The following is a 56104-nucleotide window of genomic DNA, read 5'->3' as shown; positions in this document are numbered from 1 at the left end:
TGGTCGAGACCGCCGCCGCCGCCGCCAATTCGCCGACCACGGCGCTGCCGGTGTCGACCGCTCCCGGCGTCGAGGCGTGGCACGTCGAATCCCCCGTTGTGCCGATGATCGCCCTGGCCTTCACCTTCGAGGGCGGGGCCGCGCAGGATCCCGCCGGTAAGTCCGGCTGCGCGCAGATGCTGGCGCGGCTCCTCGACGAAGGGGCGGGCGACCTCACCTCCGACCTGTTCCAGGAGCGGCTCGCCGCCCGGGCGATCGAGCTGTCGTTCCACGCCGGGCCCGACGCCGTTGGCGGCTCGCTCAAGATGCTGGTCAAGCACGCTGACGAGGCGATCGGGCTCCTCGCCCTGGCGCTCGCCAAGCCCCGCCTCGACCCGGACGCGATCGAGCGGGTCCGGGGCCAGGTCATCGCCGGCCTGCGCTATCAGCAGAACGATCCGGGCGTGCTCGCCTCCCGCCGCTTCTTCAAGGAGGCCTTCGCCGGCCATCCCTACGCCCGCCCCTCCTCCGGCACGGTCGAGAGCGTCGCGGCGATCACCCGGGACGACCTGCTGGCGATGCATGCCCGCATCATCGGCCGCGGCCGGGTGAAGGTGGCGGCGGTCGGCGCGATCGGCGCCGAGCAGCTCGCCGAGGGTCTGAATCGCGCCTTCGGGGCCCTCCCGGAGGCCGGGGAGCTGAAGGCGGTGCCGCGCACCGAGGTGCACGACCTCGGCCGCCGCGTCGTCGTCGATCTCGACGTGCCCCAGTCGGTGATCCGGTTCGGCATGGCCGGCGTGCCCTGGCGCGACCCCGACTTCATCCCCGCCTACGTGCTGAACCACATCCTGGGCGGCGGCGCCTTCACGTCCCGCCTGTTCCAGGAGGTGCGCGAGAAGCGCGGCCTCGCCTACTCGGTGGGGACGTCGCTGGTCAGCCACCGCTCGGCCGCGATGACCTGGGGCTACACCGCCACCAAGAACGAGCGCGTCGGCGAGGCGCTGTCGGTCATCGGCGACGAGATCGGCCGGCTGATCGCTGACGGGCCGGACGACGACGAGCTGCAGAAGGCCAAGGACTACCTGACCGGCTCCTACGCGCTCGGCTTCGACACCTCGACCAAGATCGCCCACCAGCTGGTGCAGATCGCCTTCGAGGAACTCGGCATGGACTACATCGCCCGCCGCAACGCGATGGTGGCGGCCGTGACCCAGGCCGATATCCGCCGCGCCGCCGCCCGCACCTTCGCGGACGGCCGGATGCTGGTGGTCGCTGCGGGTCGTCCGGTCGGGCTGTGAGCAGCACGCGCCTGAGCCCGTTTAGGCGCTCAGGCGGCCTCTGCTGAGGCCAGAGGTGCGATCCGCTCGATCTTCGGCCCAAGCGTGCGGCTCCGCGTCTCAAGCTCGAACTGGCGTTGCAGGTTCAGCCAGAAATCCGCGCGCGTGCCGAGATACCGGCCGAGGCGCCGCGCCGTATCGGTCGAGATGCCGATCTGCTCGGCCGCAATCCGCTCGATCCGGGTTCGGGGTACGTGGCAGGCCCGCGCGGTCGCACCGGCGCACAATCCCAGGGGGATGAGAAAGTCCTCCCGCAGCACCTCGCCAGGGTGCAGCGGCGGGAGAGTTGTATCGGCCTCGTATGCAATGGCCATCGTCGTTTGCTCTATCCTCGCAGGTTTCACCCGCAATCAGTGGTAGTCGACTATCTCGACGGCCTCTGGGCCGGTCTCGGTCCAGCGGAAGCAAATCCGAAACTGGTCATTGATCCAAATGGCGTGCTGCCGGTTACAGTCCTTCGTCAGCGGGTGAAGCTTGTTACCCGGCGGCACCTTCAGATCTTGCAGAGATGCTGCCGCATGGATCTGGCGTAGCTTGCGTCGCGCGACATTGAGGATTGCGGCAGGAATGCTCTTGGGATGCCGACCTTGGAAAACCGCCTCCGTCATCGCGTTCGCGACACTCTGGATGGGCATGACCGTGTCCCGGGACAACGCAAACTGTATCGCTCAGTGATACGTCCCAACCAAGTGCCGCCCGCCTGCCCCATCCTCGCGACACCGATCAAGATTCCCACCTGAGCCCGAAGGCCGCGAACCCCCGGACCCCCATGCAGCTCACCGGCATCCACCACCTCACCGCGGTGACAGCGCGCGCGGCGGAGAACGTCGCCTTCTACACCGGCACGCTCGGCCTGCGCCTCGTGAAGAAGACGGTGAACCAGGACGACGTCTCGGCCTACCACCTGTTCTACGCGGACGGGTTGGCGAGCCCCGGCACCGACATCACCTTCTTCGACTGGCCGGCGCCCCGGGAGCGGCGCGGCTCCAACAGCATCACCCGCACGCATCTGCGCGTGCCCGGCGCGGGCGCGGTGACGTGGTGGCACGCGCGCCTGCGCGAGGCCGGGATGGTCGAGGCCGAGCCCGTGCTCCGCGACGGGCGCCTGACCCTGGATTTCGAGGATCCGGAGGGGCAGCGCCTCGCCCTGGTCGATGACGGCGGCACCGGCCCGGAGCATCCCTGGGACGGATCGCCGGTGCCGGCGGCCTACCAGATCCGCGGCCTCGGGCCGATCCGGCTCTCGGTGCCGGAGATCGGGCGCACCGCCGCAATCCTCACCGAGGTTCTCGGCATGCGCCGGGCCCGGGCGTTCCAGACCGAGGACGGGCCGGTCGAGGTCTACGCCATGGGTCCCGGCGGCCCGGCCGCGGAGCTCCAGCTTCTCGCGGACGCGTCCGCACAGGCCCGGCAGGGGGCGGGCGCCGTGCACCACGTCGCCTTCCGCATCCCGGACGGGGATTACGGCGCCTGGGCTGATCGGCTCCGGGCCGCCCGGGTGCCGACCAGCGGTCCCGTGGACCGCTATTACTTCCGCAGCCTCTACTTCCGCGAGCCCAACGGCATCCTGTTCGAGATCGCCACGGACGGGCCCGGCTTCACGGCCGACGAGCCCCTGGAAACCCTGGGCGCGCGCCTCGCCCTGCCGCCGTTCCTGGAGCCGCGCCGGGCCGAGATCGAGGCCGGGCTCAAGCCGCTCCGCCCCGATCTTCGCGCCTGACAGCAGGCCGAGGCGGTGCACCCGGCGGCAACCCTCCCATGCTCACGGCGAGGCTGCAGCTCTTCCGGAATGACGCTAAATATTCGAACGATTCCAGGTCGTTCACTTCTTTCGCCTGTGTGATCCCCGCGCGCCTTGACGGGCGTGCTGCAACTGCGAAAGAAGCAGCGCATCTGTGTTCATCGTCCGGATCCCGGCGGGCCGTCCCATGGGGACGTGCTGAGGATCCGCCCCCGCCCGAGCCGGGCGGCGGGGATCCGCCGAACCACGCGCCCCGAATCGTCGGGGCCGTGAGCCGAGCATCCGAGGATTCGAGGTCTGATCCGTCCATGAGCAAGTTCTACGAGGAGCGCGTTCTGTCGGTCCACCACTGGACCGACAACCTGTTCTCGTTCCGCACCACCCGCGATCCGGCGTTCCGCTTCCGCAACGGCGAGTTCACCATGATCGGCCTGGAGGTCGAGGGCCGGCCGCTGCTGCGCGCCTACTCGGTGGTCTCCGCCAATTACGAGGAGGAGCTGGAGTTCTTCTCGATCAAGGTCCAGGACGGGCCCCTGACCTCCAAGCTCCAGCACCTCAAGGTCGGCGATCCGATCATCGTCGGCAAGAAGCCCACCGGCACGCTGGTGCTCGACAACCTGCTGCCGGGCCGGAACCTCTACCTGCTCGGCACCGGCACGGGCCTCGCGCCGTTCCTGTCGATCATCAAGGACCCGGAAGCCTACGAGCGCTTCGAGAAGGTCGTGCTGGTCCACGGCTGCCGGCAGGTGCAGGAGCTCGCCTACGGCGAGACCATCACCGAGACCCTGCCCCAGCACGAGTTCCTGGGCGAGATGATCTCGAACCAGCTGATCTACTATCCGACGGTGACCCGCGAGCCGTTCCGCAACCGCGGCCGGATCACCGACCTGATGGTCTCGGGCAAGCTGTTCGAGGATATCGGCCTGCCGGAGATGTCGATCGAGAACGACCGCTTCATGCTCTGCGGCAGCCCCGACATGATCCGCGACACCCGTGAGCTGCTCTCGGGCCGCGGCTACGAGGAGGGCAACCACGGCGAGGCCGGTCACTACGTGATCGAGAAGGCCTTCGTGGAGAAGTAGGCTTTCGGGACTTGGCGCCGGCCCGGTGCGGTTCGCCGCGCCGGGCTTTTTCGTGCCACGTTCCCACCAAGGCGGTCCGGCGCGATTCGCCTCTCCGTCGGCGGCGGGGCGAAGCTCTCTCCCGCCCGCGCCGATCGGCCTCCCGCATCCCCGAGACGCTCCGCTTCGCGCCTGTCGGCGCGCTGATCGACACGCCGTAGGACGGCGGCCACCCTATTGCTGCGGCACCGCCGGCATGCCGTCGGCGAAGGGGCCTCCCCCGGCGCTGAACAGCTTGCGCAGGAAACCCGGAGCGATCGCCGAGAGCGGGTTCACGCTCACATCCGGTGAGGCGAGCTTGCCGGAAACGCGGAAGTTGACCGCGAACAGACCCTCGTTGTGCCCGCCGCCGAGCAGCGGCCCGAGCAGCGGCAGCTGCGAGGCGACGTTGTTCAATCCGTACAGCGGTACGAAGGTCCCGTTCATGTCGGTGCGCTCGCGGCCTGTATCGAGCCAGCCCGACAGGGTGAAGCCCATGGCGGCGTTCGAGATCGCCGCATCGCTGAAATCGACCCGGGTCCCGTTGCGCACGAAGTTGGCGCGCATCCGGTCGAAGGTGACGTCGCCGGCGCTCCGGCCCGGGGCGGCCCGGCGGCCGCGGGCCGCGTCCGTGTCGGCCGCCTCCGGGCCCTGCGCCATGATGCTCGACAGGGCCGGCTCGTTGCGCAGGGTGAAGTCGCGGATCTGCACCACGCCGGATTGCGGGCCGTCATTGAGGCCGATGCCGGCATTGAGCCGCCCGCCATACATGCGGCGGTAGACGTCGACGAAGCGCAAGGTCGCGCCGGCATCGGCGGCGTCGACGGCGAGCGTCGGCGCCCCGCGTTCGCGGGTCACCGTGGCGGCGAACGGGGCGGACCGGAACCGCCCGGTGATGTTGGCGGCGCGCAGAGTCTTGCCGTGGAGGGAGAGCTGCAGCTTCGCGCTGGTCAGCGCCTCGTCGTTGAAGCCCGTCACGATCGGCAGCTGGATGTCGGCCTCGACATCCTTCGGGTTCGATTCCTTCGCCTCCTTGCCGCCTTTGGGATCCGGCGCACCGAGCGATTTCAGGAACGGCCGCGCGTCCACCACCGCCCCCCGGACCAGGACCTTGTAGCCGCTCCCGATCCGATCGAGGCTCACCCGCAGGTCGTCGCCGGGCGAGAGTTTGACGCTCGTCAGGTCCGCGCGCTCCAGCCCGCCGTCCGGAGTGATCGTCACGCTGCCGCGGGCTGTGGCCGGGGCGGCGTCGAGAGCGAAGTCGCGCAGCTCGAGGCTCTGGCCGTTGTCCACCAGGGTGAAGGTGAGCCGGCCCGCCTTGCCGGCGGGCTTCGTCAGGCCCGGAAGAAGCCCGTCGATCCCGGCCCTGGCGAGGTCGGCTTCGACCTTGATCGGCGGCTTTCCCGAACCGGGTCGGCCGATGGGCACGACGGCGCGGACCGGGATCGTGCCCGTGAGCTGCGGCGCGGTCGGCAGGCCCTTCCGGCTCCGGACCGCATCGTCCAGGGCGAGGTTGACCACGGCCTCGCCGGGCTGCCCGACCTTCGGTTGGCGCATGTCGACCGAGACGGGCGCCCCCGCGACCCGGCCGTCGCCCTTCAGCGCGAAGGCGCCCCGATCGTACGACAGGGCGAACTTGCCGGCCTCCAGCCGGTCCTTGCCCATCACTTTGTCGACCGAAAGGTCGGCCAGCGTGCCGGTCAGCGTCACCGGAAGATCGGGCAGATCGGGGATGTGCTTGAGATCGAGGGGGAAGTCGACGCGGAGATCCGCGCTGCCCTTGATCGTGGCAGGGTCGAGATCGACGCTCATCACGCTCTTGAACAACTTGGCCTGAAGGACGGAGGCCATCCCGTCGGCGCCACCCGAGAGCCGCATGCCGATCTGCGCGACCACCCGGTCCGGCGTGATCTGCGGGATGACGAAGTTGCCGTCCGAGATCGCGAGTCCGCGACCATCCGGTCCGTGGACTTCGGCGGTCACGTTGCGCACCGTGGTCGAGCGCCCGGTGATGGTTCCGACGACGTTGCCCTTCGTCACCGGCGGCGCGTCGGCGGTGACGTCGATCGCCGCGTCCGAGACGTGGAAGTCGATGTGGACCGAATCGTCGGGCGCCGGCTCGCCCCGGGTCGCGGCGGCCAGGACCGTGCCCGACATCTTCACCCGGATGTCGACGGAATCCACGCGGCCGCGCCGCAACTGGTCCACCAGATAGGTCCGGGCCGGCGGCGCGATATGCTCGGGCCAGAGGCGCAGTCCGGTCCGGACCTCGCCGTCATGGCCGACAATGTGGAGCGTGAGGCCCCCATCGTCGGCCGAGGTGCCGATGGTCCCGGTGATCGTTCCCGACACGCCCGGGGCCGACAGGGTGAGCGCATCGATGGCGATGCCGCCGTCACGGCCGGAAAGCTGGGCATCCAGCGCGCCGATCTTCACCGGCGCGTCCTTCGATGTCGCCCCGCGCAAGGTGGCGTCGCGGCTCGCCAGCGTCGCGGTCCAGGTCGTGCCCGCATCGGGAGGGCTCCCCTTCCACGCCCCCGTCAGGTGCACGGCGTTGCCGGCCCCGCGATAATCCAGGCCGGCAAGTTCCATGACGCGGCCGGCCTCGTCCCAGGTCAGGTTGGCGTCCAGGCTCTCGACGGTGACGGGATTGAAGTCCTTCTCCTCGATCAGGAACGTGCCGTCGCCGGTGTGGAGCTTGGCGCTCATCGTCTGGATGCGTCCCGCCGACAGGCTCACGTCGGCGCGGGCCGAGACTTTCAGATCCGTGGTCAGCGGCAGGCCCGACTGGCCCGAGAGCAGGAGCAGGTCGGTCACCGGCAGGTCGTCCAGCGTGATGACGCCTGAGCGCGCACGCCCTTCGCCGCCATCGCGCAGCGAGCCGCCGAAGCGCCACTCGCCGTGCGGTCCGTCGAGACGCAACTCGAAGTTGCGAGTGCCATTCACCGGATCGCGCCCGAACAGCCCGTTGACGCGCGAGAAGACCGCCCGCTCGTGCCCGTCCTCGTCGATGAGGCGCAGGCGCGCGTCGGTCACGCGGGCGCGGTCGAGGGCTCCGACTACGCCGCTCGAATCGAGCACCACCCCGAAGATCGACGCGATGGCGGCCGAGAGCGGCGAGACGCTGCCCCGGACTCCGTCTACGCTTGGCGGCGTGACCGGCTCGATATCGACAGGGTGGTTGGCCTCCGAGGCCGCGAAGGCGATGGACCCGTCCCGGTGAACCAGTGCGGTGGTCTGGGTCTCGCGGAATTCGATGGAGCGCGGCTGAAGGTTGAGCCGCAGCAGGCTCCAGAGGTCCAGGCTGACCAGCGCCAGAGGTGCGCGGACGACCAGGGCACCTTGCGGGTTACGGATATCGAGCCCGGAGAAGCGCAGCCTCAGGGCGTTCTCGCGGTCGAGCTCGAGGCTGCTGCCGCGGATCCCGATGCTCCAGCCGGGCCCGATCCGCTCGGCCACCGCGGTCGCGACGCGGCGCGAGAGACCGTCGATCTGCAGCGGCCCATTGGACAGGCGCACGGCCACAACGCCGATCCCGGCGCCGAGGAGCAGCACCAGAGCGAGGGCGCTCACGAGGCAGACACCTCCGACGCGCCGTGCCCTCCCCCGGGGTCTGCATGCCGACGTTGTCTCGTCCGCCATCGGGACCCTTGTTCCGGGGGGCTCTGCGCGCGGGACCGTCAGGCGCCGCGGCCGGTGGATCGAAGCGCGCCCGCGCTTTACAGCGGCCGCGACTCCGGTTTTGGCTCGGACGTGCACGGCGCAACCTTGTGATGCCGCGCACCCGATCGATTGCACATCATCAATCGGCCGAAAGGAAGGCACGATGTCCTTGTCCGAGGGCGACTCCGCCCCTGATTTCGACCTGCCCGCCTCCGCGGGAGGCCGCGTCGCGCTCTCCGCCCTCCGCGGTCACAAAATCGTGCTCTACTTCTATCCGAAGGACGACACGAGCGGCTGCACCCTGGAAGCGCAGGCGTTCAACGCGCTGCTGCCGGCCTTCGCGGAGGCCGACGTGAAGGTTGTCGGCCTTTCGCCGGATCCGGTGAAGAGCCACGACAAGTTCTGCGGCAAGTACGGGCTTGCCTTCCCGCTGGCCTCGGACGAGGACAAGGGCGTCCTTGAGGCCTACGGCGTCTGGGTCGAGAAGAGCATGTACGGCCGCAAGTACATGGGCGTAGAGCGCACCACCGTGCTGGTCGACCGCGACGGCCGCATTGCCCGGATCTGGCCCAAGGTGAAGGTGCCGGGCCATGCCGAAGCCGTGCTGGAGGCGGCCCGCGCCCTGTCGTGATGGAAGTCGAGCGGGCTCAACCCGGCTCTCGACGGATCTTTAACCTTACTGAGGCTTGAATGACGGCTCCCGCGGGGCCGTCCCGATGCTGTGTTCCAAGATCTTCTCGCGCGTCCTGCCCCGTCGGGCCATGCCCTGGCTCGCCGCGGGCTTCGGTCTCGCCCTCGCTTGGGCCCTCGGGGCTTCGTACCTGATCGTCTTCCACGACGAGGTGCTCGCCGGGTTCGTGGCCCGTCAGGCTGCGATGCGGGACGCGTATGAGGCGCGGATCGTCACCCTTCAGGACTTGCTGGATCGAGACCGGCGCGCCCGCGCCGGCACCGAGGCGGGCCTGAGCGACCGGGTCTCGGCGGCGCTGGAGCGTCAAACCGAGCTGGAGCGGCGCGGGGCGGCCCTGACGGTCCTGGAACGGCGAGGCTTGTCTGATCCGGTCGTCACAGGCGCGCTGCCATCGGGTCGCGATGCCGGCGGCGATGGTCTCTTCCTGCGCCCGTCCGAGGAGGCCGACGTGCTTCGCCCCGCCATCCGCCCGCTTCCGCGCCAGAGCGCGCGCGACGCCGAGCTGGGTCTCATCCGACTGGAGGCGCGTCTCGACGGCCTGCAGGCGGCGCAGGGCGAGCGCCTCGTCCGCCTAGCCGGCCGGGCCGAGGACGAGGTCCGGCAATTGCGCAGCCTGATCGGCCGCACCGGTCTCGACCCCGGCCGCTTCGACGCACCCGTCCCGACCGCCGGCATCGGCGGCCCGCTGGTTCCGCTGGACGCTCGAGGGCTGGATGGGGCCGGCTTCGAGGCCGGCCTGGCGCTGGTGCGCCGGGCCCTCGGCGACGGCGAGCGCCTGCGCCGGCTCGCCGCCGCGCTGCCTCTGAGGCGTCCGATCCGGGGCGCGGCGACCGTGTCGAGCCCGTTCGGCACCCGGCTCGACCCGTTCACCCGCGGCCTCGCCCTGCATACCGGACTCGATCTGAAGGCGGAGTACGGCGAGACCGCCCGCGCCACCGCGTCGGGCCGGGTGACGGCCGCGGAGTTCGCCGGGGGATACGGCAACATGGTCGAGATCGATCACGGCCGCGGCCTGACGACCCGGTTCGGCCACCTCGCCCGCATCGCCGTGCGCCCCGGTCAGCGCGTCGCTGCGGGCGATGTGGTCGGCTTCGTCGGCTCGACGGGGCGCTCCACGGGGGCGCATCTGCACTACGAGACCCGGGTCGACGGCGAGCCGGTGGATCCGCAGCGCTTCCTGGATGCCGGCGCGCCCTCCGCCTTGGCGCAGCTCAACGCCGACTGAATCCATCGCCGGAAAGCCCGCTCCGTGCTAGCCTCTGAGTCGCGATCGGAGGCTGCCGTGGCATTGGCCGTGAGGCGCGACGCGCGCAAGGGCGTCGCAGAATACAAGCGCTGGCTGGAGCCGCGACCGGATGAGGAGCGCTGGGCACCGCTCGACGGCGAACCTGTGCTCATGGCGCCGCCGCGGGAGCGGCATCAGGCGATCGTCGCCGACTTGATCCGTCGAAACGACGACCTCACCGACGGCAAAGGCTGCAGTGCGATGCCCGGTTTGGCGATCCTCAGCGACGCCATGGACGATGTCGCACCGATCCCCGAGGTGGTGGTGCAAGTCGGACCGCCCGTGCCGAACGGCTGCGCCGCGGATTTGCTCCGCGTCGCCGAGGTTCTCTCCCCCACGACCATGAGCCTCGATTGCGGGCGTAAGATCGACTTCTACCGGACCGTGCCGAGCCTCAGCACATTCCCGATCGTCTGTTCCGACGAGGCGCGGATCGCGGTCTGGCGGCGGGCGGGCGAGGATTGGAGCGTCGCGGCTGTCGGGCTCGACGGCACCGTCCCGCCGCCGGACCTCGACGGCGCTGTGCCGGTGCGCGACATCGACCGCGGCCTCGCCTTCTGAGCGCTGGCACCCCACATCATCGAACGGCCAAGCATCAAGGCACTGACTTGCCCCATTTCGAAGATTTCTACGCTGCCAAGCTGCGCGGTTCCCTCGGCGTGACCGACGCGGAGTCGGTGCTCGACCTGCGGGGCACCAACCGGGCGACCGCCGAGGCATCGCTGAAGGACATGCTGGAGCGCAGCCGTTTCGCCAAGGGCAAGACTGTGGCGATCCGGCTCGACCCGCCCCCGGACGGCGGCGGCGAGACCCTGTTCCAGCCGGCGGGACGCTTGCTCCTCGACGCGAAGCGCCGCGGCCTGATCGAGCGCCTGCAGACCCTGCCGGCCCAGGACGGACTCGGCTTCTACGTGGCGCTCGCCGGTCGGGCGGACCGGACGCCCATGTAGGACCGCCTCGAAGTCGCGCCGGCAACGGATCGGGTGCGCGCCGCCGGGCGTTGATCGGTCCCGCTTCACCGGAGGCCGCCCGTCGATGCCGCTCCTGCCGTGTCACCGATCCCAATCTTCCCGGTTCCGTCGATGAGCGCCTTCCCCGGCGGTCGCAACTCGATCGAGCGCATCGCCCGCTTCGGCTACGGCGCCCGGGGGGTGGTCTACCTCGTGGTCGGCGCGCTGGCCCTGCTGGCGGCCCTCGGGCACGGCGGGCGGGCTGGCGACAGCAAGGACGCCCTGCGGGCGGTGATGGCCGGCCCGTTCGGCGCGGCCATCGTCGGCTTGATCGCGCTGGGCCTCGTCGGCTTCGCCCTCTGGCGCCTCGTCGAGGGAATCACGGATGCCGACCGGCGGGGCACCTCGGCCAAGGGCCTCGCGGTGCGCGGCGCCCATCTGATCAGCGCCGGACTCTATCTCGGCCTCGCGGCGAGCGCGGCGTCACTCAGCCTCGGTCTCGGTATGGGCGGCGGCGACGGCATGCACGACTGGACCGCGTGGTTGCTCGCCAAGCCGTTCGGCCGCTGGCTCGTGGCCTTGGGCGGTCTCGCGGTCGTTGGCGGCGGCTTCGGCTTCCTCGGCAAGGCCTGGCGCGGAGACGTCACCGACCGGCTCAGCCTCGACGCGCGGGCCCGTGACCGCTGGGCCGGCCCGATCGGACGGTTCGGCTACGCGGCGCGGGGCTTGGCCTTCCTGATCATCGGCGCCTTCCTCGTGGCGGCGGCGTGGCACCAGCGCTCGTCCGACGCCAAAGGGCTGACCGAAGCCTTCGCGCTGCTGCGTGCCCAGCCTTACGGTTGGGTTCTGCTCGGGCTGGCGGCAGCGGGCCACGTCGCCTTCGGTGCCTTCGGGCTGATCCAGGCCCGCTACCGGCACATAGATGCGCCGGACATCGATCGCGTGGACGACGCGGCCGGTGCCGCGGCCCGGGCGCTGACTTGAGTCCGACGATTTATTATCTGTTCTGATTGTAATCTGACGCCGGCTTCCCAAGTAAAAACAACCCTCCGCGCAATTCAGTGCTCTGGGCGACGTTGTGGAGGCGATAATGGCGAGAATCTTGATCACCGGCCGGGCACAGACGGTGACCACGGAAGACTTCAACGAGCGCGTCCGGATTCTGATGCTCGACAAGCTTGATCCCGTGAAGGGCCGCATCTACCAGCGGACTTTCAAGGCGGGGTTTTCCGGCTCGCCCATCAAGTAGCCGGACGGGTCGCCGGATCTGCGGTCGCGCCTCCGTTTGGCGCGCCGTCCCCTGTGCGTTGACAGCGCCGATGCCGCGGCGGATACCCCGCGGCATCCCATCCGGCCCCCGATGCAGCAGCGCCTCTACAAGACCGCGGTGATGGTGACCCACGACCTCGCGGCGACCGTTGCCGCCGTGGTGCTCACCTTCCTGTTCCGCTTCCAGGGCGGCATGCTGGCCGAGCGCCTGCATGCCCTACCCCTGCTGCTGCCGCCGTTCCTAGTCTTCGCCGGCTTGGTCTACGGCCGCTTCCGCCTCTACCGGACCAAGTGGCGTTTCGCCTCGTTGCAGGATCTCGCCGGCATTGTCCGGGCGGCCAGCGTGCTGGCGCTGGCGCTTCTGGTCACCGATTGGGTCCTGGTCTCGGCCGATCTCTACGGCTTCTACTTCTTCGGCAAGATCGCGATCCTGCTCTACTGGGTGCTGCAGATCTTCTTCCTCGGCGGCACGCGGCTCGCGTTCCGCTATCTCAAGGACACCCGCTCCCGGCAGTCGAGCGCGCGGGCCGCCACCGTGCCGACACTGCTCCTCGGACGCGGCGCCGATATCGACGTGCTGATCCGCGCCATCGAGGCCGGCTCGGTGAGGAAGCTGGCGCCACGAGGCATCCTGTCGCCGCGGGCGGACGAGCGCGGCCAGTTCATGCGCGGCGTGCCGGTCCTGGGCGGCTTCCCGGATCTTGAGCGGGTGGTTGCCGACCTCGCCGCCCGCGGCGAGCCGGTGCGGCGGCTCGTGGCCGCGCCGAGCGCCCTCGTACCTGAGGCGGCCCCAGACGACCTGATCGCCCGCGCCCGGCGCCTTGGCCTGCCGCTTGCCCGCGTCGTCGGCCTTGGCGAGGGCGTCCAGGGGCCGGAACTGGCGCCCCTTGAAATCGAGGATCTGCTGCTGCGGCCGACCGTGTCCATCGACCGGACGCGCCTGGAGGCGTTCCTCACCGGACGCCGGGTCGTGGTGACGGGCGGCGGCGGGTCGATCGGCTCGGAGATCTGCCTGCGGGCGGTGGCCTTCGGGGCAGCCGCCGTGCTGGTGCTCGAATCCTCCGAGCCGGCGCTCCACGGTATCCTGAGCCATCCCGCGGTCCTGGCCGCCGAGGCCGCGGTCACGGGCGTCCTGGCCGATATCCGCGACGGAGAGCGGACCCGCGCGGTGATCGCGGCGTTCCGTCCCGATTACGTGCTGCACGCCGCCGCGTTGAAGCAGGTGCCTTATCTGGAGCGGGACTGGCAGGAAGGGATCAAGACCAACGTCTTCGGCTCGATCAACGTCGCCGAGGCCGCGGTCGCGGCGGGTGCCCGGGCGCTGGTGATGATCTCCACCGACAAGGCGATCGAGCCGGTCTCGCAACTCGGCGTCACCAAACGCTTCGCCGAGATGGTCGCCCAGGCCCTCGACGCGGAACTGTCGACCAAGCCCGGCCATCCGACCCGACTGATCGCCGTCCGGTTCGGCAACGTGCTGGGTTCCGTCGGCTCGGTCGTGCCGGTGTTCAAGGCGCAGATCGCCCGGGGTGGCCCGGTGACGGTCACCCACCCCGACATGGTCCGATACTTCATGACCGTGCGCGAGGCCTGCGACCTCGTGCTGACGGCCGCTTCCCACGCGGACGGCGAGGCACGCGGGGGCGCCGCGTCGGAGCGCGCCGCCGTCTACGTGCTCAAGATGGGCCAGCCGGTCCGGATCGCTGAACTCGCCGAGCGGATGATCCGGCTCGCCGGCTTCGAGCCCGGCGCGGAGATCGAGATCGCCTATACCGGGGCGCGACCCGGCGAGCGGCTCAACGAGATCCTGTTCGCCCGCGAGGAACCCCGGGTCGCCCTGCTGGGCATTGACGGAGTGATGGCGGCGCGACCGGTCTTCGCGGACCGGGCCCGCCTCGAGGCCTGGGTCGCGCAGCTGCGGGCCGCCGTTGCGGCGGGCGACCGGGCCGCCGCCGAGGCTGTCTTCGAAGCTGCGGTGCCGCATTTCAGGGAGCGCGCTACGGAGCGGGCCGCGCGTCCGTCGGCATCCCCCACTGGGACCAATGCCGGACTCAAGGCGCCCGCCGGCGCGACGCCCGCCGTCATCGGCTGATCCAGCCGCCCGGGACGCTCATCCACCGTCGCGCGCAAGCTGCGCGAGCCCGTCCCGGGTCGGGCCGGCCGGACGCCAGCCGAGGGATGCAAGTCCGTCGACGCGGGCCACCAGTCCTTCGGCGACGCGGGCGAATTCTGCGTCCCGGCCGGTCACCCGGCAGGCCAGCTTCAGCAGCCCGACCGGCACCGGGATCAGGCCTGGGCTCCGACCCAGTCCCTGGCGCAGGGCTGCGATCATCTCGGGCAGGCTCAGCGGATCCGGGTCGGCGGCGATGACGGCCCGGTTCAGCGGCTCCGGCGCCCGCAGCACGACATCGACCGCACCCGACAAACTCTCCAGCGCAATCAGCGAGCGCCGCGCCGCCAGGCCGCCGAGGGGCAGCGGATAGGGAGTGCGTGCCAGCCGAAGGAGCGCCGCCATGTTGCCCTTCACGCCCGCGCCGTAGACCAGGACCGGGCGCAGGGCGACCCAGTCGAGCCCGGTCTCGGCGAGCGCCCGCTCGGCGTCCAGCTTGGAGCGGCCGTAGGCATCGGTCGGCGCCGCGGGATCGCCCTCCCCGACCGTTCCGGGGGCGCTCGCCCCGACCTGGGCGCGGATCGACGACAGGAACACGAAGCGGCGCACCTTCGCCCGGGCCGCGGCCTCCGCGAGCTTGCGCGTCGCCTCGGTGTTGAGCGTCCGATAATCGTCCTCCGGGGCGCCCGACATGGCGTGGGCGAGGCCTGCCGAATGCACCACCGCGTCGACGCCACTCAGCGCCGCCGCCATGTTGATCGGCCGCGTCAGGTCGCCGACCACCGCGCTCGCCGCGCCCTGCGGCAGAGCCGTCGGCCGGCGCAGCAGGACCCGGACCCGGTAGCCGCGCGCAGTGAGATCGGCGAGCAGGTGGCGTCCGATGAACCCGGTCGCCCCGGTGAGCGCGATGAGTCCGGTCAAGGCTGAGTGGCACCTTCGGCTGGAGTCCGCGCTGGGGCGCGGGCAAAGCGGCGGAGCAGGCTCGCGACCAGGGCGAGTCCGGCCGCGAGAGCGGCGAGCGTGACCGTCCAGGACGGCCAAAGCAAGGTCGCGGCGGCAAGCGCCGCCAGGGCGAGATTGACGGCGAACACCGATCCCACCACGCCCGAGACCGTCAGTCCGTTGAGGGTGGCGCGCTGGTAGTAGTGTCCTCGATGCGCCTCCCAGACCCGCTCGCCCCGGGCGGCCCGGGCGATGAGCGTCAGCGTGGCGTCCGCCAGGTAGACCAGCGGCAGCAGTACGGCGGCTGCGAGGCTGCCCGCCACGGCCAGATGCCAGAGCAGCCAGCCGGTGACGAGGCCGATGGGCAGCGACCCGACATCCCCGAGGAAAAGCGTCGCGACAGGCCGGTTGAACGGCGCGAAGCCGAGCATCGCGCCCAGGAGACAGGCCGCGACCAATGTCGGCAGCGGTGGCAGGGGGCCGGCAAGGCCCAGCAGCAGGAGGGCGCCGGTGACCGGGACGACTTCCGCGACGGTCATCCAGTCGAGCCCGTCCATGAAATTCGTCAGGTTCACGAACCACACGCCGGCGACGACGGCGAGGCCGCGTTCGAGCCAGGATGGGATGCCGGGTATCAGCCGCCCGTCCAGATGCCAGACCAGCAGGCCGACCGCCGCCGCCTGTGCGGCGAGCCGCAGCGCGGCCGGCAGGGGACGTATATCGTCGACGGCGCCCAGCAGTGCCAAAGCCAGAGCGCAGCCGGCAAGCCAGATCCAGTCCGGCCGTCCGCCGATCTCCGGCGCCGCGATGAATAGGCCCGAGATCGTGACAAGCGCCGTCACAACGGCGATTCCCCCTCCTTGCGGGGTCGGAACCGTGTGGCTGGAGCGGGCGTTCGGCCGCGCCAGCGCGTAGCGCTGCAGGAGCGGACGCAGCCGCAGGATGAGCCCGGCCGACAAGGCGGCGGTGAGCGGGACGGCGAGCAGGATGAGCGTGGGCAGCGCGGACGGCATGCGCCGTCCTACGCGATCCCGAGGACGACCGTGAGGGGGAGCGTCGTCCCGATCAGTAGACCTGCGCCTCCTCTCGCGGCCGATCCTCCTGGCCGTCGCGGCGATCCAGATGCTTCTCCACCACCTTGGCGAGGCCGACCATGATCTGGTCGATGGCGTAGTCCTTCGGCGTGTAGACGGCGCGCACGCCCATATTCTTGAGGACCAGCTCGTCCTCGGGCGAGATGATGCCGCCGACCACGACGGGAATGTGGTCGAGGCCCGCCTCGCGCATCTTGGCCCTCACTTCCCGCACCAGCGGCACGTGGCTGCCCGACAGGATCGACAGGCCGACCACGTGGGCGCCGGTCTCACGCGCCTTGGCGACGATCTCGGCCGGGGTCTGGCGGATGCCGTCGTAGGTGACGTCAAAACCCACGTCCCGTGCGCGGAGCGCGATCTGCTCGGCGCCGTTGGAATGGCCGTCGAGGCCCGGCTTGCCGACGACCAGCTTCGGCGTCTCGCCGAGCCGCTCGCCGAGATCGGCGATCAGGAGCTTGGCCTCCTCGGCCGCCCCGGACGAGACCGTCTCCAGCGTCACGCCCGTTGGCGCCCGGTACTCGCCGAACACCGCGCGCAGGCGGGCGCCCCACTCGCCCGTGGTGACGCCAGCCTTCGCGGCCTCGATGGAAGGCGGCATGATGTTGGCGCCCGAGCGTGCCGCCTGCTCCAGGGCGTCGAGGGCCTGACCCACGGCCCGCTCGTCACGGCCGCCGCGCCACTCGCGGATGCGGGTCTGCGCCTCCATCTCCACGGTCTCGGAGACGGAGAAGATTGCCCCCTCCCCGGCGGTGAGCGGGGACGGCTCGCCCTGCTGCCACTTGTTGACGCCGACGACGATCTGCTCGCCCGCCTCGATGGCCGAGATCCGCCGGGCGTTCGACTCCACCAGCGCACGCTTGAGCGCCCCGGTCTCCACGGCGGCGACCGCGCCGCCGATGCCGCCGATCCGCTCCAGCTCGGCGCGGGTCTGGGCCTTCAGCTCCTCGACCTTCGCCTCGATCACGTGGCTGCCGTCGAAGATGTCGTCGTATTCGAGGAGGTCGGTCTCGAAGGCCAGGATCTGCTGCATCCGCATCGACCATTGCTGGTCCCAGGGCCGCGGCAGGCCGAGCGCCTCGTTCCAGGCCGGCAACTGCACGGCGCGGGCGCGGGCACGCTTGGACAGCGTCACCGCCAGCATCTCGATCAGGATGCGGTGGACGTTGTTCTCCGGCTGCTGCTCGGTGAGCCCGAGGGAGTTCACCTGCACGCCGTAGCGGAAGATGCGCTTCTTCGGGTCGTCGATGCCGTAGCGCTCCCGGGCGATCTCGTCCCAGAGTTCCGAGAACGCCCGCATCTTGCAGATCTCGGTGACGAACCGCAGCCCCGCGTTCACGAAGAACGAGATCCGGCCGAACACCTCGGGGAAGCTCTCGGCGTCGAACTCCGGATCCTCCCGCACGGTGTCGAGGACCGCGATGGCGATGGCCAGCGCGTAGGAGAGTTCCTGGACCGGCGTCGCCCCCGCCTCCTGCAAGTGGTAGGAGCAGACGTTCATCGGGTTCCATTTCGGCACGTTCTTGGTCGTGAACAGGATCACGTCCTTGGTGAGCCGGAGGGACGGCGCGGGCGGGAACACGTAGGTGCCGCGCGACAGGTATTCCTTGATGATGTCGTTCTGGGTCGTGCCCTGGAGGGCGGCGATGGGCGCGCCCTGCTCCTCGGCCACCGCGAGGTAGAGCGCCAGCAGCCAGGGGGCCGTGGCGTTGATCGTCATCGAGGTGTTCATCTGGGCGAGCGGGATGTCCTGGAACAGGGTCCGCATGTCGCCGAGATGCGCGATCGAGACGCCGACCTTGCCGACCTCGCCGCGGGACAGCTCGTGGTCGGGGTCGTAACCGGTCTGGGTCGGCAGGTCGAAGGCCACCGACAGGCCGGTCTGGCCCTTGGCGAGATTGCCGCGATAGAGCTTGTTCGACTCCGCCGCGGTGGAATGCCCCGCATAGGTGCGGATGATCCAGGGCTTGTCGCGGCTCGACTTGTCGCTCTTGGTCTCCGCGACGCTCGCGCCCATCCTCGCCTCCGTATGATCTTTGTATCCGCGCCGAGCGCGGTCGTGCGGCCACCGTAGCGAAGGCTTGGCCACGCGTCATCCGCGACGGAAGTGCAAGAGCCTCCCGCACGCGGCCGACGGCCTTTAAAAAACTTGTGCGCGACGACAGCGGGATTTGAGGGTGCCGGCGCCGACACGCCTGTTTCGGCGGTTGGTATAAAGTCCACCTGAATATCCGCCAGGGCGGCGCTTAAGGTCTCGGCCTTGTGACCTGCAACGCGGCGGGCGAATAATACTTGGCCGCGCGGGAAGGCGAATTTGAATACGTGAGCGGCGGCCCTTTGCCGACGGCTTTTTCAGGTCGGAAACCGTGGGGTTTCGACTTTCGACCCACTTGGACGCCCTCGACATCGCCGCTATAGCGCGAAGGAGAACCGCGGCCGTGAGCAACACGCGGGACGAGAGGAGAGTGAGATGGCGGCGAGCGCTGCGATCAGTCCGACGGGCGGGGAGGTCAAGGACCTCTACGAGATGGGTGAGATCCCGCCGCTGGGTCACGTGCCGGCCAAGATGTATGCCTGGGCGATCCGTCGCGAGCGCCACGGGCCGCCGGAGCAGTCTCACCAGCTCGAGGTGCTGCCGGTCTGGGAGATCGGCGACGACGAGGTGCTGGTCTACGTCATGGCTGCGGGCGTCAACTACAACGGCGTCTGGGCCGGCCTCGGCGAGCCGATCTCGCCCTTCGACGTCCACAAGGGCGAGTACCACATCGCGGGTTCCGACGCCTCCGGCATCGTCTGGAAGGTCGGTTCCAAGGTGAAGCGCTGGAAGGTCGGCGACGAGGTCATCGTCCACTGCAACCGCGACGACGGCGACGACGAGGAGTGCAACGGCGGCGACCCGATGTTCTCGCCCTCGCAGCGCATCTGGGGTTACGAGACCGGCGACGGGTCCTTCGCGCAGTTCTGCCGGGTGCAGTCCCGCCAGCTCATGGTCCGGCCGAAGCACCTCACCTGGGAAGAGGCGGCCTGCTACACGCTGACGCTGGCCACCGCCTACCGCATGTTGTTCGGCCACGCCCCCCACACGGTGAAGCCTGGCCAGAACGTCCTGATCTGGGGTGCCTCCGGCGGCCTCGGCGTGTTCGGCGTGCAACTCTGCGCGGCCTCCGGTGCCAACGCCATCGCGGTGATCTCGGACGAGTCGAAGCGCGACTACGTGATGAGCCTCGGCGCCAAGGGCGTCATCAACCGCAAGGACTTCGACTGCTGGGGCCAGCTCCCGAAGGTCAACAGCCCCGAGTTCCACGCCTGGACCAAGGAGGCGCGGAAGTTCGGCAAGGCGATCTGGGACATCACTGGCAAGCAGGACGTCGATATCGTGTTCGAGCATCCCGGCGAGGCCACCTTCCCGGTCTCGGCGCTGGTGGTGAAGCGCGGCGGCATGGTGGTGTTCTGCGCCGGCACGACCGGCTTCAACATCACCTTCGACGCCCGCTACGTCTGGATGCGGCAGAAGCGGATCCAGGGCTCGCACTTCGCCCACCTCAAGCAGGCCTCGGCGGCGAACCAGTTCGTGCTCGACCAGCGGATCGACCCGTGCATGAGCGAGGTCTTCCCCTGGGACAAGATCCCCCAGGCCCACACCAAGATGTGGAAGAACCAGCACCCGCCGGGCAACATGGCCTGCCTCGTCAACTCCCCGCGCGCCGGCCTGCGCACGGTCGAGGACGTGATCGAGGCCGGGCCGTTGAAGCGGTAAGGCTCTCGATCGGCCCGGCCCCGTCGCTCTCGCGCGGGGCCGGGCCGATCAACTCGGCTCCCGGCGTCCCGCGCCGACTCGCTGTACTGGAAGGCGCGCGGGTGGAGGTCCCAGGAGATCCTGACGGGACCCGGCCCCGAACCGAAAGGGGGCGGGGGTTTGAGTGGCGACGACGAGGCTTACGTCTACGACGCGGCGACGGGCGAATGGCTCCCGCCCGGTGCGGCTGCCCCCGAGGCGACGGCCGTCCGTGACGCGGCCGGCAACGTCCTGGCCGACGGCGGTTCGGTCACGCTGATCAAGGACTTCAAGGTCAAGGGCGCCAACCAGACCCTGAAACAGGGCACGGTCATCCGCTCGATCCGACTGACGGACGATTCGGCAGAGATCGACTGCCGCCACGCCACCCTCAAGGGTCTGGTGCTGCGCACCGAGTTCGTGCGCAGGCGCTGAGGCCGTTTCTGGGCGGCAGCTTCCCCTGACCGTTCGCGCTACCGCCGCCGCGTCTCGTCCTGCGGCAGATGCCGGCCGTAGGCCTCCTGCTTCTCCGCGCGCTCCTGGATCAGGTCGGCGTAGGCCTGCCGCATCTCCGGCGACACGCTGATGCTCTTGCCCTTGGCGGCCTTGCGCTTGGGCGCCTTCCTGAAGGTGTTGTTCGTGTCGCTCATGCCGGGCCCCGCGTCGAACCGTGGCGGCATTGCGTGGCCGGACGACCGGTCCGGGAGCCGGCCGCCGCCCAGGGCCGGACTTCCGCCCTGTAGCGCATCGCGGTCCCGGACGCACGGTGGCCGGGGCCGGATTGATCTGGCCTGTCGCGACGGCCTCTGCCAGGATCGGCCCGACGAGCGTCGGGGGGCGAGAATGGTTTCGGGTGACGCGTCGCGGTGTCGGATCCCGGGCGCCCCGCGCGGCCGCGCCCGGCGCGCGACGGCCCTGGCGATCCTGATCGCCCTCGGCACCGGAGCGGTCGCGGCCCAGGACCGGCCGGCGCCCGCCCGGGCCGCTCCCGGATCCGTGCCGGCGGTCGGAGCGCCGGCCGACCCCGCCTTCGAGGCCATGAAGGCCGGCTTCGAAGCCCTTCCGGAGGCCGACCGCAAGGCCCTCCAGGATGCCCTGGTCTGGACCGGCGCCTTCAACGCAGTGGTGTCGGGCGCCTTCGGGCGCCGGACCTACGAGGCGCTCACCGCCTACGCCGCCCGGATCGGCGGGGCCGACCCCCTCGATCCGCGTGAGCGGGCGGCGCTGCTGGCCGCCGGCGCGGCTGCGCGGAACGCGGCGCGCTTCCGCGTCGCGGTCGATCCCGGGACCGGCGCCGTGATGGGGGTGCCCGAGCGCCTCTTGGCGAAGCGGACCGCCCTGCCCTCCGGAACCCGCTGGCAGAGCCAGGACGGGCGCGTGACCCTGGAATCCCGCGCCTTTCCACCCGGGGCCGAGAGCCTGGACGCGCTGTTCGAGAAGGCCACCGCGCCGCTCCCCGGTCGCAAGGTGACCTACAAGCTGCGGCGGCCGGACACCGTGGTGGTCACCGCCGAGACAGGGCCGGGACTGTCCTACATCCGCTACGCCTCCGGACCCGAGGGCGTCCGCGGTTTCCTGCTCGGCTACGACCGCGCCCTGGCACCGGAGGTCGACAGGCTGGTCATCGCCGTGGCGAACGCCTTCGTGCCGTTTCCGGACCCGGCCGCGGCGCCGGCCGCCCAGCTTCCCTCAGGTCCGGCGCCGGAGACCCGTGTCCCCAACCCGGTGCCCCAGCCGCAGGCCGCCGCGCCGCTGAGGCCGGCGAGCCTCGCCTCCGCTCCGGCATCGGGCGCGGGCCTCGCAGTGGCGCCGGGACGCGTGCTGACCGCCACCGCCGTGCTGGAGAACTGTGTGCAGCCCCGCGTCGGCGCGACGCCGGCGCGGGTGCTCGCGACCGACCCGGCCGGTCTCACCCTCCTCGACGTGCCCGGCGCCCCCGCCCCGCTCCGGCCCGCGATCCGGTCCGAGACCGTCGGTGGCGAGGAGAGCGTGATCGCCCTGGCGCCGGGCTCCGACGGGGTCCAGGCCGCCCCCGGCGATGCGCGGGGCGGCGATGTGATCGCGGCGCTTCAGCCGGGTTCCAGCGGCGCGCCGGTGCTCGACCGGTCGGGGGCCCTCGTCGGCATCGTCGCCCGGTATCCCGCGGCGCCCCGCCGGGTCGCCGGGGTGGTACCGCCGGCGCGCCTGCCGGTCGTGCCGGCACGGGCGATCACCGCCTTCCTCGCGACTCAGGGCATCGCCGGTGCGGCGCCGCGGCCGGGTGGCGGGCCCGGCGCGGTCGCGCCCGCCGTGGTCGGGATCACCTGCCGGTAGGGATCGCGCCGAACGTCGGATTTTCTGTCGCCCGACCGGGACCCGCGGCCATCCAGGGGCCCGGGCGGACGATCGTCCGCCCGGGCGGCGGGCTCCGGCTCAGAGCCGTCCGGTGACCAGGAGCACGATCAGCACGATCAGCAGGATGCCGCCCAGGCCGAAGCCGGGGCCGCGATATGCGCCGCCGCCGAGGAAGCCGCCGCCGCCGAAGGCCAGGATGATCAGGATGATGAGCAGGATGGTGACGAGGGACATCGGTCGCGTTCTCCGGACGGTCGCGCTGGTGCGAGCGTGACCGTTCAAACGCTGCGACATTCCGTTCCGTTCAACGCCAAGCCACGCTTTTGTGAGGAAAATTCCGGATGAGACCTCGGCCTCAGGCGTGCCAGTCCGGCAGAGCCTCCGCGGGCGCCTCAAGCCAGTCCGGAACCGGCAGGTCGCGCCCGGTGAGGAAGGCCGGGTTGAACAGCTTCGAGGCGTAGCGGGCCGCCCCATCGCACAGGATCGTCACGACGGTGTGTCCGGGCCCGAGCACCCTCGCCAGCCGGATCGCCCCGGCCACGTTGATCCCCGACGAGCCGCCCAGCGACAGCCCTTCCTCCCGCATCAATCCGAAGACGATGTCGAGGGCTTCGCGGTCGGGGATGCGGAAGGCCAGATCCGGGGTGAAGCCGTCGAGATTTTGCGTGATGCGGCCCTGGCCGATGCCCTCCGTGATGGAGGAGCCCTCGGCCTTGAGGGTGCCGGTCGTGTAGTGGGCGTAGAGCGCGGAGCCCTCGGGGTCGGAGAGTGCGATCCGCACCTGTGGGTTCCGGGCGCGCAGGGCTGCGGCAGTGCCGGCGAGCGTCCCACCGGTCCCGGCCGCGCAGACGAAGCCGTCGACCTTGCCGCCGGTCTGGTCCCAGATCTCTGGGCCGGTGCCCTCGACATGGGCCTGCCGGTTGGCGACGTTGTCGAACTGGTCGGCGAAGAAGGCGCCTGCCGGCTCCGTGGCGGCGAGCTTCTCCGCGAGGCGCCGGGCTACGTGGACGTAGTTGTTGGGGTTGGCGAAGGGCACGGCCGGGACCTCCACCAACCGGGCGCCCGCGAGCCGCAGGGTCTGCTTCTTCTCCTCGGACTGGGTCTCCGGGATGACGATCAGCGTCCGGTAGCCGCGCACCGAGGCGACCAGCGCGAGACCGATGCCGGTGTTACCGGCGGTGCCCTCCACGATGGTCCCGCCGGGGCGGATCAGTCCACGGGCCTCCGCGTCCCGCACGATATGAAGGGCGGCACGGTCCTTCACCGACAGGCCGGGATTGAGGAACTCGGCCTTGCCGTAGATGGCGCAGCCGGTCTCCTCAGAGGCGCGGCGCAGGCGGATCAGCGGCGTATGGCCGATGGCGGAGAGGACATCGGGCAGGCCGGTGCGATTCGATTCAGTCATGGACGGAAGGGTAGGAGAACGCTGCCGCACTGGCGAGCAGCAACGTGCCATGAGGGGGCATGCGGGAAGCGTTGATCGGCACGCCTATCCCGATTGCGGCCAGCCTCGAACGACGTCCGATCTGCGTGCGGCTTCGAGAGGCCCGGCGGTCAAACCCGCCTGTCGACGGTCTGGCCCTGTCCGGGAGGCGCGGGCGGACCGGCACTCGCTGTCTGATCGGCGCCTTGCGCCACCAGCGCGGCCACGGCCCTGTCGGCGGCGATCTGCTGCCGGGCGACGGCGATTCCGATCTGCTGGTTCTGGGACGCCGCCAGCATCTGGACGGCGGTGGTCGCGATGGGGTCCATCATGGCACCCTAGTGCGGGGAGCTGAATCCCGCGTTAGCCGAAACCGCGGCCTTCGAGCGATCACCCGTCCAGGAAGCCGCGCTGCCGCGCCCGGTAGCCGCCGATCAGCGTCACGCAGACGAAGGACACGCCGGCGAGGACGGTTCCGAAGACCGCGATCGGCCACCAATGCCCCTGAAAGCGCTCGGCCAGCACCGTACCGACGATCGGCGTCAGGCCGCCGGCCAGCGCGCCGCAGAACTGGTAGGCGATCGAGATCGCCGTGTAGCGCACCCGCGTCGGGAAGGCGCCCGCGAGATAGCCGGCGATCACCGCGTAGAAGGTCGCGCTCCCGATCACGTTCAGGGCGAGGCCCAGCACGATCAGCGGGACCGACTTGGTCTCGACGAGCCAGAACAGCGGGTATGGGGCGAGCATCGCCCAGACCAGCGTCCCCTGCAGGAACAGGCGCTCGTTGCGGATCAGCTCCGCGATCCGGGCGCCCACCGGGGTCATCACGAGCTGAACCACGGCGCCGATCAGCAGGGCGTCGAGGATCGTCGCCCGCTCGATCCCGAGATACTGCGTTGTGAACGCGATCATGAACGTGTTGAACAGGTAGACCGAGGCGATCGCGAAGGTGTTGGCGCCGGCCGCCAGCAGGACGGGCTTGAGGCTGGTCGTCAGAACCTCGCGCACCGGCGCCGCCGGCGGGCCGCCCGCGGCGCGGGCCTTCTCGAAGGCGGGTGATTCGGCCACGCCGAGGCGGATCGCGAGCCCCACGAACAGCAGCAGGATGCTCACCAGGAACGGCACCCGCCAGCCCCAGGTCAGGAAGCTCTCCTTGTCGAGGAGGCCGGCGAGGCGGAAGGCCAGCAGCGACAGGATCTGCCCGGCGGGGCTGCCGAGCTGGGCGAAGGAGGCGAAGAAGGTGTTGCGCCCGGCCGGCGCGTGCTCGGCGGCCATCAGCACCGCCCCGCCCCACTCGCCGCCGACGGCGAGCCCCTGGATCAGCCGGAGCACGACCAGCATCACCGGCGCCCAGAGGCCGACCGACGCGTAGGTCGGCAGCAGGCCGATGCACGAGGTGGCGAGGCCCATCATCACGAGCGTCGCCACCAGGGCGCGCTTGCGCCCGAACCGGTCGCCGAGATGCCCGAAGATCAGGCCGCCGAGCGGGCGGGCCAGGAAGCCGACCGCGAAGGTGCCGAAGGCCGAGAGCGTCGCGATGTAGGGCGATTCCGCCGTGAAGAAGAGCGGCCCGAACACCAGGGCCGCCGCCGTGCCGTAGATGAAGAAGTCGTACCACTCGATCGTGGTGCCCACGAAGGCCGCGAGCGCCGCGCGGGCGGACTGGTTCTGGACAGGTCCCGGTGCTGCGGTGGTGACGGCCATCGGACCTCGCTCGGGATTATGAATTCAGTTGGAGCCCTGCATGCGCCAGTCGGGCCGCCGACCGCAACGCCTGCACGCGACAGGGCGGCCGTTTCATCCGCCGCGGCGGGCTCCGTCTCAGAAGCTGGGCGGCGTGCAGGCGCTCACCACCTCGCAGGCGTTCGGGCCGACGCAGCGGAACCGGTGCGGGCGGCGGCTGTCGAAGCTGTAGGCGTCGCCGGGGCCGAGGATCCGGCGCTCGGCATCCACCGTCACCTCCAGGCGGCCGGAGAGCACGATGCCGCCCTCCTCGCCCTCGTGGGAGAGCGGCACCCGGCCGGTATCGGCGCCGGGCTCGTAGCGCTCCTTGAGGATCTGGAGCTTGCGCCCGAACAGGCTGTCGCCGACCTGCCGGTACGAGATCGCCCCCTTGGCGGCCCGGCGGCCGATCTCGGTCAGCTCCTCGGCGGCGAAGAACGCCTTGCGCTCCGGCTCCGGCTCCAGGGCGAAGAACTCGGCCATGCCGATCGGCACCCCGTCGAGGATCCGCTTCAGGGCGCCCACCGACGGGTTCACCCGGTTCGCCTCGATCAGCGAGATCGCGGAGTTCGTCACCCCGGCGCGCTTGGCGAGCGTCCGCTGCGACAGGCCGTGGCGGGCGCGCACGAAGCGCAGGCGCGCGCCGACATCGATGCTCATCCGGTCGAGGCCCGTTTCAGGTGTTGCGGATCCGGCAACAGTGCCGCGCGCGGCCCCGATCCTGCAAGAGGTTGGCGACGATCAGAAAAGGACTTGTTGCCGGATCGGCGAAGGTGTCCCCTGATCGCACCGCCCGATCCGCGCGCCCGATTCCGGAGAGCCGCCCATGACCGACCATCCGCTCCGCAACGCGCCCGCGATGGACGCCTTCTGGATGCCGTTCACCGCCAACCGCCAGTTCAAGGCGGCGCCGCGGCTGCTCGTGTCGGCCGAGGGCATGCACTACACGGCCGACGACGGCCGCACGGTCCTCGACGGCACCGCCGGCCTCTGGTGCGTCAATGCCGGTCACGGGCGCCGGGGCATCGCGGCGGCCGTGGAGCGCCAGCTCGCGACCCTCGACTTCGCCCCGACCTTCCAGATGGGCCACCCCATCGCGTTCGAGTTCGCCGAGCGCCTCGCCGAGATCGCCCCGGGCGGTCCGGACAAGCGCCTCGACCGGGTGTTCTTCACCAATTCCGGCTCGGAATCGGTCGACACCGCCCTCAAGATCGCGCTGGCCTACCAGCGGGCGATCGGCCAGGGGACCCGCACCCGCCTGATCGGCCGCGAGCGCGGCTATCACGGCGTCGGCTTCGGCGGGCTGTCGGTCGGGGGCATCGTGTCGAACCGGCGGGTCTTCCCGCAGCTCAACGGCACCGACCACCTGCGCCACACCCACGACCCCGCCCGCAACGCCTTCGTGAAGGGCCAGCCCGAGCACGGGGCGGAGCTGGCCGAGGATCTGGAGCGGCTGGTGGCGCTGCACGGGCCTGAGACCATCGCGGCCTGCATCGTCGAGCCGGTGGCGGGCTCCACGGGCGTGCTGATCCCGCCGAAGGGCTACCTCGAGCGCCTGCGCGAGATCTGCACCCGGCACGGCATCCTGCTGATCTTCGACGAGGTCATTTCCGGCTTCGGCCGCCTGGGCGCACCGTTCGCGACCGACTTCTTCGGCGTCGTCCCCGACCTCGTGACCAGCGCCAAGGGCCTGACCAACGGCACGGTGCCGATGGGCGCGGTCTTCGCGAGCCGCGCGGTCCACGACGGCCTGATGCAGGGCCCGGACGGGATCGAGCTGTTCCACGGCTACACCTATTCCGGGCACCCGATCGCCTGCGCGGCCGGCATCGCGACGCTGGACATCTACCGGGACGAGGGGCTGCTCACCCGGGTCGCCGACATCGCCGACGACTGGGCGGCGGCGATCCACGACCTGCGCGGGCGCAAGAACGTCATCGACATCCGCACCATCGGGCTCGTCGCCGGCATCGAGCTGGCGCCGCGGCCGGACGCGCCGGGCAAGCGCGCCTACGAGGTGTTCGTGGACTGCTTCGAGCGCGGCCTGCTCACCCGGGTGACCGGCGACATCATCGCGCTGTCGCCGCCGCTGATCATCGAGCGCGGCCAGATCGGCGAGATCGTCGACTTTGTGGGCGCGGCGATCGACCGGGTCGCCTGAGCGCTCTCGATCCGGGTTTCCAAGGGGCAAGCCCTAACCTGCTGATGATGAACGCGCATTTCCCCTCCCCCTTGTGGGGAGGGGCAGGGGTGGGGGTGGTGCAGGAGGCACCGCAGCGCCCCATCCTGAACCACCCCCACCTCCAACTCCTCCCCACAAGGGGGAGGAGAGCGCGTCCGTTTGGTATCCCGCCGGCCCGAGATCACCTTGACAGGGCCGGGTCGAGACCTTTCGAAACCACGCCTTGCGCGCCGCACAGGCGCCCTCGCCGCGCAGCGGGGTTGTCGCGACACCACCCATGCCCATCTGCCCCGGACCCGGAATTCGGCCGGGCGCGAGGCTTTCCATGTCGAACACCGCCCTGATCGTCGGCGCCAGCGGGATCGTCGGCAGCGCCACCGCGGCGCTGCTGACCCAGGAGGGCTGGACGGTCGCCGGTCTCGCCCGCCACCCGGTGCGGCAGGACGGCGTCGCGCCGGTAACCGGCGACCTGCAGGATCGGGCCTCCCTGGAGACAGCGCTCGCCGATCTCGCCCCGAGCCACGTCTTCCTCGCGACCTGGCAGCGTCGGCCGACCGAGGCGGAGATGATCCGCGTCAACCGGGCGATGGTCGAGAACGTGCTCGACGCGCTCCGGCCGAAGAAGAGCGTCCGCCACGTCGCCCTGGTGACCGGGCTGAAGCACTATCTCGGCCCGTTCGAGGCCTACGGCAAAGGCACCCTGCCGCAGACGCCGTTCCGCGAGGACCAGGGCCGCCTCGACATCGAGAACTTCTATTACGCCCAGGAAGATGCGGTGTTCGCCGCCGCGGAGCGCGACGGCTTCACCTGGAGCGTCCACCGGCCGCACACGATCATCGGCAAGGCGGTCGGCAACGCCATGAACATGGGCACGACGCTCGCGTGCTACGCCACCCTGTGCCGGGAGCTGGGACGTCCGTTCGTGTTCCCGGGCTCGGCCGCGCAGTGGAACGGCCTCACCGACATGACCGACGCGCGGTTGCTCGCCCGCCAGCTGCTCTGGGCCTCCACTGAGCCGAGGGCCGCCAACGCGGCGTTCAACGTCGTCGACGGCGACGTCTTCCGCTGGAGCTGGATGTGGGGCCGGATCGCCGCGTGGTTCGGGATCGAGGCGGTGCCCTTCGACGGCACGCACCGGCCCTTGGAGCCCCGGATGGCGCAGGACGGGCCGGCCTGGGCGGAGATCGCGCGGCGCCACGGCCTCGCCGAGCCGGACCTGACCAAGCTGGCCTCGCCCTGGCACACGGATGCCGATCTCGGCCGGCCGATCGAGGTCGTCACCGACATGAGCAGGAGCCGGCGGCTGGGCTTCACCGCCTACCAGCCGACCGACGACGCGTTCTATGACCTGTTCGCCCAGCTCCGCGCGGATCGGCTGATCCCTTGAAGCCGGCCGCGCAATCACGATGGGTTCCGCGAGTCTCCCTCCCCCGCAGAGGGGGGAGGGAGAACTGCGCCTCACCTTCTCCCAGTCTGCACCGTCACCCGGCCCTGCGCTCCGTCCCGCACCACTCGGCCACGAACAGCGCCATGGTGGTCGTGATCCGCTTCACCGAGGCGAGGCTGACCCGCTCGTCGAAGCCGTGGATGTTCTGGGAGGTCGGGCCATAGCAGAGGGCCGGCACCCGGTCGTAGAGGGCGTGGACGCGGGTATCGAGGTAGCCCGCCGTCATGAAGCTCTGCAGAGGGGAGCCGATGGCCCGCTCGTGGGCGCGGCCGAGCACCGCCTCGGCCTCGGAGCCCGCCTCCAGCACGTAGCCCTCGGCGAAGAAGCCGTTGAAGACGACCTGCGGCGGGCTGTTGGCCAGGAACGGGTCGGTGCGGGAGAAGGACGCCACCGCGGCCTCGATCTCGGCGGCGGCCTGCGCGGCGGTCACGCCCGGGTAGAGCGCGACCCGGCAGTGGATCCGGCACCAGGCCGGCACCGATGAGGCCCAGTCGCCCCCCTCGATCTTGCCGATGTTGAGGTTGATCGGGTGGTCCTCGGTCTCGAAATGCGGGTGCGCCGCCTTCTCGGCGTTCCAGCGGGCCTCGACGGCGCGCAGCGCCCCGATCACCCGGTAGGTGGCGTCGATGGCGTTGGCGCCCGCGCCCATCTCGCGCACGTGGACCGGCACGCCCCGGACCTCCACGGTGAACCAGAGCACGCCGGTATTGGCGCGCACGAGCTTCTCGTCCTCCGGCTCGGGGATCAGCACGGCGTCGGCCCGGTAGCCGCGCAGATGGGTCATCAGGGCGCCGTTGCCGGTGGATTCCTCCTCGACCACGGATTGCACCGTCACGGAGGCCGCCGGCTGGAGGCCGAGACGCGCCAGGGCGTCGAGGGCGAACAGGTTGGCGGCGTGACCGGCCTTCATGTCGCCGGCACCGCGCCCATACATCCAGTCGCCCTGGATGACCGGGTCGAAGGGCCCGTGGGTCCAGAGGTCGAGGGGGCCGGGCGGCACCACGTCGACATGGGCCTGCAGGATCAGCGAGCGTCCGGTCTCGGTGCCCGGCCGGTGGTGGCAGACGACGATCGGCGCGTCCGAATGGTGGGCCTCGTCGATCTTCGAGCCGCCCGGATGGGCCGCGATGGCGGCGCGGTCCATGGCGAAGCGCTCGGTGGCGTAGCCGCGGGCACGGAATTGCTCGAAGACGTAATCCTGGCAGGCATGCTCTTCGCCGCGCAGGGACGCGAACCGGACCAGCGCCTGCGTGTGGGCGATCTGATCGGGAAACCCCTCCGCCACGGAGGCTTCGATCTCGGCGGCGAGGGTGGGGTCGAGGGCCATGGGAACTCCGAACCGGTGCGGCCGGGAGGAAGCGCCCGGGCTCGGGCGGCTGTCAACCGGCGGGTGCCGAGGGCACGGTTCGTGCCGAAATCCCGCGCCCGGCGCAGTTCCGGCACAATCCCTGTGAGAGCCGTTCAGCAAAGCGTGACTACGCATCGCCGTCGACGGGCGGAACCGCGGTGTTGCCAACGGCTTAGCCTATCGGCAAACCGTCGCGCTTACCCAGTCGGAGTCGCATCATGCGTATCGGTCTGATCTCGGCCCTCTCCGGCCTGCTCCTGTGGTCCGCGGCTCCGGGCTCCGCCAGCGCCGACGTGCTCGTCAACGTCGACAAGACCACGCAGCGCATGGAGGTCTCGGTCGACGGGCAGCCCCGCTATTCCTGGCCGGTCTCCACGGGTGTGGCGAGCTACGACACGCCGTCCGGGTCGTACCGGCCGTTCCGGATGGAGCGCACCCACTTCTCGAAGGAGTGGGACGACGCCCCCATGCCGTTCGCGATGTTCTTCACCAACCAGGGGCATGCCATCCACGGCACCAACCACGGCCGCGCCCTGGGGCGGGCGGCCTCCCACGGCTGCGTCCGCCTGTCGGTGCGCAACGCCGCCACCCTGTTCAACCTCGTGAAGGCCCAGGGCATGGGCCGGACCCGCGTGGTGATCGACGGTGCGGACGCCCCGGTCGCAGAGCGCGGGCGGCGCGGGATCCGCGTCGCCCGGCAGCGCAGCCCCTACGAGACGGACGACCTCCTGGCGGACAGCGACCAGATGGGCCGCCGGTCGGTGCCGGCCTATTACCGCCCCGCCGGCCGACCCGCCTACGCGCCGGCGGCGACCTACGGATACCCGGCCGACAGCGACGCGATGGAGGCTTGGTAGGTCCGCCCACGGCCGCGCGGCGTCAGGGCACGGACGTCACGCGCGGCGCCGTGCGCCCATTGCCGTGGGCGGCCTGCCGGCCTAGCTCCTCCGCGGCCATCAGAGCCCGCGCGGCCCCTGCCGCGACCTGAGACGGACGGAGACACCCCCAAGATGCCCATCGCTTTCTGCCGGTCCCTCCCCTTCGCCGCCCTGGCGCTCGCCGCGGCCACCGTGCCGGGGTACGCCCTGGAGGTGACGCGCTCGGCCGACATCGCCGCGCCCCCGGCCAAGGTCTGGCAGACCATCGGCGAGTTCTGCGGCATCGGCGACTGGCACCCGGCCATCGAGAAGTGCGCCCTCTCCGACAAGGACGGCATGAAGGTCCGCACCCTCAGCCTGAAGGGCGGCGGCACCATCAAGGAGGAGCAGGTCTCCCGCGACGACAAGGTGATGAGCTACACCTACACGATCCTGGAGAGCCCGCTGCCGGTCTCGGACTACAAGTCGACGCTCTCGGTCGCGCCCGCGGGCTCCGGCTCGAAGGTGACCTGGACCGGCACCTTCAACGCCAAGGGTGCGCCCGACACGGTCGCCACCGATGCGATCCAGGGCATCTACGATTCCGGCCTGAAGGCGCTGGCCGACAAGGCCAAGTAAGCGCTCCGAGCAGGCGCGTCGCGTAAGCGCGCCGAAGGTGCCGCGGTCACGATTTGGCGCGCACCGCCGGACCCGGAGGGGAGGCGCGCGCGCCAAGTCACGCGGGCGCCTCGGGAAACGACGTGGACGCAGTCCCCCCTGCCCCGCGCGGCGCGCGCACGCGGCGTGCCGCCCCGGCGATTGACCCACTGCCAAGCTCGGCTCACAACCCTGGCGGCGCCGCGATCGGCGCCCCCACCAGGATGATCGCCGTGCCCGCGTCCCGCCTCCCGCTGCGCCTCAGCCTCGCAATCCTCGCCGTCGCGGCGCTCGGCGCCTGCCAGCAGCGGGCCACCCCCGCGGTCACGGAGCCCTCGCCCGTCGTGCCGGCCCCGCTCGCCCTGCCCACCGGCAGCGGCTGCGGCCCCGAGATCGCGCGCACCCGGGCGATCGTCGACAGCGACGTGGCGACCGGCAACCTCAACAAGCCGGTGGGCGACCGCTTCGGCGCCGACCTCGCGCACGCCGCGGCGGAATGCGCGGCCGGCAAGTCGGGCGAGGCCCTGCACCTCCTCGCCGCCGCCAAGAGCCGGTACGGCTACCGCTGAGCGAGGCGTCTCAGGGCCGCCCGCCGTCGAGGTCGCCGTTCTCGCGCGTCGGCGTGCGTCCAACCCCTCCCCCTCATGCTGAGGTGCCGCAGCGGAGCGAAGGCCTCGACGGGGGGCTCCAGGGATTGCGGTGCTTTCTGGAGCACTCCTTCGAGGCCCGCTGACGCGGGCACCTCAGGATGAGGGTGTGGGCGGGATAAGGGTGGCCCTGCCCGGGTGGAGCGCGGCTTAGATCACGAACAGCAGGTTCAGCCCGGCCCGCCGGAACCCCTCCTCGGCGATCTTCAGATCGAGGCCGTAGGAGGCGATGTCGTCCGCCACCGGATCGAGCGTCGGCGCCCGGTGCTGGTGCAGGTGCTTGATGTAGCTGTGGCAGGTCGTGCAGGTCTCGACCTGGACGTCCTTCGAGACCTCGTCGAGTCCGTAATAGCTGATCCCCTCGCCGGAGCCGCAGGCGGTGCAGCGGATGCGGACGTGGTTCCAGTAGGTGCCGCAGAGGGAGCAGCTGAGGTAGCGGGCCTTGTCGGCGGGCGTCCAGGCGACCACGACGCTCGCCACCGGCGCGCCGCCGCAGCACGGGCAGACGCCGTCCGCCACGGGCTTCAGGATCTTGGTGTCGAGCCGCGCCGCCTGCCCGGCGAGGCGCACCTGAAGGGCGGCCGAGACGAACACGCATTCGGCGATCCGGTCCACCGGCAGCGCGCCCTCGAAGACCTGCAGGGCGAGGTCGAGGCGATCCTCGCGGGAGGCCGCGCGCAGGGATTCGCGCGCCGCCGCCGAGGCCTCGGGCGCCGTGGTGAGATCGACCGCGTCGAGGAGCGCCAGCAGGCAGGCGTCGAAGCCCGGATCCGCCTCCAGCCCGTGCCGCGACAGGGGCGGCATGCCGTGCTCGCTGCGCAGCGCCAGATCGCCGGCTTCCGGCGCCGCGGGCGGCGGCACCTGCGCCTGGACCGTCGCCTGGGCCCGGGCGACCTCGGCGACGAACCGGAGATAGGCCTCCAGCGGGTGGCCGGGGGCGGCCTCGTCCAAGCGGGCGGCACGGTCGGCGAACAGGCTCGCGGGGTCGGGCAGGCGCACGAACGGCACCGAGCCCGAGATGCCGATCTTGTCGGGATCGGGCTTGAGCTCATTGAAGTCCCGGCGGCGGGGTTTCGGCGCCTCGGCGGGCGTCGATGCCTTGTCCGCGGCGGGTGCCGCGGGCTTGCGCTTGAAGAAACTGGCCACGCGCTCAGGACCCGCGCTTGTCCACCGAGCCGTGGCGGGCCTTGCCGCCGGCCATCTGCCGGAACCACTTGCGGTGGTGCCGGTAGGCCCAGCCGCCCGTCACCGTGCCGCGGACCATCGCCCGGCCGGTGCCGCGCACCCAGATGCCCGCGTAGATGTGCACCACGATGATCGCGATGGCGATCACGGCGGCGAGCGAGTGGGCGAGGAGCGCCCAGCGCTGGGTCTCGATGGAGGTGAGGCCGCCGAAATAGGTGTTCCAGATCACGAGACCGGTGACGAACATCACGCCGATCAGCGCGGTCTGGCCCCAGAACACGCCCTTCTGGCCGGCATTGTACTTGCCGAGTTCGGGCAGCCGGTCCTCGCGGTTGGTGACCACGTCGCCGATCTTCATCGACCACTCGACGTCGTCCTTGTTGGGGATGTTGAGCTTCCAGAAGCGCACGAACAGGAAGAAGAAGCTCACCGCCAGCGCCACGCCGAACCACGGGTGGATCGCCCGGGTCGCCTGCCCGCCACCGAACAGGCCGGTGAGCGAGAACAGGTACGGCGTGAACATCGCCAGGCCCGAGAGGGTCAGCAGGGTGAACAGGATCGCGGTGATCCAGTGGTTCACGCGCTGCACGCCGGTGTAGCGGGGGACGTACATCACCTCCGGCGCCTCGGACTTGGCGTGGTGGAGGGGGCGGGAATCGCCGTCCCGGATATCGGTCTGGATCGTCATCGGCCTTCTCGCGCCTGATGCGGTGCCGGCCCCGCGGGGCGGCTCTGGAATTCAAAGATAGGGTGGGACGGCTGCAACGTCTCCATCCTGTCGCTCGCGGCTCCGCATCTCTCCCTCCCCCCTCTGCGGGGGAGGGTGGCCCCTGCGTCAGCAGGGGTCGGGAGAGGGGAACCCGGGTTCAAGAAAGGGCACGATCTTCATGGAGGCCGGCGGTTCATGCGGCACCGTCGCTCCCCTCTCCCGACCCCCTTCGGGGGCCACCCTCCCCCGCAGAGGGGGGAGGGAGACCGTCGCGTCTCAGTGCGGCCGGACCTCGCCGCCGCCGTTCTCGCGGCGCTTGGCCTCGTCGTACTCGACCGCCTCTTCCTCCTCCTCGGGCACGACCTCGTTGGGGCCGGCCGTCACGTAGTGGAAGAAGCCCGCCACCGCCGCGAAGCCCATGGCGGCGAGCCCGAAAACCTTGGCCCCGCCCTTCCAGAAGGCGACCAGCGGCGAGATCTTCGGGTCGTTCGGCAGGCCGGCATAGAGGCTCGGCTGGTCGGCGTGGTGCAGCACGTACATGACGTGCGTGCCGCCGACGCCCGCCGGGTCGTAGAGGCCGGCCTTGTCGAAGCCGCGCGACTTCAGGTCCTCGACGCGGTCGTGCGCCTGATCGATCATGGCCTGCTTGGTGCCGAACATGATCGAGCCGGTCGGGCAGGCCTTGGCGCAGGCCGGGGCCTGACCCACCGCCACCCGGTCCGAGCACAGGGTGCACTTGTACGCCTTGTGGTCGGTCTGGCTGATGCGCGGGATGTTGAAGGGGCAGCCCTTCACGCAGTAGCCGCAGCCGATGCAGTTCTCCTCGATGAAGTCGACGATGCCGTTGGAGTACTGCACGATCGCGCCCGGCGACGGGCAGGCCTTCAGGCAGCCCGGCTCGGTGCAGTGCATGCAGCCGTCCTTGCGGATCAGCCATTCGAGGTGGTTGGTCTCGGGGTTCTCGTACTCGGTGAACCGCATCAGCGTCCACGACTTCGGCGTGAGGTCGTGGGGGTTGTCATAGACACCGCGATTGATGCCGATGTCGTCGCGCAGGTCGTTCCACTCCTCGCACGCCGCCTGGCAGGCCTTGCAGCCGATGCACTTGGACACGTCGATGAGCTTGGCGACCTCCACCTGGCGGCGGATCTCCGGCGGCGTCTCCGTCGAGGCGGAGCGCTGGCGGATGTCGAGGGAGCTGTAGTCAGCCATGTCTGCCGCTCCCCCTTACGCGACCGCGTCCGACGGAGGCGAGGTCGGCTCGATGTTGACGAGCCAGGCCTTGAACTCCGGCGTCTCGGTGTTCGCGTCGCCCACGACCGGCGTGAGCGAGTTCGGGTGCCATCCTTTCTTGGTGAGGCCCATGAAGCCCCAGTGCTGCGGGATGCCGACGACGTGGACGGGCTTGCCGTCGCAGATCAGCGGCTTGATGCGCTTCGTCACCACGGCCTTGGCCTTCAGGGAGCCGCGCTTCGACCATACGCGGACCCAGCCGCCCTTGGTGATGCCCTTCTCCTTGGCGAGCTCCTCCGAGATCTCCACGAAGGCCTCCGGCTGGAGGATCGCGTTGATCCGGGCGTGCTTGGTCCAGCCGTGGAAGTGCTCGGTCAGGCGGTAGCTCGTCGCCGCGTAGGGGAACTCCTTCGCGTCGCCGAGGTCGGCCAGATCGTCCTTGAAGATGCGGGACGCGGGCGCGCCCTTGATCTTCGGGAAGGCGAGGTTGGCCACCGGCGACTCGAACGGCTCGTAGTGCGTCGGGAACGGCCCGTCGCGCATGAGGCCCCGGGTCCACAGGCGGGCTACGCCCTCCTGGTTCAGGATGAACGGCCCGACGCCCTTATCGGGGGCGACGGTGACGCCGTAATCCGGCACGTCGAAGCCGATCCACTGCTTGCCGTTCCACTCGATGAGCTTCTTCTTCTCCGACCACGGACGGCCCTCGGGGTCGCACGAGGCGCGGTTGTAGAGCACGCGCCGGTTGGCCGGCCACGCGAAGGCCCAGTTCGGCGCGATGCCGCGGTCGCCGGGATCGGTGTTGTCCCGGCGGGCCATGGTGTTGCCCTTCTCGGTGTAGCAGCCCGAGTAGATCCAGCACCCGCACGCCGTCGTCCCGTCGTCCTTGAGCTGGGCGAAGCCGTCCACCTGCTTGCCCGCCGGGATGACGGTCCCGTTGAGGTCCGGCGTCGGCGCCAGCGTGTAGCCGTTGAGCTCGCGGGCGAGCTCCGTCGGCGTCGGCGCCTCCGCCATGGCGTAGTCCCACTTCAGATTGACGATCGGGTCCGGGAAGGCCCCGCCGTCCTTCTTGTAGGCCGCCTTCACGCGGAGGAAGATCTCCGACATGATCTCGATGTCCGAGCGGCACTCGCCCGGCGCGTCCTGCGCCTGCCAGTGCCACTGCAGCCAGCGGCTGGAGTTCGAGAGCGAGCCTTCCTCCTCCACGAACAGGGTGGTCGGCAGCTCGAACACCTCGGTCTGGATCTTGGTCGGATCGACGTCGTTGTACTCGCCGTGGTTCTCCCAGAACCGGGCCGTCTCGGTCTTGAGCGGATCCATCACCACCAAGAACTTCATCTTGGAGAAGGCTTCCGTCATCTTGGCGCGGTTCGGGAACGACAGCAGGGGGTTGAAGCCCTGGATGACGTAGCCGGTCATCTTGCCCTGCTTGGCGAGCTCGAACCCACGGATCACGTCGTAGGTCGGCACGTCGAGCTTGGGCAGGTAGTCGTAGGCCCAGTCGTTCTCCTTCTGGGCCTTGTCGCCCCACATCGCCTTCTGGAACGAGACGAAGAACTTGTTGTAGTTCTGCCAGTAGCTCGTCTGCCCCGGGCGCAGCGGCTTGAACTGCCGCTTGGCGATGTAGCTCGCGTAGTCGGGCTCCTTCTCCACTGGGATGTTGAGATAGCCGGGGATGAGGTTGCTCATCAGCCCGATATCGGTCAGCCCCTGGATGTTGGAGTGGCCGCGCAGCGCCTGCATGCCGCCGCCGAGCATCCCGATGTTCCCGAGCAGCGTCTGCACGATGCACATGGAGCGGATGTTCTGCGAGCCCTTCGAGTGGTGCGTCCAGCCCAGCGCGTAGAGCGACGCCATGGTCCGCTCGGGCGCGGCCGTCGTCGCCATCAGCTCGCAGACCTTCAGGAAGGTCTCCTTAGGCGAGCCGCAGATCTTCTCCACCATCTCGGGCGTGTAGAGCGCGAGATGCTTCTTCAGGAGCTGCATCACGCAGCGCGGGTGCTGCATCGTCTCGTCGACCACGGCGTAGCCGTCCGAGCCGATCTCGTAGTCCCAGGTGGTCTTGTCGTAGTCGCGCTTGTCCGCGTCGTAGCCCGCGAACAGGCCCTCGCTGAAGTCGTAGCCCTCGCGGACGACGTACCCGGCGTTGGTGTAGGCGGAGACGTAGCGGTGCTGCAGCTTGTCGTTGTCGAGCAGGTACTTGGCCACGCCCGACAGGAACGCGATGTCGGTCCCCTGCCGGATCGGGCAGTAGAGATCGGCCACCGACGCCGTGCGGGTGAAGCGCGGATCGACGACGATCAGCTTGGCGTTGTTATGGGCCTTCGCCTCGACGACCCACTTGAAGCCGCAGGGGTGAGCCTCGGCGGCATTGCCGCCCATCACGGTAATCACGTCCGCGTGCTTGATGTCCATCCAGAGGTTGGTCATCGCACCGCGTCCGAAGGAGGGCGCCAAACTGGCGACCGACGGACCGTGTCAAACCCTGGCCTGATTATCGAAGACCAGGGCCCCCATGCTTCGGACTGTCTTGTAGGTCAGCCAGGCCGTCTCGTTGGTGGTGGCCGAGGCCCCCAGGAAGCCCGTGGTGGTCCAGCGGTTGACCGTGAGGTCGCCGTTCTTGGCCACGAAGTTCTTGTCCCGATCCTCCTTGAGGAGCGTCGAGATCCGGTCGAGGGCGAAGTCCCAGGACACGCGCTTGAACTCGGTGGAACCGGGGGCGCGGTGCAGCGGGTACTTGGTGCGGGTCTCGGAATGCACGAAATCGAGCAGCGCCGAGCCCTTCGGGCAGAGCGTGCCGCGATTGACCGGGTGATCGGGGTCGCCCTCGATGTGCATCACCGAGGAGCGGGCGTTCTTCGACCGGTCACCCAGGCTGTACAGGATGACGCCGCACGCAACCGAGCAGTACGGGCACGTGTTGCGGGTCTCGCGCATCTGCGCGAGCTTGAAGGGCCGCACCGCGGCGGCCATGGCGGGCTCGAGCCCGCCGAATCCGAGCGCACCCAGCGAGCCGCCCGCGAGGCCGGCACCGGCCCCCTTGAGCAGGCCACGCCTTGAGACCTGGACCGTCATCTCCGCTCCGTAAAAGCGATCTGGTATAATTCCAGGGTGTCCCAAAAAAGCGTGCGCCACACAAGTGCGGTCGCGTGACACAGCGACAGCCCGTGTATCGCCCCGGGCTGCACGTTCAATGTGCCGATATCATCCTGGATGAATACGCTTTTTTTACTTGCTGGGATTTGCGGGATTCGTCCCGGATGGCCCTGCCGTCCGATGCTCCAGGGGAGCTTGCGGCTCGGTGCCGGCGGTGCCGCCGGGCTGGGCCGGCGGGACCGGACGGTCGGCGTTCTCCTTGATCGACTGGCCGCCCGGGTCGGGCGCATCCTTGGCGGCCGACTGCTCCCGGGGGACCGGCGCCTGGCTCCAGCCGTCCTGGGCGCTGCGCGACTTGTCGCCCATCGCGTCGATGCCCTTGATCTCGCCGGGTTTGGTCTGCGCCAGCGCGGGCGAACCGGCCACCGTCGCCGCGAGGAACACCAGCACGGACAGGGACATCGAACGGGACAAGGCGGAACTCCGGGCGCCAACGTGGGTCAGCGGGCAACGTATCCCTCGCACCGGCAGTTCCGGCTCCGGCCGGTGACGGGTCCTTAACCAAGCTTGCGCATTCTGATCCGGAGCGGGCGCGGGGTTCCGGACGATGTCGAAGCCGAAACTCGAGCGTCCCGTCGAAGCCTCGGCGGACCCCAGCGTCGCCCCCCTCGCGGCGGGCATCCGCCGCCATCTCGGCCAGAACCTGCGCACGCTCTACGCCGACACGCTGGCGGCGCCGCTCACCCAGCGTCTCGAGACGCTGATGGCGCAACTCGACAAGACGAAGCGCTGAGCCGGCCCGGTCTCCCGCATTGAGGACGGATTCGACGGCGCGGGACCGGTGATGCCGTTTCCGCTCGATGATGGGGGCGCCGCCGTCTCTGAGAGCGGGGCGAAGCGATCCAGGGGCGCCGCGCCTGCGGCGGTCGCGCCGCCCTGAGTCATTTCACTGTGCTCGTGATAACGGTGAGGAACGCGTCGCCGGCTACGAGACGCCCTTCCCCAATCCAGCGGAATGGATTCGCGGCGCGAAGGTGGGACGACGCACGCCCCTCGCTCGCGTCGCGGGTCATCCCGGCCTCTGTCCCGGCTCCTATCCCGGCCGCGGAACGACGTGTGCCGACGCACATGAGATCGTTCGTTCTATAAAACGCCTTCACCGGTTGATTTTCTTCCCTGTCCGGGTCCGACGGGAGAAGATCCATGCCTTCTCTCACGCCAGCATATTGGCGACGCTGGCTTTCCGGTAAGAGATGCCCGATGTGCGACCGGCGCAAACCGTTCCGGATGGTCGCGCGCGGCTTGACAATGTTCGATAAAACGAACGATTTTCCGGATCTCGGGGTCGGTCGTCCCCGTGTCGCAGGCAGTAGGGCTGGGGATCGGACGCGATGAAGAATGCTGCGGGTCGGGGCTTGGTGGCCCGGGCGATCGGGCTGTCCCTGCTGGCCGGGGCTGGGCTGTGGACCTGCGCGCTGCCGGCCGCGGCCGAGACCGCCCTCCTCAACGTCTCGTACGATCCGACCCGGGAACTCTACCGCGAGATCAACGCCGCCTTCGCGGAGGCGTGGAAGGCCAAGACCGGCGAGGCGATCACGGTCCGGGCCTCCCATGGCGGCTCGGGCGCGCAGGCGCGCACGGTGATCGACGGCGTCGACGCCGACGTGGTGACGCTGGGCATCCCGTCCGACATCGACGCCATCGCCAAGCTCACCCACAAGATCCCGGACGACTGGCGCAGCAAGCTGCCCAACACCGCGACGCCCTACACGTCGACGGTGGTGTTCCTCGTCCGCAAGGGCAACCCGAAGGGCGTCAAGGACTGGGCCGACCTGGTCAAGCCCGACGTGAAGGTGATCACCCCGAACCCGAAGACCTCGGCGGGCGGGCGCTGGAACTTCCTGGCCGCCTGGGGCTACGCCTACGGCCAGGACAAGGACGCCGCCAAGGCCGACGCCTTCGTGGGCCAGATCTACAAGAACGTCCCGGTGCTCGACACGGGCGCGCGCGGCTCGACCGTGACCTTCGCGCAGCGCGGGCTCGGCGACGTGCTGCCGACCTGGGAGAACGAGGCCTACCTCGTGCTGCAGGAGTTCGGCGCCGACAAGTTCGACATCGTCTCGCCGCCGATCTCGATCTACGCCGAGCCACCGGTGGCCCTCGTGGCGGTCAATGCCGAGCGCAAGGGGACGACGAAGGCCGCACAGGCCTATCTCGACTTCCTCTACACCGACCAGGCCCAGGCGATCTTCGCCAAGCACCATTACCGGCCGATCAAGCGCGAGGCCGCGGCGCCGGCCGACCTCGCGCAGCTCCCCGACATCAAGCTGTTCCGGATCGAGGACCTGCAGGGCTCCTGGGACGAGATCCAGAAGCGGAACTTCGACGCCGGCGGCCTGTTCGACCGTCTGAGCCGGGCCGGCCGCTGAGGCTTGAGACCATGGTTGCGACGCCCCGTCCCGGATGGACCTTCCGACGGCCGAGCGTGATCCCGGGCTTCGGGTTCACCTTCGGCTACACGCTGACCTGCCTCGGCCTGATCGTCCTGCTGCCGCTGGCCGGGCTGGTGGTGAAGGCCTCGGGGCTCGGGCTCTCGGGGATCTGGGACGTCGCCACCGATCCGCGGGTGGCGAGCGCCCTGCGGATCAGCTTCGGCGTCTCGGCGGTGGCCGCCCTCGTCGCGTCCGTGTTCGGCTTCCTGGTGGCCTGGGTTCTGACGCGCTACCGCTTCCCGGGGCGCAAGCTCGTCGACGCCGCCGTCGACCTGCCCTTCGCGCTGCCCACCGCGGTCGCCGGCATCGCGCTCGCCTCGCTCTACGCGCCGGACGGGCTCCTGGGCGCGCCGCTCGCCCGCCTCGGCATCCAGGCGGCCTACACGCCGGTGGGCATCTTCATCGCCATGGTGTTCATCGGCCTGCCCTTCGCGGTGCGGACCGTGCAGCCGCTGATCGCTGAGATCGACAAGGAGATCGAGGAGGCCTCCGCGACCCTCGGGGCGACCCGCATCGCGACGCTGACCCGGGTCGTGCTGCCGCCGCTGATCCCCGCGGTGCTCACCGGCTTCGCCCTCGCCTTCGCCCGGGGCGTCGGCGAGTACGGCTCGATCATCTTCATCGCCGGCAACCTGCCCTACGTCTCGGAGATCGCGCCCCTGCTGATCGTCATCAAGCTCTCCGAGTTCGACTACGGCGGCGCGGCCGCCATCGCCACGATCATGCTCGGGATCTCGTTCCTGACGCTGCTCGCCATCAACCTCATCCAGGCCTGGTCCCGGAGGCGGTTCGGCTATGTCTGAGATCTTCTCGCCCGTCATCGTGCCGGCCGCCAAGCCCGCGCCGGTCGCCTCCGAGGGGGCGGCCACGCGCGGGATCCTGATCGGCATCGCGGTGGCGTTCCTAGCGCTGTTCCTGGTGCTGCCGCTCTTCGCGGTCTTCGTCCAGGCCTTCTCGAAGGGGATCGCGGCCTTCCTGGAGGCCTTCCGCGAGCCCGACGCCTGGAGCGCGATCCGCCTGACGCTGACGGTGGCGGCGATCGCGGTGCCGTTCAACCTCGTGTTCGGGCTGGCGGCGTCCTGGGCGATCGCCAAGTTCGAGTTCCCCGGCAAGTCCCTGCTGATCACCCTGATCGACCTGCCGTTCTCTGTCTCGCCGGTGGTGTCCGGCATGATCTACGTGCTGCTGTTCGGGTCCCAGGGCCTGTTCGGCACCTGGCTGATCGATCACGGGATCCAGATCCTGTTCGCGCTGCCGGGCATCGTGCTGGCGACGGTGTTCGTCACCTTCCCGTTCGTCGCGCGCGAGCTGATCCCCCTGATGCAGGAGCAGGGCACCGCCGAGGAGGAGGCGGCGCTCACCCTCGGCGCGTCGGGCCTGCACGCGTTCCGGACGGTGACGCTGCCCAACATCCGCTGGGGCCTGCTCTACAGCGTGCTCCTCTGCAATGCCCGGGCGATGGGCGAGTTCGGCGCGGTCTCGGTGGTGTCGGGCCACATCCGCGGCCTGACCAACACCATCCCACTTCACGTGGAGATCCTCTACAATGAGTACAACTTCGTCGCCGCTTTCGCGGTCGCTTCGCTCCTCGCCGTCCTTGCCCTCATCACCCTCGTCCTCAAATCCGTCCTGGAATGGCGCTTCGCCGGCGAGCTCGCGCACGGCCGGGCTCACTGAGCGTCCCTCCACGGCGATCCGGGTCGAGAACGTGTCGAAGACCTTCGACACGGCGGCGGTGCTGCACGACCTGTCGCTCGACGTGCGGGCGGGCGAGCTGATCGGCCTGCTCGGCCCCTCGGGCTCGGGCAAGACGACGCTGCTGCGGATCATCGCCGGGCTCGACGCGCCGGACCGGGGCCGGATCCTGTTCGGCGACGACGACGCGACGGGTCTCGCCGTGCAGGAGCGGGCCGTCGGCTTCGTGTTCCAGCACTACGCCCTGTTCAAGCACATGAGCGTGGCCGACAACATCGCCTACGGGCTGAACGCCCGGCGCCGGGCGGACCGGCCGGCCAAGGCGGAGATCAAGCGCCGGGTCGGCGACCTGCTCGACCTGATCCGCCTCTCGGGCTTCGGCGACCGCTACCCGTCCCAGCTCTCCGGCGGCCAGCGCCAACGGGTGGCGCTCGCCCGGGCGCTCGCCGTGGAGCCCCGGGTGCTGCTGCTGGACGAGCCCTTCGGCGCCCTCGACGCCCAGGTCCGGAAGGACTTGCGCCGCTGGCTGCGCGAGATCCACGACCGCACCGGCCAGACCACGATCTTCGTGACCCACGACCAGGACGAGGCCCTGGAGCTGTCCGACCGGGTGGCCGTGCTCGATCGCGGCCGTCTGGAGCAGGTCGGCACGCCCGACGAGGTGCAGGAGAACCCGGCCTCGGCCACCGTGATGAAGTTCTTAGGGGATTCCGTCGAGGTGGAGGCGATCGCCGAGGGCGGCCGGGTGCTGGTCCGGGGCCGCGAGACGCCCGTGGTTGCGCCGGCCGGGGTGATCGGCCCGGTCAAGCTCTACGTCCGGCCGTGGCAGCTGCAACTCGCCGAGCCGGAGGCGGCGCATCTCTCCGGCACCGTCCGCAGCTCCTACCGGAGCCAGGGTCGCCAGCGGATCGAGGTGGCCGATGCCGAGGGGCGCGTCCTCGCCGTCGAGGATTTCGACGGCGTCCGGTACCCGGCCGGGCACCCGGTGGGCCTTCGGATCAACGGCGGCCACGTCTTCGGGTGAGGCCCGGCCGCAGCCCTTCGGTGACGTCCGGTCACGGTGTCTGGTGATGGCGTCTGGCCGAGCGCGCGGCGCGGCACGGGCCGCCTCGAACGCGTGACGCGTGCCCGGCCCCGGCCCCCGGAACGCGGAGCCCGGTAGCCGACCGCGGCGCGCGGGCCGCGGCGCACCGCCGGGGCGCTCATGTGCGGGGTCGCGCGCCGGCTCGGGGCGGGTCGGTCAAGGGCCGTCGGGCCGACGCGCCCGCGCCGGACCGGCGATCGCATGACGGATCGGGGACCCCGCACGAGACGGCGCGACGCGGCGCCACCCTCCGCACCGGCGGCACCGCTTGTGGCGCCGGCCGCTTCGGTCTAACCGTCCTCCCCGGGCGGGCGCCCGCCACGCCGCTCGCCAACCCCCGAAAACCCGGCCGGACGAGAGCCGACGAGAGCCATGGTCGCCCATACCCGCGCCGATTCGGCGCCGAAGCCCACCGATCCGGCGCTCGCCGGCGCCCGCATCCTCGTCGTCGAGGCGCGCTACTACGACGTGATCGCCGACGAGCTCCTCGCCGGCGCGCTCGCGGCGATCGAGGCCGCCGACGCGCAGGCCACCGTGATCACGGTGCCGGGCGCCCTCGAGATCCCCGCCGCGGTGGCGATCCTGCTCGATGCGGGCTGCTACGACGCCGTGGTGGCGCTCGGCTGCGTGATCCGCGGCGAGACCGGCCATTACGACATCGTGGCCGGCGAGAGCGCCCGCGCGCTCATGGATCTCTCGGTCCAGCGGCGCGTGCCCCTGGGGAACGGCATCCTCACCGTGGAGACCGAGGCGCAGGCGCTGGCCCGCGCCCGGGTCGCCGAGATGAACAAGGGCGGCGGCGCGGCCGAGGCGGCGCTCGGGGTGCTCGCCCTCAAGCGCGCGGCCGAGGCGGCGCGTACGCGATGACGGGAACCGACATGACCGGGACCACCGACGCCGGGCCGGAGGGCGCCCCCAGGGCCGCCGACACGGCCAAGATCAGCCCGCGCAGCGGCGCCCGCCTCGCCGTCGTGCAGGCGCTCTACGAGATGGACATCTCCGGCAAGGGCGTCCTCGACGCGCTCGCCGAGTTCGAGGCGTTCTGGATCGGCCAGGAGGTCGACGGGATCGCCCATCCGAAGGCCGAGACCGCCTTCTTCCGCGACCTCCTGCGCGGCACCGTCGAGGAGCAGCGGGCGATCGACCCGAAGCTCGATCAGGCGCTGGCCCAGGGCTGGCCGCTCCGCCGCATCGAGATCGTGCTCCGGGCGATCCTGCGGGCGGGCGCCTACGAGCTGATGTTCCGGCCCGACGTGCCGGTGGGGGCGGCGATCTCCGCCTATGTCGACGTGGCGCACAGCTTCTACACCGCCGACGAGCCGGGCCTCGTGAACGCGGTGCTCGACCGGCTCGCCCGGGACGTCCGGCCGGGCGAGGTCGCGGCCCCGAAGGGGTCGGGCAAGCCGGGAGCGGGCAAGCCTGGAGCGGGCAAGCCGGGCTCCGCCAAGCCGCTCCCCGGGAAGCCGCCGGCCCAGAAGGGCTGACCGGTGGCCGGGCCGGCCCGCGTCTCCGAGGAGGGGCTGATCGCCCGCTACTTCGCCCCCCTGGCGGGGCCGGGCGCGGACGGGCTCCGGGACGACGCCGCCATCCTGACGCCGGCCCCCGGCCACGACCTCGTCCTCACCGCGGACGCCGTGGTGGCGGGGATCCACTACTTCCCGGACGATCCGCCGGCCTCGATCGCCCGCAAGGCCCTCGGGGTGAACCTCTCCGACATCGCCGCCAAAGGCGCGGTCCCGCGCGGCTTCCTGCTGACCCTGGCGCTGCCCGGCGACTGGACCGAGGACTGGCTGGCGGCCTTCGCGGCGGGGCTGGGGGAAGCGGCCGTCGAGGCCGATTGCCCCCTGCTCGGCGGCGACACGGTCCGCTCCGGCGGGCCGGCCCTGATCGGCGTGAGCATGATGGGCGAAGTGCCGTCTGGCGCGATCGTCCGGCGCGGCACGGCCCGGCTCGGAGATCGGATCTGCGTCACCGGCACGATCGGCGACGCGGCCCTCGGCCTGCGGATGCGCCTCGAGCCGGCCGCCCCCTGGGTGGCCGCCCTCGATCCGGCGCAGCGGGCCGCGCTGGCCGACCGCTACCTGCATCCCCGGCCACGCCTCGCCGCGGCCCGAGCGGTCCGCCACCACGCCACCGCCGCCATGGACGTGTCGGACGGGCTCGCGGGTGACCTCGCCAAGATGCTGGGCTCGGGCCGCAGCGCCCGCATCGACGTGGCGGCGGTGCCGCTCTCGGAGGCGGCCCGCCTCGCCTGCGCGGCCGCGCCCGGCCTGATCGAGGCGGTCCTCACCGGCGGTGACGATTACGAGATCCTCTGCACGGTGGCACCGGGGACGCTCGAAGCCTTCCAGGCCGAGGCGGCGGCGGCCGGGATCCCCATCGCCGCCATCGGCACCGTGACGGCGGGCGACGGGCCGCCCGAATTCGCCATGGACGACGGGACCGCGCGCGTATTCGCCGCCGGGGCGTTCAGCCACTTCTGACGCATTGTCCGGTCGAACGCTCCGGTCGGTAACGCTCGGTCGGCGCGGCCCGCTTGGTCGTCGCTTCGCCGCGCTCGCACGGACCGAGGCACCGACGTGATCCAATCCACCTCCGCATCCTGAGATGCCCGCGTCAGCGGGCCTCGAAGGTGGGCGCTCGGAATTGCCGCGACCTCTGGAGGGCTCCGTCGAGGCCCGCACTCCGCTCCGGTACGCCAGGATGAAGGGATCGAGGGGCGGTCCGATCCGCGGCTTCCCGCTCCCGTCGCGCGTCCCTTGCTCGATCGGTCCGCCGCCGTCACGCGCGAAAACAGCACAATAGTTCCCTGTATCGGCGGGCTCCGTCGTCGTGCAGTGCAGCATTCGCGCGCTGCGCCGCAGAAAAACGCGAAGACGCCGTTTGCGCTCTGCGGCGAAGTTTGGCAATCAAGGCCTTGTTCTGGGAAGGAAAGCCCCGAATCCGAGCGCCACGTCCCGTGGCCGTCCTCCGGCGGCCAAGCTCGACAAACACAAGCCCACGCCAGGCACGATAATAACAAGGACGGTCGAATGATTCCCTTGGTTCTGATCATCGTGGGCGGGCTCTGCGCCGTCGCCTACGGCATTGTCACGATCCTCGACGTGCTGCGGCGCGACGCCGGCACCCAACGCATGCAGGAGATCGCCGCCGCCATCGCGGAGGGCGCCCAGGCCTATCTCCGGCGGCAGTACACGACCATCGGCCTCGTCGGCGTGGTCCTGTTCGTGCTGCTCGCCGTCTTCCTCGGACTCAAGGTCGCCATCGGCTTCCTGATCGGCGCCGTGCTCTCGGGCGCGGCGGGCTTCATCGGCATGAACGTCTCGGTCCGGGCCAACGTGCGCACCGCGCAGGCCGCCTCGACGTCGCTCGGCGGCGGCCTCGACGTGGCCTTCAAGTCCGGCGCGGTGACCGGCATGCTCGTGGCGGGCCTCGCGCTCCTCGGCGTGGCGCTCTACTACCTGTACCTCACCCGCGGCGCGCATCTCGAGCCGTCGAGCCGCGAGGTGATCGACGCGCTGGTGGCGCTCGGCTTCGGCGCGTCGCTGATCTCGATCTTCGCCCGCCTGGGCGGCGGCATCTTCACCAAGGGGGCCGACGTCGGCGGCGACCTCGTCGGCAAGGTCGAGGCCGGCATCCCGGAGGACGATCCGCGCAACCCCGCCACCATCGCCGACAACGTCGGCGACAACGTCGGCGACTGCGCCGGCATGGCGGCCGACCTGTTCGAGACCTACGCGGTCACCATCGTCGCCACCATGGTGCTGGCCGCGATCTTCTTCTCCGGCCCCACCGGCAGCGGCCGGGACGCGCTGGAGCCGATGATGCTCTATCCTCTCGCCATCGGCGCGGCCTGCATCGTCACGTCGATCGCCGGCACCTACGCGGTGCGGCTCGGAGCCAACCAGTCGATCATGGGGGCGCTCTACAAGGGCCTGATCGCCGCCGGCGTTCTCTCGGTCGCGGCGATTGCCGCCGTCAACATGACGCTGCTCGGCGGTTTCGCGACCACCTTCACCACCTCCACCGGCGTCACCTTCACGTCGGCCGGCCTGTTCGGCTGCGCGGTGATCGGGCTCGCCATCACGGCACTGATCGTGGTGATCACCGAGTACTACACCGGCACGAACTTCCGGCCCGTGAAGTCGATCGCTGATTCATCGGTCACCGGACACGGCACCAACGTGATCCAGGGGCTGGCGATCTCGCTGGAATCGACGGCGCTCCCGGCGATCGTGATCGTGGCCGGCATCATCAGCACCTACGCGCTCGCCGGCCTGTTCGGCATCGCCATCGCGGTCACCGCCATGCTGGCGCTGGCCGGCTTCATCGTGGCCCTCGACGCCTTCGGGCCGGTCACCGACAATGCCGGCGGCATCGCCGAGATGGCCGGGCTGCCCCCGGACGTGCGAAAGTCGACCGACGCCCTCGACGCGGTCGGCAACACCACCAAGGCGGTCACCAAGGGCTACGCGATCGGCTCCGCCGGCCTCGGCGCGCTGGTGCTGTTCGCCGCCTACACGTCGGACCTGAACTACTTCATCGCCAATGCGAGCCCGACGCAGTACCGCTTCTTCCAGGGCGTCAGCGTCGATTTCTCGCTGTCGAACCCCTACGTGGTGGTCGGGCTGCTGCTCGGCGGCCTGATCCCGTTCCTGTTCGCCGGCATCGCGATGACGGCGGTGGGGCGCGCGGCGGGCGCGGTGGTGGAGGAGGTCCGGCGGCAGTTCCGGGCCAAGCCCGGGATCATGCAGGGCACGGACCGGCCCGATTACGGCCGGGCGGTGGACATGCTGACCCGGGCGGCGATCAAGGAGATGATCGTCCCCTCGCTGCTGCCGGTGCTGTCGCCGGTGGTGCTGTTCTTCGTGATCCAGCTCATCGCGGGCAAGAGCCAGGCCTTCGCCACGGTGGGCGCGAGCCTGCTCGGCGTGATCCTCACCGGCCTCTACGTGGCGATCTCGATGACCTCGGGCGGCGGCGCCTGGGACAACGCCAAGAAGTACATCGAGGACGGCCATCACGGCGGCAAGGGCTCGGAGGCCCACAAGGCGGCGGTGACCGGCGACACGGTCGGCGACCCCTACAAGGACACCGCGGGCCCGGCGGTGAACCCGGCGATCAAGATCACCAACATCATCGCCCTGCTGCTGCTGGCGGTGCTGGCGCACAGCTGAGGGCTGCCAAGTCCCTGACGCAAAAGGGAGGGCCGGGCTCCGCGCGAGCCCGGCCCTTCGCGTTTTGGCGCGCCTCCCGCGATGTGCGCCTCCGCACGGCGCCGTCGTGCCCGCTGCGCTGCACCTTGGCATCGCCGCGCCGCAGCGCCACCTCGGCCGCGGATTAAACCGGATGCGGCGCGGCCGCACCAGCACGAGGTACCCTATGCCGTCCCTGCTCGACCCGATCCGAATCGGCGCCATCGAGGCGAAGAACCGGATCTTCATGGCCCCCCTCACCCGCGGCCGCGGCACCCGCGAGCACGTGCCCACTCCGATCATGGCCGAGTACTACGCCCAGCGTGCCGGCGCCGGCCTCATCCTCACCGAGGCCACCGGCATCTCCCAGGAGGGCCTCGGCTGGCCCTACGCGCCGGGCATCTGGTCCGACGCCCAGGTCGACGCGTGGCGGCCGATCGTGAAGGCGGTCCACGACAGGGGCGGCAAGATCGTCTGCCAGATCTGGCACATGGGCCGGCTGGTCCACCCGGATTTCCTCGGCGGCGCCAAGCCCGTCTCGTCCTCCGCCACCACGGCGCCCGATCAGGCTCACACCTATGCCGGCAAGAAGCCCTACGCGGAGGCCCGCGCCCTGGAGGTCGCCGAGATCCCGCGGCTGCTCGCCGACTACGAGCACGCCACCGCCAACGCCCTGGCGGCCGGCTTCGACGGGGTGCAGATCCACGCGGCTAACGGCTACCTGATCGACGAGTTCCTGCGTGACGGCACCAATCACCGCACCGACCGGTATGGCGGCGCCATCGAGAACCGTGTGCGGCTCCTGCGGGAGGTGACCGAGGCGGTGGCGAAGGTCGCCGGGCCCGAGCGCACCGGCGTGCGCCTCTCGCCCAACGGCGCGATCCAGGGCTGCAACGACTCGAACCCCGAGCCCTTGTTCGTGGCCGCCGCCCAGGCGCTCGCCGATGTCGGCATCGCCTTCCTGGAGATGCGCGAGCCGGGCCCCGACGGCACCTTCGGCAAGGCCGACCACCCGCCGATCGCCCCGGCGATGCGGCGCGTGTTCCGCAACCCGATGATCCTCAACGCCGACTACGACGGGACCAGCGGCCAGAAGGTCCTGGATGCCGGCGAGGCCGACGCGATCGCGTTCGGCCGGACCTTCATCGCCAACCCCGACCTCGTCGCGCGCATCGCCAAGGGCGCGCCCCTCAACAAGGACAATGCGGCCACGTGGTACAGCCAGGGACCGGAGGGCTACATCGACTATCCGACCCTCGCGGATGAGCCCCGCGCCGCGTAAGGCGGCGCTCCGGCGGCCGCCGCGTGTGGAAAGCGCGGCGGCACCTAGGCAGGGGAGTGCAAGGCACCTATGTGATTGCCGGACCATGAAAGTGCCGGCACCACACGCGCTCGCGGCTCCTGAACCGACCGTAGGGCCCTGGAGCACCGCGGACCGGATCGCGGAACTGCATGATCTCGCGATCCTCGATACGGAGCCGGAGCCGCTCTACGACGATCTCGTCCGGGTCGCCGCCCATGTCTGCCGCGCCCCCGTGGCCCTCGTCAGCCTCGTGGATGCCGAGCGGCAATGGTTCAAGTCGGAGGTAGGCCTCGGCAAGCGCGAACTGCCGATCAACTGCTCCGTCTGCGCCCACACGATCGAGGCGGGCGAGCTGCTGATCATCCCCGACCTGGCCGCCGATGCGCGGACGGTGGAGAACCCGCTGGTGACCGGGGCGCCGGCCTTCCGCTTCTATGCCGGCGCGGTGATCCGCGGGGCCCAGGGCATCCCCCTCGGCGCCCTCTGCGTGCTCGACCGGGTCCCGCGGTCGGGCGGTCTCGACTCGGAACAGACCGCCACGCTCACGGCCCTGGCGCGCCAGATCTCGAGCCTGCTGGACCACCGTCGGACGCTCGCGCAGGTGGCGGCCCGCGAGGCGGAGCTCGCCGCCAGCGAGCGCCGTTTCCGCGTGATGACGGCGGCGATGCCCCAGATGGTCTGGACCACGCAGCCCGACGGGTTCCACGACTACTACAACGACCGCTGGTACGAGTTCACCGGCGTGCCTTACGGCACCACCGACGGCGAAGGCTGGAACGACGTGTTCCACCCGGAGGATCAGGACCGGGCCTGGGCCCGGTGGCGCCATTCGCTCGCCACCGGAGAGCCTTACGAGATCGAGTACCGCCTGCGCCACCACAGCGGCGCCTACCGGTGGACGCTCGGCCGCGCCATGCCGATCCGGGACGCGGAGGGGCGGATCGAGCGCTGGTTCGGCACCTGCACCGACATCGACGACCTGAAGCGGACCGAGGCCGAGGCCCGCAAGCTCGCCGCCATCGTCGAGGCCTCGAAGGACTTCATCGGCCTCTCGACGCAGGACGGCGAGATCACCCATCTCAACGAGGCGGCGCTGGCGCTGGTCGGCCTGCCCGATCTCGCCGCCGCGCGCCGCCATCGGATCCCCGATTTCTTCACGCAGGAGAGCCGCCGGATCCTGGCCGAGATCGTGATGCCGGCGGTGGGCCGGGACGGCCACTGGGAGGGCGAGCTGGCCTTCCGGCATTTCCGCACGGGCGAGCCGGTGGCGGTCCTCTACAACATCTTCCAGGTGCGCGACCCCACCGGCGCCGAGATCGGCCACGCCACCGTCACCCGCGACCTGCGCGAGGCCAAGCGCGCCGAGGAGGCCCGCGACCTGCTGATCCGCGAGCTGTCGCACCGGATCAAGAACATCTTCGCGGTGGTCGGCGGCCTCGCGGCGCTCACCGCGCGCAGCGACCCGGCCGCCAAGCCCTTCGCCACGGCCTTCCGCGAGCGGCTCGGGGCGCTGGCCCAGGCCCACGAATATGTCCGCCCGCACTCGCCCGAGAGCGCCCCCGCGGTGGCGGGCCAGACGGTGTTCGGGCTCATGCGCCTGATCATGGCGGCCTACGCCGAGGATGGCCGCGCCCGGGTCGCGATCTCGGGCGACGACGCCGAGATCGGCGAGCGCACCGCGACGGCGCTGGCGCTGATCATGCACGAGCAGGCCACCAATGCCATGAAGTACGGCGGCCTCTCCACCAAGGAGGGCGGCGTCACGCTGAGCGGCAGCCGGGAGGCGGACCGCTACACCCTGACGTGGCAGGAGGCCGGCGGACCCCCGGTCACCGGCGCACCTTCCCGGAAGGGGTTTGGGACGGTGCTCGCCGAGCGCAGCGTCGCCGGACAGCTCGACGGAGAGCTGGAGCGCGACTGGGCGCCGGGCGGCCTGCTGATGCGGCTCAGCGTGCCGCTCGAGAATCTCCGGGCCTGACGTGGCCCTCCGGACGGGAGCGGCCGCGCCCGGACTCGTCGTCCTCGACTTCGACGGGACGCTCGCCGACAGCTTCGACTGGTTCTGCTCGGTCCTGAACGGGGTCGCCGACCGCTACCGGTTCCGGCGCGTCGAGGCCCACGAGGTCGACGGATTGCGGCTGCAGGGCGCCCGGGCGATCGTGGCCCATCTCGGCATCCCCCGCTGGAAGCTGCCGCTGATCGCCCGCCACATGCACGCGCTGGCTGCCCGGGACGCCGCGCGGATCGCCCTCTTTCCCGGCGTGACGGACATGCTGGCCGGCATCGCGGCGGCCGGCGTGCCTCTGGCGATCCTGTCGTCGAATCGCGCCGACACGGTCCGCCGGGTGCTCGGGCCCGACAACGCGGCGCGCATCGGCACCTATGCCTGCGGGGCTTCGATCTTCGGGAAGGCGCGCCGCCTGCGGACGCTGCTGGCGCGGTCCGGGGTCGCGCCGGCCCGGGCGCTGTGCATCGGCGACGAGATCCGCGACCTGGAGGCGGCGCGCGCCCTCGGCTGCCCGTTCGGCGCGGTGACCTGGGGCTTCACCGATCCGCGGGCGCTCGCCGCGCAGGCGCCCGACTATCTGTTCTCCGAACCCGCCGAGGTCGCCCGAGAGGTCGCCCGCTCGGCCGCCGGCACCTCAGATCACTGGCCGCGGTTGGCGCCCGGCACCACGCTGGTGCCCCTGCCGCTGCCGAACGGCTCGTAGCGGGTCAGGCCGCGGAACAGCTGGCTGAGGAAGGCGCGGTCGGCGCCGCTCGTCGGCGTGGTGCGCTCGATGAAGTCGAAGATCCGGCCGTCCTGGAGGCCGTAGAGGGCCACGCGCTCGACCTTGAAGCCGGGGGTGAAGTAGATCGCCGTGACCTTCTGATCCTCGACCTGCTCACCCAGGAACATGATCGTCCGGCGGGTGTTCTGCGAGATGTAGTACCAGGACTTGTTGCCCACCGTGGACACCGTCGACGGCGTGCCGAGGATCTGCAGAACCTGTTCGGGGCTCATGCCGGGCTTGATTGTGGCGAGGGCCGCCTGATCGACCTGATAGCCGTGGCGCAGTTCCTCGCCGATGCAGCCGGACAGGCCGGCTCCCGCGAGGCCGACCAAGGCAAGGCGCGCGAAGGACTGGACGAGACGGCGCCGCATCGGGCCCCCAGAGAGCGTGTTGACGGACGGGGCGCAACCGCTGCCGCCGGCACGGGACTCCGACGACGCTTGCGCCCTGGGCGTGGGTTGCCGTACCGCGGGGTTATGGCTTTGACAAGGCAAGCTTGGCCACAGATGGCCATCATCCGCACAGGGGCGGACGCGGTGCGACCGGCCCTCCCGGTCCCGGCGGGGCGCCCATGATCGCCGGCCTGTTCCGGCGCGCGAACGCGCGTCGCCGCGCCATCGAGGACCTGCACGTGGCGCTCAGCCTGGCCGCGCGCCGGCCGGGTCTCTACACGCGGCTCGGCATACCCGACACCGTGGAGGGCCGGTTCGAATCCCTGTGCCTGCACGCCATCCTGGTCCTGCGCCGGCTGAACCGGCTGCCGGCCCCGGCCGCCGAGGTCGCGCAGGATCTTGTGAACTCCGTGTTCGCGCAGCTCGACGCGTCCCTGCGCGAGCTGGGCGTCGGCGACATGGGCGTGTCCAAGCGGATGAAGAAGCTCGGTGCCGCCTTCTACGGTCGCGCCGAGGGCTACGACGCGGCGCTCAACGCGGGCGACACGGCTTCCCTGCGCACGGCCCTCGTGCGGAACGTGCTGGGCGGCGAAGGGGACGGGACCGGCCTCGCGGCCTACGTGCAGGCCGCCGACGCGGCGCTGGCCGGGGCCGACCTCGACGGGCTGCTCGGGGCCGGGCCGCCCTTCCCGGAGCCGGACGGCTTCGCGCCCGCATCGGCCGAGGCCGGAGACACTGCAGGAGGCACCGCATGAGTCAGGTCGACTTCCCGCTCGCGCGCTGGGTGAACGTCGAGCGCCTGCCCCAGGGCCGCGGCGCCGTCACCGTGGAGGCGAGCCCGGCCGAGTGCGCGGCGCTCGCGGCCGATTTCGGCATCCCGGGCATCCGCGATCTGGTCGGACGCTTCGCCATCGAGGGGCCGACCAGCCGGCTCACGGTCACCGGCTCCGTGGAGGCCCTGGTCACGCAGGTCTGCACCGTGAGCCTCGAACCCTTCGAGGCACCGGTCCGGGAACCTGTCGAGGTGGTCTTCACCGATACCGACCAGCTCGCCGGCACCGATGCCGAAGACGCCGACATCCCCGATCCCCTGGTCGGCGGACGCATCGATTTCGGCGCGCTGACCGCCGAGTTCCTGGCGCTCGGCCTCGATCCCTATCCCCGCAAGCCCGGCATCACCTTCGAGCCGGTCGTGGCCGGCGACGATGCGGGGCCGTTCGACGCCCTGCGCCGGATCCGGGACGGGAAGGCGTAGGGTCGGCTCCTGCCGCGGTGCGCGCGGATCGGCGGGCGCCGGCGCGGTCCCGGATTTCTGCCGCGCAGCGGACGGTGATCCGGGGGAACACATCGCGTGTCGCGGCGACGGGGCGGTGCGTCACCGGCGCTCCGCGGCTCGCCCGGTCGGGGCCTGCGTCCGGTGCGCCCGTCCGCGACCGTGGCGGTCGCTCACGGACCGGCCGCGAATCCGTAGAGCCGCCGGGGATTGTCGACGAAGACCATCCGGCGCCGGTCCGCGTCTGGCACCCAGTCGGCCATCAGGTCGAGGAGCGTCGAGGTCCGGGGCGGCCCGTCCCAGGCGGCGACGTGCGGCCAGTCCGACCCCCAGAGGCAGCGCTCGGGGGCGGCGTCGTTGAGCGCGCAGGCGAAGGGGATCGTGTCGGCATAGGGCGGCCCCTCCACGGAATCCCGGAAGGCGCCGGACAGCTTGACCCAGTTCCCGTCGGCCACGAGGCCGAGGAGTGCCTGGAAGCCCGGATGGTCCAGCCCGGCGGAGGTCGGCATGTGGCCCATATGGTCGAAGACCAGCGGTACCGGCAGCCGCGCGAGGCGGCCGGCGATCGGCGGCAGGTCCCGGGCGTCGAGCAGGAACTGGAGGTGCCAGCCCATCTCGCGGGCGAGCGCCCCGTAGGATTCGACGGCATCGAGCCCGACTCCGCCGCCGAACAGGACGTTGAGGCGCAGGCCCACCACCCCGGCCTCCTTCAGGGCGGCGAGTTCCGCGTCCGGGAGGCCGAGGGGAATCACCGCGATGCCGCGCAGGCGCTGCCGGTTGGCGCGCAGCGTCTCCACCATCAGCCGGTTGTCGGTGCCGTGGACGCTGACCTGGACCAGCACCCCGTTGGCCATGCCGGTCCCGTCGAGCATCGCGAGGTATCGGTCCGCCGGGGCCGCCGGAGGCGTGTAGCTCCGGTCCGGGACCAAGGGATAATCCGGCGGCAGTCCGATGACGTGGGCATGGGTGTCCACGGCGCCCCCCGGCACGGCGTAGCGGGTCGGGCCGCCCGGATGGGGGTCCGGGGCGGGGCAGTCTCGGATCTCGGGCATGATCAGCTATCCGCGTGCAGGACCTTGCCGCGGGTCTCGGGCAGCGCGAAGGCCGCCAGGAAGAAGATCCC

53 protein-coding genes (2 of these 53 running past the window's edge) are annotated in these 56104 nt (G+C 70.8%); 32 read left to right on the top strand and 21 right to left on the bottom strand.

Translation table 11 applies throughout. From position 1 onward, the window contains the following. Positions 1-1277, top strand: partial view of a M16 family metallopeptidase gene (locus ACLBX9_RS17575; RefSeq protein ID WP_447719851.1) — the 3' portion only. It extends 19 nt beyond the left edge of the window; 1277 of the gene's 1296 nt are visible here — the last part of the coding sequence; its start codon lies off the left edge, out of view; it ends in the stop codon at positions 1275-1277. Positions 1278-1306: 29 nt separating this feature from the next. Here ACLBX9_RS17575 and ACLBX9_RS17570 read toward each other — a convergent pair whose 3' ends face one another. Together ACLBX9_RS17570 and ACLBX9_RS17565 are read right to left on the bottom strand one after the other, a co-directional pair. Next, a complete protein-coding gene (locus ACLBX9_RS17570) occupies positions 1307-1630 on the bottom strand; it encodes a HigA family addiction module antitoxin (RefSeq protein WP_447719850.1) in 324 nt (107 codons plus the stop codon). A 36-nt stretch (positions 1631-1666) separates the two neighbouring features. Continuing rightward, positions 1667-1951: a type II toxin-antitoxin system RelE/ParE family toxin gene (locus tag ACLBX9_RS17565; protein WP_447719849.1), complete on the bottom strand. Its 285-nt coding sequence runs from the start codon at positions 1949-1951 to the stop codon at positions 1667-1669. Positions 1952-2085: 134 nt separating this feature from the next. Between ACLBX9_RS17565 and ACLBX9_RS17560 the strand changes: the two genes are divergently transcribed. Further along, on the top strand, positions 2086-3036 hold the full coding sequence (locus tag ACLBX9_RS17560; RefSeq protein WP_447719848.1) for a ring-cleaving dioxygenase: 951 nt from the start codon (positions 2086-2088) through the stop codon (positions 3034-3036). Between the two features lie 329 nt (positions 3037-3365). Then, positions 3366-4139, top strand: a complete 774-nt coding sequence (locus tag ACLBX9_RS17555; protein WP_010686244.1) for a ferredoxin--NADP reductase — start codon at positions 3366-3368, stop codon at positions 4137-4139. 213 nt (positions 4140-4352) lie between these two features. On the opposite strand, the gene ACLBX9_RS17550 is transcribed toward ACLBX9_RS17555, so the two are convergent. Continuing rightward, positions 4353-7799: a YhdP family protein gene (locus ACLBX9_RS17550; protein WP_447719847.1), complete on the bottom strand. Its 3447-nt coding sequence runs from the start codon at positions 7797-7799 to the stop codon at positions 4353-4355. A 184-nt stretch (positions 7800-7983) separates the two neighbouring features. On the opposite strand from ACLBX9_RS17550, the gene ACLBX9_RS17545 reads away from it, so the two are divergent. The 7 genes from ACLBX9_RS17545 to ACLBX9_RS17515 all read left to right on the top strand — a co-directional run bounded on the left by ACLBX9_RS17545 (position 7984) and on the right by ACLBX9_RS17515 (position 14107). Next, entirely contained in the window at positions 7984-8451 is a 468-nt protein-coding gene (locus ACLBX9_RS17545) for a peroxiredoxin (protein ID WP_010686246.1), read from the top strand. A gap of 85 nt (positions 8452-8536) precedes the next feature. Continuing rightward, positions 8537-9736 carry a M23 family metallopeptidase gene (locus ACLBX9_RS17540; RefSeq protein ID WP_447719846.1) on the top strand — a complete coding sequence of 400 codons (1200 nt, stop codon included), beginning with the start codon at positions 8537-8539 and terminating at the stop codon, positions 9734-9736. A 57-nt stretch (positions 9737-9793) separates the two neighbouring features. Continuing rightward, positions 9794-10357 carry a Uma2 family endonuclease gene (locus ACLBX9_RS17535; protein WP_039894353.1) on the top strand — a complete coding sequence of 188 codons (564 nt, stop codon included), beginning with the start codon at positions 9794-9796 and terminating at the stop codon, positions 10355-10357. A 47-nt stretch (positions 10358-10404) separates the two neighbouring features. Continuing rightward, entirely contained in the window at positions 10405-10746 is a 342-nt protein-coding gene (locus ACLBX9_RS17530; RefSeq protein ID WP_010686249.1) for a hypothetical protein, read from the top strand. A 132-nt stretch (positions 10747-10878) separates the two neighbouring features. Next, complete coding sequence (locus ACLBX9_RS17525; RefSeq protein WP_447719845.1) at positions 10879-11730, top strand: DUF1206 domain-containing protein; 852 nt, start codon at positions 10879-10881, stop codon at positions 11728-11730. 106 nt (positions 11731-11836) lie between these two features. Further along, positions 11837-11995: a hypothetical protein gene (locus ACLBX9_RS17520; protein WP_010686251.1), complete on the top strand. Its 159-nt coding sequence runs from the start codon at positions 11837-11839 to the stop codon at positions 11993-11995. Positions 11996-12106: 111 nt separating this feature from the next. Next, complete coding sequence (locus ACLBX9_RS17515; protein ID WP_447719844.1) at positions 12107-14107, top strand: SDR family NAD(P)-dependent oxidoreductase; 2001 nt, start codon at positions 12107-12109, stop codon at positions 14105-14107. Between the two features lie 18 nt (positions 14108-14125). Here ACLBX9_RS17515 and ACLBX9_RS17510 read toward each other — a convergent pair whose 3' ends face one another. From ACLBX9_RS17510 to ACLBX9_RS17500, 3 genes are read right to left on the bottom strand one after another with little or no spacing between them, the layout of a single operon-like run. Next, positions 14126-15046 carry an NAD-dependent epimerase/dehydratase family protein gene (locus ACLBX9_RS17510; protein WP_447719843.1) on the bottom strand — a complete coding sequence of 307 codons (921 nt, stop codon included), beginning with the start codon at positions 15044-15046 and terminating at the stop codon, positions 14126-14128. Beyond that, a complete protein-coding gene (locus ACLBX9_RS17505; protein ID WP_447719842.1) occupies positions 15043-16080 on the bottom strand; it encodes a glycosyl transferase in 1038 nt (345 codons plus the stop codon). Before ACLBX9_RS17505 ends, ACLBX9_RS17510 begins: the two co-directional genes overlap by 4 nt. A gap of 52 nt (positions 16081-16132) precedes the next feature. Continuing rightward, positions 16133-18175, bottom strand: coding sequence for a protein meaA (locus ACLBX9_RS17500; RefSeq protein ID WP_447719841.1), 2043 nt, complete (start codon positions 18173-18175; stop codon positions 16133-16135). Between the two features lie 453 nt (positions 18176-18628). Here ACLBX9_RS17500 and ccrA point away from each other — a divergent pair, with 453 nt between their 5' ends. Then, positions 18629-19915 carry a crotonyl-CoA carboxylase/reductase gene (gene ccrA / locus ACLBX9_RS17495; RefSeq protein WP_010686256.1) on the top strand — a complete coding sequence of 429 codons (1287 nt, stop codon included), beginning with the start codon at positions 18629-18631 and terminating at the stop codon, positions 19913-19915. A 159-nt stretch (positions 19916-20074) separates the two neighbouring features. Beyond that, positions 20075-20368: an alkylphosphonate utilization protein gene (locus tag ACLBX9_RS17490; protein WP_447719840.1), complete on the top strand. Its 294-nt coding sequence runs from the start codon at positions 20075-20077 to the stop codon at positions 20366-20368. Between the two features lie 38 nt (positions 20369-20406). On the opposite strand, the gene ACLBX9_RS17485 is transcribed toward ACLBX9_RS17490, so the two are convergent. Further along, on the bottom strand, positions 20407-20583 hold the full coding sequence (locus ACLBX9_RS17485; protein WP_010686258.1) for a hypothetical protein: 177 nt from the start codon (positions 20581-20583) through the stop codon (positions 20407-20409). A gap of 193 nt (positions 20584-20776) precedes the next feature. On the opposite strand from ACLBX9_RS17485, the gene ACLBX9_RS17480 reads away from it, so the two are divergent. Next, positions 20777-22246 carry a serine protease gene (locus ACLBX9_RS17480; protein WP_447719839.1) on the top strand — a complete coding sequence of 490 codons (1470 nt, stop codon included), beginning with the start codon at positions 20777-20779 and terminating at the stop codon, positions 22244-22246. Positions 22247-22345: 99 nt separating this feature from the next. On the opposite strand, the gene ACLBX9_RS17475 is transcribed toward ACLBX9_RS17480, so the two are convergent. The 5 genes from ACLBX9_RS17475 to ACLBX9_RS17455 form a co-directional block, all read right to left on the bottom strand. Continuing rightward, entirely contained in the window at positions 22346-22501 is a 156-nt protein-coding gene (locus ACLBX9_RS17475; protein ID WP_007563230.1) for a hypothetical protein, read from the bottom strand. Positions 22502-22622: 121 nt separating this feature from the next. Then, positions 22623-23672 carry a cysteine synthase A gene (locus ACLBX9_RS17470; protein ID WP_010686260.1) on the bottom strand — a complete coding sequence of 350 codons (1050 nt, stop codon included), beginning with the start codon at positions 23670-23672 and terminating at the stop codon, positions 22623-22625. A 149-nt stretch (positions 23673-23821) separates the two neighbouring features. Further along, positions 23822-24022: a hypothetical protein gene (locus tag ACLBX9_RS17465; protein WP_447719838.1), complete on the bottom strand. Its 201-nt coding sequence runs from the start codon at positions 24020-24022 to the stop codon at positions 23822-23824. A gap of 58 nt (positions 24023-24080) precedes the next feature. Next, positions 24081-25394: an MFS transporter gene (locus ACLBX9_RS17460; RefSeq protein WP_447719837.1), complete on the bottom strand. Its 1314-nt coding sequence runs from the start codon at positions 25392-25394 to the stop codon at positions 24081-24083. Between the two features lie 117 nt (positions 25395-25511). Continuing rightward, on the bottom strand, positions 25512-26072 hold the full coding sequence (locus ACLBX9_RS17455) for a cupin domain-containing protein (protein WP_010686263.1): 561 nt from the start codon (positions 26070-26072) through the stop codon (positions 25512-25514). 166 nt (positions 26073-26238) lie between these two features. On the opposite strand from ACLBX9_RS17455, the gene ACLBX9_RS17450 reads away from it, so the two are divergent. Together ACLBX9_RS17450 and ACLBX9_RS17445 are read left to right on the top strand one after the other, a co-directional pair. After that, positions 26239-27573 carry an aminotransferase class III-fold pyridoxal phosphate-dependent enzyme gene (locus ACLBX9_RS17450; RefSeq protein WP_447719836.1) on the top strand — a complete coding sequence of 445 codons (1335 nt, stop codon included), beginning with the start codon at positions 26239-26241 and terminating at the stop codon, positions 27571-27573. 346 nt (positions 27574-27919) lie between these two features. Further along, positions 27920-28981, top strand: a complete 1062-nt coding sequence (locus ACLBX9_RS17445; RefSeq protein ID WP_010686265.1) for an SDR family oxidoreductase — start codon at positions 27920-27922, stop codon at positions 28979-28981. A gap of 94 nt (positions 28982-29075) precedes the next feature. On the opposite strand, the gene ACLBX9_RS17440 is transcribed toward ACLBX9_RS17445, so the two are convergent. Beyond that, on the bottom strand, positions 29076-30368 hold the full coding sequence (locus tag ACLBX9_RS17440; RefSeq protein WP_010686266.1) for an ArgE/DapE family deacylase: 1293 nt from the start codon (positions 30366-30368) through the stop codon (positions 29076-29078). A 239-nt stretch (positions 30369-30607) separates the two neighbouring features. Here ACLBX9_RS17440 and ACLBX9_RS17435 point away from each other — a divergent pair, with 239 nt between their 5' ends. The 3 genes from ACLBX9_RS17435 (at position 30608) to ACLBX9_RS17425 (ending at position 32472) form a co-directional block, all read left to right on the top strand. Beyond that, positions 30608-31246, top strand: coding sequence for a L,D-transpeptidase (locus tag ACLBX9_RS17435; protein WP_010686267.1), 639 nt, complete (start codon positions 30608-30610; stop codon positions 31244-31246). Between the two features lie 153 nt (positions 31247-31399). Further along, the gene (locus ACLBX9_RS17430; protein ID WP_010686268.1) at positions 31400-31885 is read left to right on the top strand and encodes an SRPBCC family protein; all 486 of its coding nucleotides are present in this window, start codon (positions 31400-31402) and stop codon (positions 31883-31885) included. A gap of 242 nt (positions 31886-32127) precedes the next feature. Then, positions 32128-32472, top strand: coding sequence for a hypothetical protein (locus ACLBX9_RS17425; protein WP_010686269.1), 345 nt, complete (start codon positions 32128-32130; stop codon positions 32470-32472). Positions 32473-32700: 228 nt separating this feature from the next. Here ACLBX9_RS17425 and fdhE read toward each other — a convergent pair whose 3' ends face one another. The 5 genes from fdhE to ACLBX9_RS17400 form a co-directional block, all read right to left on the bottom strand. After that, a complete protein-coding gene (gene fdhE / locus ACLBX9_RS17420) occupies positions 32701-33696 on the bottom strand; it encodes a formate dehydrogenase accessory protein FdhE (protein WP_447719835.1) in 996 nt (331 codons plus the stop codon). Between the two features lie 4 nt (positions 33697-33700). Beyond that, positions 33701-34423 (bottom strand): formate dehydrogenase subunit gamma, encoded by a 723-nt coding sequence (locus ACLBX9_RS17415; protein WP_010686271.1) that lies wholly within the window; start codon positions 34421-34423, stop codon positions 33701-33703. A 297-nt stretch (positions 34424-34720) separates the two neighbouring features. Continuing rightward, on the bottom strand, positions 34721-35656 hold the full coding sequence (gene fdxH, locus ACLBX9_RS17410; protein ID WP_010686272.1) for a formate dehydrogenase subunit beta: 936 nt from the start codon (positions 35654-35656) through the stop codon (positions 34721-34723). Between the two features lie 15 nt (positions 35657-35671). Next, a complete protein-coding gene (gene fdnG, locus ACLBX9_RS17405) occupies positions 35672-38752 on the bottom strand; it encodes a formate dehydrogenase-N subunit alpha (protein ID WP_447719834.1) in 3081 nt (1026 codons plus the stop codon). Positions 38753-38905: 153 nt separating this feature from the next. Further along, positions 38906-39247: a hypothetical protein gene (locus tag ACLBX9_RS17400; protein WP_039894359.1), complete on the bottom strand. Its 342-nt coding sequence runs from the start codon at positions 39245-39247 to the stop codon at positions 38906-38908. A 133-nt stretch (positions 39248-39380) separates the two neighbouring features. Here ACLBX9_RS17400 and ACLBX9_RS17395 point away from each other — a divergent pair, with 133 nt between their 5' ends. The 12 genes from ACLBX9_RS17395 (at position 39381) to ACLBX9_RS17340 (ending at position 53253) form a co-directional block, all read left to right on the top strand. Then, positions 39381-39566, top strand: coding sequence for a hypothetical protein (locus tag ACLBX9_RS17395; protein ID WP_447719833.1), 186 nt, complete (start codon positions 39381-39383; stop codon positions 39564-39566). A gap of 598 nt (positions 39567-40164) precedes the next feature. Next, a complete protein-coding gene (locus tag ACLBX9_RS17390) occupies positions 40165-41202 on the top strand; it encodes a sulfate ABC transporter substrate-binding protein (protein ID WP_447719832.1) in 1038 nt (345 codons plus the stop codon). Positions 41203-41213: 11 nt separating this feature from the next. Continuing rightward, the gene (cysT, locus tag ACLBX9_RS17385; protein ID WP_447719831.1) at positions 41214-42068 is read left to right on the top strand and encodes a sulfate ABC transporter permease subunit CysT; all 855 of its coding nucleotides are present in this window, start codon (positions 41214-41216) and stop codon (positions 42066-42068) included. Beyond that, complete coding sequence (gene cysW, locus ACLBX9_RS17380; protein ID WP_447719830.1) at positions 42061-42942, top strand: sulfate ABC transporter permease subunit CysW; 882 nt, start codon at positions 42061-42063, stop codon at positions 42940-42942. The genes cysT and cysW overlap by 8 nt, the downstream gene beginning before the upstream one ends. After that, complete coding sequence (locus ACLBX9_RS17375; protein WP_447719829.1) at positions 42863-43984, top strand: sulfate/molybdate ABC transporter ATP-binding protein; 1122 nt, start codon at positions 42863-42865, stop codon at positions 43982-43984. Before cysW ends, ACLBX9_RS17375 begins: the two co-directional genes overlap by 80 nt. A 432-nt stretch (positions 43985-44416) precedes the next feature. Further along, the gene (gene ribH, locus ACLBX9_RS17370) at positions 44417-44911 is read left to right on the top strand and encodes a 6,7-dimethyl-8-ribityllumazine synthase (protein WP_447719828.1); all 495 of its coding nucleotides are present in this window, start codon (positions 44417-44419) and stop codon (positions 44909-44911) included. 11 nt (positions 44912-44922) lie between these two features. Next, positions 44923-45528: a transcription antitermination factor NusB gene (nusB, locus tag ACLBX9_RS17365; RefSeq protein WP_447719827.1), complete on the top strand. Its 606-nt coding sequence runs from the start codon at positions 44923-44925 to the stop codon at positions 45526-45528. Between the two features lie 3 nt (positions 45529-45531). Then, a complete protein-coding gene (gene thiL, locus ACLBX9_RS17360; protein ID WP_447719826.1) occupies positions 45532-46527 on the top strand; it encodes a thiamine-phosphate kinase in 996 nt (331 codons plus the stop codon). 549 nt (positions 46528-47076) lie between these two features. After that, positions 47077-49221, top strand: coding sequence for a sodium-translocating pyrophosphatase (locus ACLBX9_RS17355; RefSeq protein ID WP_010686284.1), 2145 nt, complete (start codon positions 47077-47079; stop codon positions 49219-49221). A 205-nt stretch (positions 49222-49426) separates the two neighbouring features. Continuing rightward, positions 49427-50521 carry an alkene reductase gene (locus ACLBX9_RS17350; protein WP_447719825.1) on the top strand — a complete coding sequence of 365 codons (1095 nt, stop codon included), beginning with the start codon at positions 49427-49429 and terminating at the stop codon, positions 50519-50521. Positions 50522-50606: 85 nt separating this feature from the next. Further along, complete coding sequence (locus tag ACLBX9_RS17345) at positions 50607-52520, top strand: PAS domain S-box protein (protein WP_447719824.1); 1914 nt, start codon at positions 50607-50609, stop codon at positions 52518-52520. A gap of 1 nt (position 52521) precedes the next feature. Beyond that, complete coding sequence (locus ACLBX9_RS17340) at positions 52522-53253, top strand: HAD hydrolase-like protein (protein ID WP_010686287.1); 732 nt, start codon at positions 52522-52524, stop codon at positions 53251-53253. Here the strand turns inward: ACLBX9_RS17340 and ACLBX9_RS17335 are convergent. Further along, on the bottom strand, positions 53190-53687 hold the full coding sequence (locus ACLBX9_RS17335; protein WP_010686288.1) for an outer membrane protein assembly factor BamE: 498 nt from the start codon (positions 53685-53687) through the stop codon (positions 53190-53192). The genes ACLBX9_RS17340 and ACLBX9_RS17335 overlap by 64 nt on opposite strands. Before the next feature lie 200 nt (positions 53688-53887). On the opposite strand from ACLBX9_RS17335, the gene ACLBX9_RS17330 reads away from it, so the two are divergent. Further along, positions 53888-54463, top strand: a complete 576-nt coding sequence (locus ACLBX9_RS17330) for a ubiquinol-cytochrome C chaperone family protein (protein ID WP_010686289.1) — start codon at positions 53888-53890, stop codon at positions 54461-54463. Next, a complete protein-coding gene (locus tag ACLBX9_RS17325; RefSeq protein WP_447719823.1) occupies positions 54460-54963 on the top strand; it encodes a YceD family protein in 504 nt (167 codons plus the stop codon). The genes ACLBX9_RS17330 and ACLBX9_RS17325 overlap by 4 nt, the downstream gene beginning before the upstream one ends. A gap of 191 nt (positions 54964-55154) precedes the next feature. Here the strand turns inward: ACLBX9_RS17325 and ACLBX9_RS17320 are convergent, their stop codons facing one another. Together ACLBX9_RS17320 and ACLBX9_RS17315 are read right to left on the bottom strand one after the other, a co-directional pair. Next, complete coding sequence (locus ACLBX9_RS17320; RefSeq protein ID WP_447719822.1) at positions 55155-56033, bottom strand: amidohydrolase family protein; 879 nt, start codon at positions 56031-56033, stop codon at positions 55155-55157. Between the two features lie 2 nt (positions 56034-56035). Next, on the bottom strand, positions 56036-56104 hold the final stretch of the coding sequence (locus ACLBX9_RS17315; RefSeq protein WP_447719821.1) for an MFS transporter. The gene runs 1236 nt beyond the window's last position; 69 of the gene's 1305 nt are visible here — the last part of the coding sequence; the start codon falls outside the window, past its right edge — the gene reads right to left on this strand; its stop codon occupies positions 56036-56038.

The sequence above is a fragment of the Methylobacterium sp. A49B genome (genome assembly GCF_053346215.1).
The sequence above is the reverse complement of the archived record's forward strand: the minus strand, read 5'-3'. Positions and strand labels throughout refer to the sequence as shown.

Coding starts and splice junctions, on each gene's coding strand:
- ACLBX9_RS17570 (WP_447719850.1), bottom strand. CDS start 1,630: ATGGCCATTGCATACGAGGCCGATACAACTCTCCCGCCGCTGCACCCT.
- ACLBX9_RS17565 (WP_447719849.1), bottom strand. CDS start 1,951: ATGCCCATCCAGAGTGTCGCGAACGCGATGACGGAGGCGGTTTTCCAA.
- ACLBX9_RS17560 (WP_447719848.1), top strand. CDS start 2,086: ATGCAGCTCACCGGCATCCACCACCTCACCGCGGTGACAGCGCGCGCG.
- ACLBX9_RS17555 (WP_010686244.1), top strand. CDS start 3,366: ATGAGCAAGTTCTACGAGGAGCGCGTTCTGTCGGTCCACCACTGGACC.
- ACLBX9_RS17550 (WP_447719847.1), bottom strand. CDS start 7,799: ATGGCGGACGAGACAACGTCGGCATGCAGACCCCGGGGGAGGGCACGG.
- ACLBX9_RS17545 (WP_010686246.1), top strand. CDS start 7,984: ATGTCCTTGTCCGAGGGCGACTCCGCCCCTGATTTCGACCTGCCCGCC.
- ACLBX9_RS17540 (WP_447719846.1), top strand. CDS start 8,537: ATGCTGTGTTCCAAGATCTTCTCGCGCGTCCTGCCCCGTCGGGCCATG.
- ACLBX9_RS17525 (WP_447719845.1), top strand. CDS start 10,879: ATGAGCGCCTTCCCCGGCGGTCGCAACTCGATCGAGCGCATCGCCCGC.
- ACLBX9_RS17520 (WP_010686251.1), top strand. CDS start 11,837: ATGGCGAGAATCTTGATCACCGGCCGGGCACAGACGGTGACCACGGAA.
- ACLBX9_RS17515 (WP_447719844.1), top strand. CDS start 12,107: ATGCAGCAGCGCCTCTACAAGACCGCGGTGATGGTGACCCACGACCTC.
- ACLBX9_RS17505 (WP_447719842.1), bottom strand. CDS start 16,080: ATGCCGTCCGCGCTGCCCACGCTCATCCTGCTCGCCGTCCCGCTCACC.
- ACLBX9_RS17500 (WP_447719841.1), bottom strand. CDS start 18,175: ATGGGCGCGAGCGTCGCGGAGACCAAGAGCGACAAGTCGAGCCGCGAC.
- ccrA (WP_010686256.1), top strand. CDS start 18,629: ATGGCGGCGAGCGCTGCGATCAGTCCGACGGGCGGGGAGGTCAAGGAC.
- ACLBX9_RS17485 (WP_010686258.1), bottom strand. CDS start 20,583: ATGAGCGACACGAACAACACCTTCAGGAAGGCGCCCAAGCGCAAGGCC.
- ACLBX9_RS17480 (WP_447719839.1), top strand. CDS start 20,777: ATGGTTTCGGGTGACGCGTCGCGGTGTCGGATCCCGGGCGCCCCGCGC.
- ACLBX9_RS17475 (WP_007563230.1), bottom strand. CDS start 22,501: ATGTCCCTCGTCACCATCCTGCTCATCATCCTGATCATCCTGGCCTTC.
- ACLBX9_RS17470 (WP_010686260.1), bottom strand. CDS start 23,672: ATGACTGAATCGAATCGCACCGGCCTGCCCGATGTCCTCTCCGCCATC.
- ACLBX9_RS17465 (WP_447719838.1), bottom strand. CDS start 24,022: ATGATGGACCCCATCGCGACCACCGCCGTCCAGATGCTGGCGGCGTCC.
- ACLBX9_RS17460 (WP_447719837.1), bottom strand. CDS start 25,394: ATGGCCGTCACCACCGCAGCACCGGGACCTGTCCAGAACCAGTCCGCC.
- ACLBX9_RS17455 (WP_010686263.1), bottom strand. CDS start 26,072: ATGAGCATCGATGTCGGCGCGCGCCTGCGCTTCGTGCGCGCCCGCCAC.
- ACLBX9_RS17450 (WP_447719836.1), top strand. CDS start 26,239: ATGACCGACCATCCGCTCCGCAACGCGCCCGCGATGGACGCCTTCTGG.
- ACLBX9_RS17445 (WP_010686265.1), top strand. CDS start 27,920: ATGTCGAACACCGCCCTGATCGTCGGCGCCAGCGGGATCGTCGGCAGC.
- ACLBX9_RS17440 (WP_010686266.1), bottom strand. CDS start 30,368: ATGGCCCTCGACCCCACCCTCGCCGCCGAGATCGAAGCCTCCGTGGCG.
- ACLBX9_RS17435 (WP_010686267.1), top strand. CDS start 30,608: ATGCGTATCGGTCTGATCTCGGCCCTCTCCGGCCTGCTCCTGTGGTCC.
- ACLBX9_RS17430 (WP_010686268.1), top strand. CDS start 31,400: ATGCCCATCGCTTTCTGCCGGTCCCTCCCCTTCGCCGCCCTGGCGCTC.
- ACLBX9_RS17425 (WP_010686269.1), top strand. CDS start 32,128: ATGATCGCCGTGCCCGCGTCCCGCCTCCCGCTGCGCCTCAGCCTCGCA.
- ACLBX9_RS17415 (WP_010686271.1), bottom strand. CDS start 34,423: ATGACGATCCAGACCGATATCCGGGACGGCGATTCCCGCCCCCTCCAC.
- fdxH (WP_010686272.1), bottom strand. CDS start 35,656: ATGGCTGACTACAGCTCCCTCGACATCCGCCAGCGCTCCGCCTCGACG.
- ACLBX9_RS17395 (WP_447719833.1), top strand. CDS start 39,381: ATGTCGAAGCCGAAACTCGAGCGTCCCGTCGAAGCCTCGGCGGACCCC.
- ACLBX9_RS17390 (WP_447719832.1), top strand. CDS start 40,165: ATGAAGAATGCTGCGGGTCGGGGCTTGGTGGCCCGGGCGATCGGGCTG.
- cysT (WP_447719831.1), top strand. CDS start 41,214: ATGGTTGCGACGCCCCGTCCCGGATGGACCTTCCGACGGCCGAGCGTG.
- cysW (WP_447719830.1), top strand. CDS start 42,061: ATGTCTGAGATCTTCTCGCCCGTCATCGTGCCGGCCGCCAAGCCCGCG.
- ribH (WP_447719828.1), top strand. CDS start 44,417: ATGGTCGCCCATACCCGCGCCGATTCGGCGCCGAAGCCCACCGATCCG.
- nusB (WP_447719827.1), top strand. CDS start 44,923: ATGACCGGGACCACCGACGCCGGGCCGGAGGGCGCCCCCAGGGCCGCC.
- ACLBX9_RS17355 (WP_010686284.1), top strand. CDS start 47,077: ATGATTCCCTTGGTTCTGATCATCGTGGGCGGGCTCTGCGCCGTCGCC.
- ACLBX9_RS17350 (WP_447719825.1), top strand. CDS start 49,427: ATGCCGTCCCTGCTCGACCCGATCCGAATCGGCGCCATCGAGGCGAAG.
- ACLBX9_RS17345 (WP_447719824.1), top strand. CDS start 50,607: ATGAAAGTGCCGGCACCACACGCGCTCGCGGCTCCTGAACCGACCGTA.
- ACLBX9_RS17335 (WP_010686288.1), bottom strand. CDS start 53,687: ATGCGGCGCCGTCTCGTCCAGTCCTTCGCGCGCCTTGCCTTGGTCGGC.
- ACLBX9_RS17330 (WP_010686289.1), top strand. CDS start 53,888: ATGATCGCCGGCCTGTTCCGGCGCGCGAACGCGCGTCGCCGCGCCATC.
- ACLBX9_RS17325 (WP_447719823.1), top strand. CDS start 54,460: ATGAGTCAGGTCGACTTCCCGCTCGCGCGCTGGGTGAACGTCGAGCGC.
- ACLBX9_RS17320 (WP_447719822.1), bottom strand. CDS start 56,033: ATGCCCGAGATCCGAGACTGCCCCGCCCCGGACCCCCATCCGGGCGGC.